The following is a 57,283-nucleotide window of genomic DNA, read 5'->3' on the forward strand; positions in this document are numbered from 1 at the left end:
GTCTTCACCCCATAGGCCTCAAGGCACTTTTGTAGCGCCGTGCCCGTATTACCTGCGCCGACTATGCCGACCGTCTTGCCCTTAAGCGGGTTGTGAAAGCGTCTGGCCAGCTCCAGCATGGCATTGAAGGCATATTCGCCGACGGCCACCGCGTTACAGCCCGGCGCATTGGTGCAGAAGATGCCACGCTGCTTAAGATAGTCCAAATCCAGATGGTCCATGCCTATGGTGGCGCTGCCCACGAAGGAGAGCCTGTCGCAGCCATCCAGTAGACTCTTATTCACCTTAGTGACAGAGCGCACCAGCAGCACATCGGCATCTTTCACCTGAGCCTGGGTCAGGGTACGGCCATCGACCATCACCACCTCGCCAAGATCGGCAAACAGGGCTTCGACATAGGGCATGTTTTCATCGGCTACAATTTTCATCGACTTCTCTTCACAGTTTACTTGGGGCTACTTTATCGTATTATTTCGCCGTACTATTTTGCCGCACTATTTTTTTGCAGTAAATTTCGGGCACAAAAAAGGAGCCCTAAGGCTCCTTTTCGAGAGTTTTGCATCAGACTCGAATTAACGAGTACGTGGGCAAAGTTCTTCAGCGCTGAAGAAGTAAGCGATTTCACGCTCTGCAGAAGCAACGGCGTCAGAACCGTGAACGGCATTCTCGTCGATGCTGTCAGCGAAATCAGCACGCAGAGTGCCACGAGCCGCTTCAGCTGGGTTAGTTGCACCCATGATTTCACGGTTAGCCAGAACAGCGTTTTCGCCTTCCAGTACTTGAACCATGATAGGACCAGAAGTCATGAACTCAACCAGTGCGCCGAAGAAAGGACGCTCGCTGTGCTCGGCGTAGAAGCCTTCAGCTTGTTCTTTGCTTAGGTGAACCATTTTAGAAGCGATGATTTTCAGGCCAGCGGTTTCAAAACGGTTGTAGATAGCACCGATGTGGTTTTTAGCAACGGCATCAGGCTTGATGATAGAAAAAGTACGTTCGATAGCCATGTCTAGCTTCCTTCATTAAACAGGTTTTTAAAAATTCGCGCGGATTATACGAAATTAAATCCGAAAAACCTACCTTTATAGCGAGATGAATGAGACATTCATCAAACCGTCATCTAGGCTGGCGCGATCCGGCTAGCAAACTGGCATGTGCAAATCGAATCCAGCTAGTAAGCAAGCGAGACTTTAAACCTCGAAACCGGCTCAGTACTCGTTGATCCAGCAGGCCTGAATCGCCTCTAGGATCCGCTCGTTGCAATGGTTGGGATCGTCGTCAAACTCATCCAGTGCCAGGATCCATTCCCGCAGATCGGTGAAGCGGATCTTGGCGGGATCCACATCGGGATGAGCCTCGAGCAGACTGAGCGCCACATCGAGAGAATCTATCCATTTCATTGTCTTACCTCTATCGCAAATACTTACCCCTTAAGTTTAGCCCCTTGGCAGATGCCGGGATCAAAAAAGCCGGTCTGATAGACCGGCTTTTTTGAGATTGCTAATACATTAAGCAGGCTTAGCCTTCACTCACCATGTTGATGGTGTATTTAGGGATCTCTACCACCAGATCGCTGTCAGGCACCTTAGACTGGCACGACAGACGGCTCTCAGGCTCCAGGCCCCAAGCTTTATCCAGCATGTCATCTTCCAGCTCATCGCTCTCTTCGAGCTCATCGAAGCCTTCACGAATGATCACATGACAAGTGGTACAGGCACAGGATTTCTCACAGGCGTGCTCTATGGTGATGCCGTTACGCAGCGCCACATCCAGCACAGTCTCGCCCACCTGGGCCTCGACTACCGCGCCGTCCGGGCATAACTCTTCATGGGGTAAAAAAACTATCTGAGGCATATTGTTACCTATATATTGTCAACCGACTGGCCCTTGAGCGCCAATCGAATGGAATTATCCATACGTTTCGCGGCAAAGTCCTGGCTGGCATCGTCCAGCGCAGCAATTGCCTTCTCGATGGCGTCAGTATCCGACTGGCTCGCCACCTGTGCCAAATTGGCCATCCCCGCCTGGATGGTCGCCGCTTCCGCTTCGTCCAGCAGATCGCCATCTTTGGCCAGCGCCGCCGACAGGGACTCTAATACCCTGGCCGCTTCCACCTGCTGCTCCGCTAACATGCGGCGCTCGATATCCTCTTTGGCATGGGCCATCGAATCTTTGAGCATGGTGCCGATCTCTTCGTCGGTCAGACCGAAGGAAGGCTTCACCTGAATGCTCGCCTGCACGCCAGAGGACTTCTCCATGGCGGTCACGCTGAGCAAGCCATCGGCATCGACCTGGAAGGTGACGCGAATATGCGCCGCGCCGGCTGCCATAGGCGGAATGCCCTTGAGGGTAAAGCGTGCCAAGGAGCGACAATCGGCCACCAGCTCACGCTCGCCCTGCACCACATGAAATGCCATGGCCGTCTGACCATCCTTAAAGGTGGTGAACTCCTGGGCGCGGGCTACCGGAATCGTGGTGTTACGAGACACCACCTTCTCCACCAGGCCACCCATGGTTTCGATACCCAGGGACAGCGGGATCACATCCAGCAGAAGCAGATCTGATTCTGGCTTGTTACCCACCAGGATATCAGCCTGAATCGCGGCGCCGATGGCGACCACACGGTCAGGATCGATTGAGGTCAACGGCGCCTTACCAAAGAAGCCTTCGACACGCTCACGCACCAGAGGCACGCGGGTCGAGCCGCCCACCATCACGGTTTCCAGCACTTCATCGTTGCTGATCGCCGCATCGCGCAGTGCTCGGCGACAGCTGGCAATGGTCTTCTTCACCAGAGATTCGATAAGAGCGTCAAACTGCGCCTTGTCGACAACTTGTTCATGCACTATGCCCTGCTCCAGGGTCAGACTCGCAGTCACGCTGGCCTGTTCGGTCAGGGCCTCTTTCACGCGGCGACTCTCGATTAAGAGTGCGCGGCGCTCACTGGCCGTAAGGCTGGTCAGTTGCCAGCTCTCCTGCAGGTGAGCGGCCAGGGCATGGTCGAAATCATCACCACCCAGCGCCGAGTCGCCGCCGGTAGCCAGTACCTCAAACACGCCTTTGTTCAGGCGCAGGATCGAGATATCGAAGGTCCCGCCACCCAGGTCATAGATGGCAATCACCCCTTCCTGGCCCGAGTCCAGTCCGTAGGCAATGGCCGCCGCCGTCGGCTCGTTGAGTAGACGCAGCACCTTGACCCCAAGCAGGCTGGCCGCCTCTTTGGTGCCCTGACGCTGAGCGTCATCGAAGTAGGCCGGCACTGTGATCACTACGCCTTCTAAGGACCCCCCTAGGGTCTTCTCGGCGCGATCCACTAAGGGTCTTAGGATATCGGCAGAGATCTGAATAGGGTTGAACTGACCGGCCTGGGTATTAAACAGTGGCAGGCCATTTTCGCTGGCAGAGAAATTATAGGGTAGCGAGGCATCCTTGGCCTGGATATCACTCAGGCTGCGCCCCATGAAACGCTTAACAGAGACCACGGTATTGAGTGGATCTTGGGCGGAGAAACGCTCGGCATCCACGCCAACCTGCACTCCGTCTTCGCTGTAACGCACAACGGAGGCCAGGGCATGACGACCAGATTCGTCGGCCAGGGTATCGGCTACGCCACTGCGCACGGCCGCCACCAGTGAGTTGGTCGTACCTAAGTCAATGCCTACCGCCAGCCTGTGCTGGTGCGGCGCGGCGCTCTGTCCGGGTTCAGCGATCTGCAAAAGTGCCATATCTTTCCAACTTAAAAAAATAAAGGCTCAGTCGACCGCAATCGACGACAGAGCCATAAAAAACATTCGCGCTTAAAAGAGAGCGTCTTCGGCTCGCTCGAGTTCCGCCTGCAACTTATCCATAAACTTGAGTTTACGCACCAGGTCCGCGGCCTGCTCCAGAACTGAAGCCTCTTCACTGCCTATCTTTTGCGCCAGCTGCGCCGTGATGTCGCCGCGATACTCGCCAAAGGATTGATGCAGGTGCTCGATAGCCTCGTCGGGATCATCGCAATCGCTAATCTCCTCCAGCGCCTCGCGCCACTCCATCTGCTGCATTAAAAACATTGTGTCTTTAACCGTGGTGGATTCGTGGCTGAGGTCGATTCCCTTGAGGCTGAGCATGTGCTCGGCGCGCGAGATGGGATGTTTCAGGGTGTTATAACCATCGTTGACCTGGGCGGTGTGCTGCACCGCCAGGCGCTTGTCCTGCTCGCTGGCATTGGCAAACTTGTCAGGGTGCACCGCACGCTGCAGTTCGCGATACCGCTCTGAAAGCACAGCGGTATCTAGCTCAAACGATGGCGATAAACTAAACAACTCAAAATAGTTCATGTATCTCGATTCGCTCTAAACGGTGAAGCTCTCGCCGCAGCCACACTCCCCTTTTGCATTGGGGTTGTTGAACTGGAAGCCCTCGTTAAGTCCCTCTTTGACGAAATCTAACTCGATCCCTTGCAGGTAGATGAAGCTCTTGGCATCGATGATGATTTTCACCCCATCGATCTCATAAACTTCATCGTCGTCATTGAGTTCATCGACAAACTCCAGCACGTATGCCATGCCGGAGCAGCCGGACGTCTTCAGTCCCAAACGTAATCCGATACCTTTACCGCGGTTGGCCAAGAAGCTTCTTACTCGATCGGCCGCCGCCGGTGTCATCGTTATTGCCATTATTACTCCGACTATTACTTTTCGTGCTTAGCCTTGTACTCGTCTAACGCTGCCTTGATGGCGTCTTCAGCCAAGATTGAGCAGTGGATTTTAACAGGCGGTAGGGCAAGCTCTTCAGCAATATCCGTATTTTTAATCGCTTGCGCTTCTTCAATCGTCTTGCCCTTCACCCACTCGGTGACCAGAGAGCTTGACGCGATAGCGCTACCACAGCCGTAAGTCTTGAACTTGGCATCTTCGATGATACCGTTGTCGTCGATCTTCAGCTGAAGCTTCATAACGTCACCACAGGCAGGCGCACCTACCATACCGGTAACCACTGAAGGGTCGTTCTTGTCGAATGAACCTACGTTACGCGGGTTCTCATAATGATCTATTACTTTTTCACTGTAAGCCATGATTCTGCTCCAATCTCTATTCGTTTATCGGCCGGATTAATGATGTGCCCACTGCACTGTTGACAGGTCAACACCATCTTTAAACATCTCCCACAATGGAGACATCTCTCTCAACTGACCGATAGACTTGGTAATGGTCTCGATCGCATGGTCAATCTCCTCTTCAGTCGTGAAACGACCGATAGAGAAACGGATTGAGCTGTGCGCCATTTCATCGTCTAATCCTAATGCACGAAGCACATAGCTAGGCTCTAAACTTGCTGAGGTACAGGCAGAACCAGAAGAGACCGCCAGATCTTTCAGCGCCATCATCAAAGACTCACCTTCGACGAAGTTAAAGCTGACGTTCAGGCTGCCGCAGTATCTTTGCTCTGCATCACCGTTGATATAGGTTTCTTCGATATGCTTGATGCCGTCCCACAGTCTGTCGCGCAGACGACGGATACGGGCGTTATCGCTTTCCATGTCGGCCTTGGCAATCGCCGCCGCTTCACCCATGCCCACAATTTGGTGAGTCGCCAGGGTACCACTGCGCATGCCGCGCTCGTGTCCACCACCGTGCATAGTCGCTTCCAGACGAATACGTGGCTTACGACGCACATACAGGGCGCCAATGCCTTTAGGGCCGTACATCTTGTGCGCCGAGATTGACATCAAATCAACCTTGCTCTTTTGCAGGTCGATAGGTAGCTTGCCGGCACTTTGTGCCGCATCCACGTGGAAAATCACCTTCTTGGCACGGCATAGCTCGCCAATGGCGTCGATATCGTGGATCACGCCGATCTCGTTGTTAACATGCATCAGGCTGAGCAGTATGGTGTCTTCACGCATCGCCGCTTCGAGCTTCTCGATAGGGATGATGCCGTTTGACTCTGGCTCAAGGTAAGTCACCTCGAAGCCTTCACGCTCTAGCTGACGACAGGTGTCCAGCACGGCCTTATGTTCTGTCTTACTGGTGATGATGTGCTTGCCTTTCTTATGATAAAAATGCGCAACACCCTTGATGGCCAGGTTGTCAGACTCGGTTGCACCCGAGGTGAACACGATCTCGCGTGGATCGGCGTTGATCAGCTCGGCGACCTGGTTACGGGCGATATCCACCGCCTCTTCGGCCTGCCAGCCGTAACGGTGAGAACGTGAAGCGGGGTTACCAAAAATCCCGTCCATCGTCATGTATTGCATCATTTTCTCTGCCACGCGCGGATCGACCGGCGTCGTAGCAGCGTAATCTAAATAAATAGGAAGCTTCATCTCACACTCCGTACTGAGTAGTCATGGCGCGACCACTTAACCACGTACATATAGTAATAATTAATAACAAAGTTAACTTACAGGGTTACCCTTTGTTCCTGTTGCATCTTGTCTTGCTTGATTGAGATAAATTGCACATCTCGCTTGTTCATCAGACCCGCAAGGCTAATGCCATTTAAAAAATCTGAAATCTGTTTGCTCAAATCGCCCCAGAGCGAATGGGTTAAACATCGAGTACCGCTCTGACAATTTCCCAAACCTTGACAACGTGTGGCGTCGACCGACTCATCTACCGCCCTAACCACCATGCCCACGGAAATATCGCTGGCGTCGAAACCGAGACGATAACCGCCACCAGGTCCTCTGACGCTGGAGACTAAACCATGCTTACGTAATTTAGCGAAGAGTTGTTCAAGATAGGAAAGGGAGATTCCCTGACGCTCGGAGATGTCAGCTAATGGGACCGGGCCAGAAGTAGAATGCATTGCAACGTCTAACATTGCCGTTACCGCATACCGACCTTTTGAAGTTAGTTTCATAGCTACCACTGCTCTCTAAAATGCTTGGGTCAATTCAACCATACTTGACTGTTTTAGTCAAGTATAAAACCTAGCAGATTAGTCAGGTATTAAGGACGTTATCGGAAACAGGAAATACCCTGCTTCGTTGCTGGGGTATTTAACCTGTTTCAAGGCAAAGATTCAACGCTCAGAGGGCAATAAATCTCACTCTTTATTAAATAATGGGATCAAACTCATCTATCGCCTGCTGGCGCTTCTCGGCCGCGGCCTGCTCGGCGTCGCTAAACTCACCCACTTCAAGCTCGGGAAGGCGCTCGGTACAGACGCTGCCGCCCATGCTCTGCACGGCCTGACACACCTCTTGCACCTTAGAATCCATCAGGTGCATATGATCCAGCATCTTGCCGATGGCATTGGCCACAGGGTCTGGATTATCGGGCGATACCGCGTAGGCATCGAAGCCATATTTCTTGGCCATCTCGGTGCGGCGCTGAACATGCTCCTTGGCCTCTTCGCTGGGTCTGGCCACCTCACGGGCGGGGATCCCCACCACAGTAGTATCTTTAGGTACCTCTTTGACCACCACAGAGTTAGAGCCGACACGCGCCCCATCGTGCATGGTGATCGGCCCCAAGATCTTAGCGCCTGCGCCCACTACTACATTGTTGCCCAGGGTCGGGTGACGTTTACCCGCCTGCCAGGTCGTTCCCCCCAGGGTCACGCCATGGTATAGGGTACAATCGTTGCCTATCTCGGCGGTCTCCCCTATCACCACACCCATGCCGTGGTCGATAAAGAAACGGTCGCCTATGGTGGCACCAGGATGGATCTCCACCCCGGTCAGCCAACGGGAGAAAGTTGAGATCATGCGCGCGGTGAGACACCACTTGGCCTTCCAAAGCTTATGGCTGACACGGTGGATCCAAATCGCCTGCATACCAGGGTAGTTGAGCAGGATCTCTAGGGTACCGTTTGCCGCCGGGTCTCTGTGATAGATGGAGGCTATGTCATCTTTAATTCTGGAAATCACGCCCATGGCTCTATTCTTCCTTCGTTGACTGTGCGTCTTGTGTGGCCTGCTGTGCCAATTCAACCTTCTTATCCACCGAGGTCAGGATACCTCGGAGGATGTTCATCTCCTGACTCTCGATTCTCGCCCGGCTAAAGAGACGTCTGAGCTTAGTCATCACCTGCCCCGGATGTTGCTTGATAATAAATCCGGTCGACAACAGGGTCTTCTCCAGGTGAACGAAGAAGTTTTCCTGCTCCTTGGCCAGGGGATACGCCTGCTCTTCTACCGTCTCGGGATCCATGGCGAGGTGCGCAACACGCGCCTCATAACAGATGATCTGCACCGCCTGGGCCAGATTAAGCGAGGTGTACTCAGGATTGGCCGGTATGGTCACATGATAGTTGCACTTTTGCAGTTCGTCGTTGCTCAGACCGTTACTCTCGCGGCCAAAGACGATGGCTACTGGGCCGTTAACGGCGGCGCCGGCGAGTTTCTCACCCGCCTGACGGGGATCCAACATGGGCCAGTCCAGGGTGCGGCTGCGAGCACTGGTGGCGATCACCAGGCTGCAGTCTGCGATGGCATCTTCCAGACAATCGACGGTCACCGCATGTTTAAGGATATCCGACGCCCCGGCGGCAAGGGCTACAGACTGGCCATCGGGTGCCACCTTGGGCTCGGCGAGATAAAGCGTGGAAAGGCCCATGGTTTTCATGGCACGGGCGGTTGAACCTATATTACCTGGATGAGTGGTTCCTACGAGAACGACACGAATATTGCTAAGCATGAAACAAGTTTGATTTCTTTCTATAGAACAGTGAATTGATGGTATCACAGCGCAAGGGGATCCCTTAATATAAAAATCTATATTTGATATAACGATTGAAAAGCGTATAATACGCGCCGATTATTTATATCTGTTCTTTAACATCCAGGGGATTGTAATGCATCCGATGCAGACCATCGCCGTGCGCGCCGCTCGCGCCGCCGGCCAAACAATTATGCGTGCCTATACCGAACTCGACCGTGTAGAAGTTAGCGCAAAAGGTATCAATGACTACGTGACTAACGTAGATAAAGAAGCAGAAGCTGCCATTACATATCAAATCCGCAAGTCGTACCCGGACCACACCATAGTTGGTGAAGAAAATGGTGAGAACAAGGGCCAAAACAGCGACTACATGTGGATTGTCGATCCTCTGGATGGCACTAACAACTTTGTTAGAGGCATCCCTCATTTCGCGGTATCTATCGCCGTACAACACAAAGGCAAGACAGAAGTTGCCGTCGTCTACGATCCTGTTCGTGACGAGCTGTTCACTGCTGTGCGCGGTAAAGGCGCCAAACTAAACGATTTCCGTATTCGCGTAAGCAAGGCGAGCGATCTCGATGAGGCCATCGTGGGTACAGGTTTCCCCTTCAAGGCGAAGCAACACACTGAAACTTACATGAAACTTTTTGCTTCTACCTTTAGCCAATGTGCCGATCTGCGCCGTGCAGGTTCAGCCGCCCTAGATCTGGCTTACGTAGCAGCGGGTCGTATGGACGCCTTCTTCGAGATCGGTCTCAAGCCTTGGGATATCGCTGCTGGCGACCTGATCGTCCGCGAAGCCGGCGGTACCGTCACCGACTTTACCGGTAACCATGGCTACATGGGTTCAGGCAACATCATCGCTGGTAGCCCTAAGGCGACTGTTGCCATGGTGAAGAGCTTCCGCCCTCTGCTGAGCGATGCCCTAAAGCGTTAACCCCCGGATTAAACAGCATCGCACGCTAAAGACCGCCTTCATGGCGGTTTTTTTATGCCTGTTGTTTATAACCTATCTATATGGTCTTTTTTTAGAGACTTTGAATAACGCTTTTCTCCACTTCATATCCTGATTTCAGCCATAGGCCGTTGCACGGTTTCATCAAGCCATATCAAGTTAAAAACCGCTACACGAAAAATGCTAGATGAAGAAGCCGCCTCCATTCAAAGCCGGTGCCCTGATTCAATCCTGATTAATTAAAAACGAGCTGCGCTTATTTACATGCATATAAATTACACCTTATAATATCCGACATAATTACTCGGATATTTATTGAGACGCGTATGCTTAACATAGACGAACCCGCCCACCTCCAACCCAAACTCGCCCTGCTGCGTTTGGGATTTCGTCCCTTCTTCCTGTTTGGCGCCCTGTTCAGCCTAGTCGCCTTGGCGCTTTGGGGCAGCTTTCTCACCGGTCGTCTCGGCTTTACCCCCCATGGGAATCCGCTGTGGTGGCACGGCCATGAGATGTTATTCGGCTTCGTGATGGCGATTGTGGCAGGCTTCCTGTTAACCGCATCGCAAACCTGGACAGGTCAGAAGAGCATCAAGGGCTGGCCACTGGGTGCCCTCTTCCTGCTTTGGCTGGCGCCGCGCATCTTGCTCGCGAATAATCAGTGGGGCAGCTTCGAGGTCGTGGCCATGCTGGATCTGCTGTTCGCGCCGGCGGCCGCGCTGGTACTGGCGAGACAGGTGATCGCCGTCAAACAGTGGCGCAACTTTGCCTTCATCCCCATCCTGCTGTTGCTTACTGTGGCCAACGCCCTGAGTTACTACGGCGTCAGCAGCCAGAACAGTCTGCTGGTGTCCCATGCCTTTCACGGCGCCACCATCTTGATGGTGACCATAGTGGCCCTCATCGGCGGTCGGGTGATCCCCTTCTTCACCGACAGAGCCACACAGTGGCAGCGACTGGACAACATCTCCTGGCTGGAAAAGCTCACCTTCGTCAGCCTGATGGCACTCTTTATCGCCATGCTTATCGGTCAGTCTCTTGCAATAATGCTCTGCGCCGCCGTGGCCGGGATCACCCTACTGGTGCGCTGGTCCCGCTGGGGCGTGCAATCGACCTTTGGCGTGCCACTGCTCTGGTCGCTACATCTGAGTTATCTCTGCATCCCTGTGGGTCTACTGCTGATCGCAGTCGGGGCCAGCGTCTCCGCCGGTCTGCATGCCATGACGGTGGGGGGACTCGGCGGCATGATCCTGGCGATGATGGCCAGGGTCTCGTTAGGTCACACGGGTCGTAACCTCTTGCCACCTAAGGTGATGACGGGCGCTTTTGCGCTGATCCTCATCTCGACCATCACCCGCGTCTTGGCCAGCCTGTTCCCGGCGCAGTTTATGCTCTGGCTAACCATCGCACTGGTCGCCTGGATCTTTGCCTTCGGCACTTTCGTTATCTGCTATGCCCCTATTTTGCTCACGCCAAGGGTAGATGGCAGACCGGGCTAGGCGCCTAACAGAGGCTAAAGCGTCAGATTGTGAAAAGCATCACACCCAGACGCTGGCGTAGCGCTCAATACTTGTTACCATCTATAAAAACACAATTGAGCGCTATTTATGGGAAAACTCTACACGCAATATGGCTCTAAAAGCCTCAAAGCAATAGAACATTTTGTTTTAATTATCATCGCCATTGCCACCATAGTGGCCATAGGGCAAGAGATAGCGCACATCATCAAGATGGGAGAGGTGGCGCTGGCTGATCTGCTGCTACTCTTCATCTATCTCGAGGTGCTGGCCATGGTGGCCAACTACGCCGAGTCGGGTAAGTTGCCGGTGCGGATGCCGCTCTATATCGCCATCGTCGCTTTGGCCCGTTATCTGATTCTCGATATGAAGGGAATGGAAGACTGGCGCATTCTGGCTATCTCAGTATCTACCCTGGTGCTCGCCAGCACGGTTATCGTGATCCGCTGGGGTCAGCTAAAACTCCCCTATCCTCGTAAAGAGGACGACCACTAGCCTGTTTAAGAGCCAGTGAGCTCTAGGCAGGCAATGGCCAGCAAGTTATGGGGCGGTAAGCTATTAAGACGGTATGCTATTAAGACGGTAAGCGCCGCCCCTCTTATCAATAAATGCCTGACTCGGCAGACATAGACTCCCCAAGCGTTACTGCTCACCTATTCACTCCTCATAGCTCCTCGCTAGTCGGTTTACCCCATTAGCTCGCCTGCAAATAACTAACCGTTATTCATGTTGTTATAACTATTATTTCCCTCATAAACTGTGCTACGTTTAAAGGGCTTTACCCCTATCTCTAACAGCAAGGAATACTCTGATGGATCAAAGCCACGAAGATTTTGAAGAACGCCGTCAATCCCTGCGGGTTGACATGGAAGCCGAACGCATACTGATCTCATGGACAGATGGCTTAGGCGTGGTGCACACAGATGATGCTATCTGTATGGATCTGGCACGTCGTGGTGTGCTAATTGAATACAAGCAGGCCTTTACCCTGGGCGAGCTGCTCACAGTGACCTTCAATCCCAACACAGATAAACAAAACAGCATCAAGGCTCAGGTGTGTCGCTGCAGCGAATGTGCCCCACACCGTTTCCAAGTTGCGATGCAAATTATTTAGGCTTTTCAGTGAACTAAAAACGGGAGTTCAGGCAGTATCCATAACTCTGTTCTATACTAAACAGCACAAGTTCTGCGACATAAATCAGTGCCAATGCTTGAGGGAGACACGCTATGATTCTGCTTGTTGGGGGTGAGAAAGGCGGCGCGGGCAAGAGTTGCCTGGCCCAGAATATCGCCGTACATATCACTCAAAAATTCAATGCCAACGTATTGATGGTCGACTGCGATCCCCAGCGCACCACCTCTGACTGGATCCAGGCCCGGAACGAAGATGCCAGCCTGCCTGCGATCAACTGTATCCAACTGTACGGTAAAATTCGTAATGATCTGCTTGGGTTAGACCAAAGATTTGACTATGTGATCGTCGACTGTGGCGGTCAGGATAACCTGGCAATGCGTGCGGCCATGTCGGTAGCCACCTATGTGGTGCTGCCACTCAGGCCAAAGCGGCGCGATCTCAAGACCCTCCCCCATATGGAAGATATGCTCAGTACCTGTAAGATGGTCAACCCTAAGATGGTTGCTACCGTGGTGATGACACAATGCCCAGCGCTGCCCAGCCAATATAAACGCATATTGGAGGCCAAAGAGGTGGTTGAGTCATTTGGGCTGAGGGTGCTTGACGCGGTAACCTTTAGCCGCAACGTCTACGATGACAGTGAAGAACAGGGATCGTCGGTCATCGAAATCGAACCGGATGGAAAAGCCGCCGCCGAGATACGTGCTATCGCCGATGAACTGTTTGCGATACCACCAGAAAATTCCTATGAGCTTAACTGATCTTAAACGTCGTAAATCCAAACCTCGCAAGAAATTGTCGGTTGAAGATTTTATCGAGGATGCCAACAACTATGCGTTTGGTCAGCCGAGCCTTGCCAATCGCGTCAAGAAATCGCGCAAAACCAACACCACGGTCAATCAGAAGAAACAGGCGAGTCGCATCTTTCGCCACGCCACCTTCACCTTGACCGAGACCAGCATAGCCCAGCTCAATACGCTGGCGAAGGAGAGCAAGGTCGCCAAGTCGCGACTGATCCGTATGATGATCACCGAGTTCGCCAGCAAATCTAAGGCCGAGCTAGAGGTGCTAATAGAGCTCAGCCAGGACTAATAAGTTAGTGACTATTCGTTGATGACTAGTCGTTAGTGATTACAGATACGATCGGCTGCGGTGGCTATCCCCTCGGCCGACTCGGTAAACTTACCCTTGCGCTCGAGAAACGCGATCAGCTCCTGGGCATCCATCTCGCTGGCCGAGCAAGTATGATAACGAGCCTGCTCACCAAACTCCTTATGCATAAGCTGAGTCAGCTCCCCCTTAGATATTGCGCGGCCCAAGGACAACATAAGTTCCATCACCTGATGGCCATGAATTGAATCTGACATACTCTTCCTAAAAGATATAAAATAGATGTCTCTTTATAACCTATCTCGGTAGCAGAAACTTTGATCCCGAGCCCAAAGCCCGCCCTTGTCCTAAAACCAGCGCCAGTGCTATGCTGAGGATCACTAAGGCCTCTCCCACACGAGTACCCAAGTTTCTATGCCTTTAATCCTCCTGCTCACCCAACAGATGTGCCTCTACCTGGTCATAGTGTACCTGCTGAGTAAGACGCCGCTGTTTAAGCTATTTGCCGAGACGGCAACCCGTCTGCCCCATAAGATCTACATCTATCTTATCTTCTCGGGTTTCTGCATCATGGCCACCTATTTTGGTGAGCAGACCAACGATGCCATCGCCAATACCCGCGCCATGGGCGCCGTGCTCGGCGGCCTGTTAGGCGGACCGGTTACCGGCTTTTTGGTGGGCCTAACCGGCGGCCTGCACAGATACAGCATGGGCGGCTTTACCGACTTGGCCTGTGCCATCTCCACCACGTTAGAGGGCCTATCGGCGGGCATAGTCGGCTTTTACCTGCGTAAGCAAAATCGCAGCGAGATGGTCTATGCGCCGCTGCTGGTCGCCCTAGTCACCTTCTCGGCCGAGATGCTACAGATGGCGCTGATCCTGGCCATCGCCAAGCCCTATGGTGATGCCCTAGCCCTGGTGAAACAGATAGCTCTGCCCATGTTGACGGTCAACTCCATAGGCGCCGCCCTCTTTATGAGCATGGTGCGGGATCAGAAGACCATGTTCGACAAGCTCTCCTCTGCCTTCTCCACCAAGGCACTTAAGATTGCCGAGCGCAGCGTGGGGATCCTCTCCAAGGGGTTCGATCAGGAGGGCAGCACTAAGGTGGCGCAGATCATCCTAGAGGAGACTAACGTCGGCGCGGTGGCCATTACCGATAGGGAGAAGCTGCTGGCGTTTATCGGCATCGGTGACGACCACCATATTCCCGGCACCCCCATCTCCTCAAAGATCACCCAAGATGCCATAGAGCAGAACTGTGTCATGTTCGCCGACGGTGTGGAGACCCCCTATGCCTGCTCCATCTCGCCCCAGTGTCGCCTCGGCTCCAGCCTGGTGATCCCACTGAGGTGCGAGTCTGAGGTGATAGGCACCATCAAACTCTATGAGCCCAAGAATAAGCTGTTTCTCAACATCAACCGCACGCTGGGTGAAGGGATCGCCAGGCTGATGAGTAACCAGATCCTCTACGGCCGCTACGAGCTGCAACAGAGCCTGCTGACTCAGGCGGAGCTCAAGCTGCTGCAGGCGCAAGTTAATCCCCATTTCCTGTTTAACGCGCTCAATACCATCGCCGCCATCATAGGCAAGGATCCCCTGATGGCGAGGCAACTGCTCCAACACCTGTCGCAGTTTTTGCGCATCAACCTCAAGCGCACCACAGGCCTGGTGACCCTCAGCGATGAGCTGGAACATATCGACGCCTACCTCACCATAGAGAAAGCGAGATTTATCGATAAGCTCAGCGTGCATATCGACATTCCAGCAACGCTGCACCAGTACCGCCTACCGGCCTTTACCCTGCAGCCCATCATAGAGAATGCGGTAAAGCATGGTACCTCACACCTGCTGGAGCCCGGGGAAATCTGGGTCAGTGGCAGAGCCGAGCAAGATTTATTAATATTGGAAGTAAAAGATAATGCAGGTCTGTATCGGGAAGAGCTCAATGCAGACACCTCAGGATTAGGTATGTCCATCGTCCATAAGCGGATCCAGAGCCTGTTTGGCCCCCACTATGGCGTTAAGATCAACTGCGAGAAGGACCGTTTTACTCAAGTCATTATTACCCTGCCGCTAAATGATGTGGCACAGACGGAACCCACAGCGTGATCACTTGCTTAATTATCGACGATGAACCCTTTGCCCGTGAAGCCCTCAACGACCAACTCAAGATCTATCCCGAGCTCGAGGTGATAGGCCAATGCAGCAACGCCATCGAGGGGATGCAGGCCATAGGCAAGCTCAAGCCGCAGCTGATCTTCGTCGATATCCAGATGCCCAAGATAAGCGGGCTCGAAATGGTGGCCATGTTGGATCCCGACAGCATGCCCAGGGTGGTGTTTGTCACCGCCTTCGATGAATACGCCATCAAGGCCTTCGACAATCATGCCTTCGACTATCTGCTCAAACCCGTGGACGAGGCACGCCTGGCCACCACCATATCCAGGGTGCGCCGGGACTTGCGCCAGGTGCCACTCGACGCCGTGCTGCCCACCCAGCTCGAACATGTCCCCTGCTACTGCGGTAACCGTCTCAAGGTGATCAACGTCGAAGAGGTGGAGTTTGCCTTTAGCGATCTCAGCGGCATACATGTCACCACGGCGCAGGAGCAGGTGCACACTCATCTGACTCTCAAGGTGCTGGAAGAGAAGACGGATCTGGTGCGCTGCCACAAGCAGTATCTGGTCTCACCCCAGGCGATCAGCGAGATCGTTATCTTAGAAAACGGCGCCGAGGTCCTGACCCACTCGGGGAAGACGGTTCCCGTCTCCCGCCGCTTCCTGAAACCGATAAAACAGCTCTTCGGCTTTCACTAATACAGTTACTGGCTCGATTTTACCGCTTAATCTGCTTATTCGACCACTCACCTAAATGTCGGTTTCCTTAAATTGCCGACAGGTTACACTCTTGTTAACTTTAAATGGGAGTACTAATTATGATGTGGTTTCTAATGTGTGTCGGCCTGCTACTCGGCGGATACTTCATCTACGGTAAGTTTGTTGAGAAGGTGTTCGGTATCAATACCGCTCGCCAAACCCCCGCCTTTACCAAGACAGACGGCGTCGACTATGTGCCTATGTCAAAAGGTAAGGTTTACCTGATCCAGCTGCTGAACATTGCAGGTGTCGGCCCCATCTTCGGCCCTATCTTAGGTGCCCTCTATGGTCCTGCCGCCATGCTGTGGATCGTGATCGGTTGTATCTTCGCCGGTGCGGTGCATGACTACTTCTCTGGCATGCTGTCGGTACGCAACAATGGCCAGTCTGTGCCAAACCTTGCCGGTAAGTACCTGGGCAACAGCGCCAAGCACTTCATGAACGTGTTTGCCATCATACTCCTACTGCTCGTGGGCGTGGTCTTCATCTCTGCGCCTGCTGGACTGCTCGGCAAGTTGACCGGTTGGGACGTTAGCCTGTTCCTCGGCATCATCTTCACCTACTATCTGATCGCCACCATCGTGCCGGTCGACAAAATCATTGGTCGCCTCTATCCCTTCTTCGGCGCCCTGCTGCTGTTCATGTCTGTGGGTCTGACCATAGCACTGATCGTCTCTAGCGAGCACACCCTGCTGCCAGGTTTCAGCGCCGGTGACTTCCTGTCTAACCTGAACCCTAACGACATGCCACTCTGGCCTGCCCTGTTCATCACCATCGCCTGTGGCGCCGTATCTGGCTTCCACGCCACTCAGTCACCGCTGATGGCTCGCTGCGTCGAGAATGAATCTAACGGACGCTTCGTGTTCTACGGTGCCATGATAGGTGAAGGTATTATCGCCCTGATCTGGTGTGCTATCGCCCTGTCATTCTTCGGCGGCGTAGAAGGCCTGAATGCCGGCATGGCGGGCAACCCTGCAAACGTTGTGTATGAAGCTTCTACTGGCCTGCTAGGCGCTGTGGGTGGATTCATGGCTATCCTAGGTGTGATTGTTCTCCCTATCACCTCTGGCGATACCGCATTCCGCTCTGCACGTCTGATCTTGTCTGAGTTCTTCAAGATGCCACAGACTGCATTGCCTAAGCGTCTGGTGCTGGCTATCCCACTGTTTGTGATTGGTGCGATTCTGACTCAGGTCGACTTCGGGGTGATCTGGCGTTACTTCGGTGTGGCTAACCAGACCACAGCCGTGATGATGCTTTGGACCGCTTCTGCATACCTGCTACGTCATAACAAGCTGCACTGGATCTGTACCGTACCAGCCATGTTCATGACCACAGTGGTTATTAGCTTCCTGCTGAACTCTGCCACCTTAGGTGCAGGCCTACCTATGACGGTTTCTACCATTGCCGGTGTGGTATCGACCTTGGTCATTACCGCACTCATCATAGTGAAGACTAAGGGCCGCGGCGAAGAAGAGTTACCCGAAGAAGCCTAAACACTCCAGTAACATCCCCCAAAGTAAAAAACCAGTCGCAAGACTGGTTTTTTTATGCCGGTTTCTGTGTCGCTCACAACACCAATCGTTTTAGCACTCAACGCCGAAGCGTCTTATCCCTTTAGCTGCTCAGGGGTAATATGCACGCTGCCGCTATCGTTGGAGAGCCACACCTCTCCCTCGCTGATATTATATTGCAGGCTCATGTTGCGACTGACTATATCGCCCATCGCCTTCACCTGCTCTTCGGGCAGGTTCCACACAGCAAGGTTCTGATAACGGCTGAGGGCCTGCTCATTTTGCTGCCACCAGATAGGCACAGCGCGGCCGCCATAGGTGTAGAGCAACACCCTATCGGCGCGGCTACTGGCCTTCCTCAACCACTTCTCATCGCTCTGACCAAACTCGATCCACAGCTCTATCTCGTCGCTCAAGGATTTCTGCCACAACTCGGGCTCTCCCTCGACGCACAGCCCCTTGCTAAAGGCCAGAGTATCACTGGCGTTCAGGACAAAGGCCAGCAGCCTGACCATCATGCGGGCATCGGTTTCGGATGGGTGCTGTGACAGCGTGAGGGAATGATCTTGATAGTAGCCACGATCCATGTCGGCAATCTGCAGCTGTACTTTATAAACGGTTGCTTTGGGCGCCATAATGCTCAGTCGTTAACAATAAAGCGCCTAGTTTACCCTAATTAGGCGCCCTTTGAGCAAGAGATGCGTTACAGTGCGCCCGGGCGCAGGTGTTTCGCCATGGGGAAATGGGCCACCAGCTGAACTATGGTCTCGGTTTCGGCGTAGACCATCACCCGCTCGCCCTTGTCTAACCTGGCTGATAACTCACTGAGCGGTAACATGGGCTGACGCCCGGCGTCGCGGCGCACCAACTCAGACAGACGCTCTGGCAGCGCTAAGTCACTACATAGCCAGTCGAGACGCTGCATCATAGGCACGGCGGCCAGGGGCAGCAGATCGATTGGCGTGTGGGCCTCGAGCAGCAAGAGCTCGCCACTGCCCGAAAGCGTACCGAACGCCTGCTCGAAATAGTTATCCGTGCGCTCATCGAATCTGTCGCCATTGAGGCGGAAGAACTGCTCCCAAAACAGCTTACGCTGCTCAAACGCCGGCAGCCGATGCTGCACCTCGGTGCGTTTATCGGCGATGAAATCGAACAGTTCACTCAAGGATGATGGCAGCCAGGTCTCCAAACGAGCCCTAAGCTCGCGGGCAAACACGGGGGCGGCGCCACTGGTGCTGATAGCGACCTGTAAGCGGCCCCTGTCGACGATGGCGGGGGTGATGAAGTTACAGAGCTTGGGGGCATCGACCACATTGACCCAGAGCCCCAGCGCCTTGGCCTGCAGGGCAAACTGACGATTGAGAGGCTCGTCACTGGTGGCCATATAGAGCAGATCTATCCCTTCGAGGTCGTCGAGTTCGGCGAATCTCTGCTCCAGGGCGATCTGCCCCTGGTTTGCCATGGCCATCACGGCGTCGCAGACATCTGGAGCGATCACCCGAATATGGGCCTGGGTGCGGCTCAGCAACTCAAGTTTGCGGCTGGCGACAATGCCTGCGCCTATCATCAGGATCTTCAGCCCATCGGCCTGGGCGAAAATGGGAAAATATTGCATCGATTAAATGACTTGTCTCGACTAAGGATAAGACAAGAGTAAAGTAAGCCTCTGCGAGCGGCAAGCACTACTAGCTAAGCTGCTCGCTACGCTCGGCGCTGCAATGCCAGCAGAGCTCAAAGTTACCTTCATTCATCTCGTGGCATTTGACGCATTGCCACTTGGGACTCTCACTGTTTAGGGTCTCAAGCTGCGCCCTGGCCGCCTCATACTGAGACTCGGCCACCCACAGCTCGACATCCTGTAGATCCACCGGCAACTCGCCGATCCCACCTAGCAAGGCCTCGCCTCGCAGTTCGACCCCGATACCGCAGGCCTCCAACATCCCTTTCCAAGCATGGGCCTGTAACAAGTTACCACCGGCCACCAACTTACTGCGCTCTTCCATCTTTATCCCCTACAACGCTTGCTCTTTTTGGCAAATTATCAGGTGTATTGATTAATCGCTGAACATCCTAGCCTTAAAACTTACATTTTGTCGAGTCGGGATCCGGCCAAATTGGCAATAAAAAAGCCACGAAATCGTGGCTTTTTCATAACACTGGTCGGGCAGCTTGTGCCTACGGCATCAATGCATCCTGATCCGCGCCCTCTTTTTCTATTTCAACAGGCATCATATGTTCGCGGTTGATCCCTAGTTTTACAGCCAGGAAACTCGCCACATAGATAGAGGAAAAAGTACCCACGAAGATACCCATCAGCAAGGCTGTCGCGAAGCCGTGGATCATGGTGCCCCCCTTGAGGAACAAGGCCACAACCACCACCAGGGTAGTACCTGTGGTGATGATGGTACGGCTCATGGTTTGGGTAATAGAGTTGTTTACCACCTCTTCAGGGGTGCCCTTACGCATCTTGAGGAAGTTCTCACGGATACGGTCAAACACAACGATAGTATCGTTGAGCGAGTAACCTACTACCGTCAGCACACCCGCCAGCACCGTCAGGTCGAACTCCAGCTGGAACAGTGAGAACACACCGAGCGTGATGATCACGTCGTGCGCCAATGCCGCCACCGAACCGAGGGCCAGACGCCATTCGAAACGGAAAGAGACGTAGATAAGGATACAGATCAGCGCCACCAAGACGGCCAGGCCGCCCTGCTCGGCGAGCTCTTTACCCACCTGAGGACCAACAAACTCGACACGTTTCTGGCTCACACCTGGATCGACTTTAGCTGCGGCCTCCATCACATGCGCAACCTGTAGGTCGCTCTTCACGCCTTCTTTAACAGGCAGACGGATCAGCACGTCGCGGCTTGAACCAAAGTTCTGCACCACGGCGCCATCTGTCTCGTCTGAGGTCAGGGCTGCGCGCAGCTGATTCAGATCGACAGGGTTCTTAAACTCCATCTCAACGACGGTACCGCCGGTGAAATCCAGACCCCAGTTTATTCCATTAACTGCCAGTGAAGCCAGAGAGCCGATCACTAAGATGAGTGATAGCGCACTGATAGCTACGGCGTGACGCAGGAAGTTGATCGTGCCTTTAATTGATAAAATCTCGAACATGGTCAACGTCCCCTTAAATAGACAGTTTCTTCACGCGCTTACCGCCCCAGATAGCGTTAACTATCGAGCGAGTACCCACGATGGCGGTGAACATAGAGGTCGCGATACCTATCATCAGGGTCACGGCGAAGCCTTTCACGGCGCCGGTACCCACGGCAAACAGGATCAAGGCCGTCATAAAGGTGGTGATGTTGGCATCGGCAATGGTTGAGAACGCGTTGCCATAACCTTCATGGATCGCCTGCTGAACGCTGCGTCCGGCACGTAACTCTTCACGAATACGTTCGTAAATCAGTACGTTACCGTCAACCGCCATACCGACTGTCAATACCATACCGGCAATACCCGGTAGGGTCAGCACGGCGCCAGGGATCATAGACATGACGCCCACTACCATTACTAGGTTAGCCGTCAGCGCCAGGTTAGCGATAAGGCCAAAGCCGCGGTAGTAGACCAGCATGAAGATTAACACGACCGCCATACCCCAGATCATCGCCTGCAGACCGTTGTCGATGTTTTCCGCACCCAGGCTAGGACCAATGGTGCGTTCTTCGACAATTGAGACTGGCGCGATCAAGGCACCGGCACGTAGCAAGAGGGCAAGGCTTTGCGCTTCAGAGTGGTCAAGACCGTTAATAACGAAGTTACGGCCCAGACGCGCCTGGATGGTCGCAACCGAAATCACCTCTTCGATCTTATCCATCTTCACGCTGCCGTCAGGATTCTTGGCACCGTTATCTTTATACTCGATGAACAGGGTCGCCATCGGCTTGCCGATGTTGTCCTTGGTCACGTTGGAGAAGATAGAACCACCCTTAGAGTCCAGGTTAATAGACACCTGAGGACGGCTGTATTCATCGAAACTTGGCTGTGCGCCCTGAATATGGTCACCTGTGAGCATTACCTCTTTTTGCAGAGCCACTTTACCGCCTTCACGACGATCATAGATCTGCGAACCTGGAGACACGCGACCGGCTGCAATCGCCGCGGCATCGGCCTTCTCGTCTACCATGTGGAATTCGATAGACGCGGTAGCCCCCAGGATATCCTTGGCGCGGGCCGTGTCTTGAACACCCGGCAATTCGACGATGATGCGCTCCGCGCCTTGGCGCTGAACCACTGGCTCGGCAACACCCAACTCGTTTACACGATTACGCAAGGTGGTGATGTTCTGCTGCAGCGCTTCCTCTTTCACTTGCTTGAGGTAGATCTCGCTCATGTTCGCCAGCAGCATGAAATCGCTACCAGACGACGCATCGACGAACACCATCTCGTTAGTGCGGCTCTTGAGGAATCGTTCTGCCTTGGCTAAATTCTCGGCATCACGAAACTTGATCTCAATCCCTTTAGGGGTATTGCGAATACCCGCATAACGAATTTTTTCACCACGAAGATCGGTTCTGAAATCGGCAATTTTCGCTTCGGTCATCTTGCGGATCGCCTCGCTCATGTCCACTTCCATCAGGAAGTGCACACCACCGCGAAGGTCCAGACCCAGCTTCATCGGGCTACCACCCATAGACTCCAGCCACTGAGGCGTAGCCGGGGCCAGGTTAAGCGCCACGATATATTTGTCGCCGAGTACCTCGGCAATTGCTTCTTTCGCCAGCAGTTGCTGGTCCGCATCGGCAACACGTACCAATAGCTGACCGTTTTCCAACTCTGAACGCTTCACCGCGATGCCTTTCGCCGACAGGATGTCAGTGACTTCACTCTGAGTCGAAGCATTAACTTCCGCGCCACGTGTGGCCACGACTTGCACCGCGTGATCTTCACCAAATAAATTTGGTATTGCGTAGAAGGCACCGACGGCGATGATCAACGCCACCATCAGGTTCTTCCACATTGGGTATTTATTTAACACACCATCGCCCTCTTGGCTTAAAGTGACTTAACTTTCAACTTAAAGTGACTTAATAGACCCTTTAGGCAAAACAGCCGCTATGTAATCCTTCTTGATTGTGATTTCTGAGGTTTCGTTGATCGTCAGCAACACATAATCGTTGTCATCGCTGATCTTAGCGATCTTACCCAAGATCCCACCACTAGTGAGCACTTCATCACCCTTGCTCAACGAGCTCATCAGGTTCTTATGTTCTTTTACACGCTTAGATTGCGGACGGAAAATCATGAAGTAAAAGATCAGACCGAAAATGACCAGCATGAAAACCAGTTCCATGGTACCACCCGCACCACCTACTGGCGCATCGGCTGCGTATGCATTTGAAATGAACATATTTCTCTCTTCTTATTAGCAGTAAAATTAATCGGATAACTTAGGAACTTCGCGACCTTGACTGGTATAGAACTCCTCAACAAAGGCGTCTAATGTACCTGTCTCGATAGCGCCACGCAAACCTTCCATCAACATTTGGTAGTAACGCAAGTTGTGAATGGTGTTTAAACGTGCTCCTAAAATTTCATTACAACGATCTAAATGGTACAGATACGCCCGTGAGTAGTTCTTACAGGTGTAGCAGTCACACTTAGCATCGAGCGGTGAAGTATCATCACGATGACGCGCATTGCGGATCTTGATAACCCCTTCACTGGTAAACAGGTGGCCGTTGCGCGCGTTACGAGTCGGCATGACGCAATCGAACATGTCGACACCTCTACGTACCCCCTCAACGAGATCCTCCGGTTTACCTACCCCCATCAAGTAACGCGGCTTATCGGCCGGGATCTGTGGGCAGACATGCTCAAGAATACGGTGCATATCTTCCTTAGGCTCCCCAACCGCCAAACCGCCGACGGCATAACCGTCGTATCCTATCTCTAACAAACCTTTAAGGCTCTCATCGCGCAGGTCTTCATACACACTGCCCTGAATGATCCCGAACAGAGAGTTAGGGTTTTCCAGACGGTCGAACTCATCGCGTGAACGCTGTGCCCAACGCAGTGACATCTGCATCGACTTGCGTGCCTCGTCGTGGGTCGCCGGGTATGGCGTACATTCGTCGAAGATCATCACCACATCTGAGCCTAGCGAGTATTGGATCTGCATCGACTTTTCCGCGTCCATGAAGATCTTCTCGCCGTTGATTGGCGAGCGGAAATGCACGCCCTCTTCGGTGATCTTACGAATGTCACCCAGGCTAAATACCTGGAATCCGCCTGAATCGGTTAAGATAGGACGCTGCCAATTCATGAAGTCATGCAGATCGCCATGCTTGCGCATGATCTCTTCACCAGGACGTAACCAAAGGTGAAAGGTGTTCCCCAGCAGAATATCGGCGCCCGTGGCGCGCACTTCTTCAGGCGTCATCCCTTTTACCGTACCGTAGGTGCCCACAGGCATGAATGCCGGGGTCTCTACCGTACCGCGTTCGAACACTAAGCGACCGCGACGCGCGCGACCATCGGTTGTATCTAATTCAAATTTCATTTTTAACCTCGCCAGAGAAACAGTCTGACTCTCTTCGTGCCATTAAAACAGACACAGCTGAACAATAGAGATAAGGGCAAACAACTCAGTATCAACCCTTATCAATAAAAATCTCTAAAAAAATACCCACCTCAAGTGTGGGTGGGTATTTTAAAGCAAAATCATCGCTTAGATCGCTTTTTTAGTCACAAACATGGCATCGCCATAGCTGAAAAAGCGGTATTTTTGCGCAATCGCGTGCTGATAGGCGTTTTTCACCTCATCGAAGCCGGCAAAGGCGCTGATCAACATGATGAGGGTCGATTCCGGCAGGTGGAAGTTAGTCACCATGGCATCGACAACCTGAAACTCATAACCTGGGTAGATAAAGATATCGGTGTCGTTGCTATAGGCCTGCAGCTCACCTTCGCTGGCCTTGGCCGCACTCTCGAGTGATCGTACAGAGGTGGTGCCCACGGCGATGACGCGATTACCGGCCGCCTTGGTGGCCTTAATACTATCGACCACATCCTGAGGCACCTCGGCCCACTCTGAGTGCATCTTATGATCTAAGATGCTGTCGACCCTAACCGGCTGGAAGGTGCCCGCGCCCACATGCAGGGTCACGAAGGCAACGTTAACACCTTTCTCTTTCAACGCGGCAAGCAGAGCATCGTCAAAGTGCAGACCCGCCGTTGGCGCGGCCACTGCGCCAGGGTTCTGGTTGTAGACTGTCTGATAGCGCTCCTTATCGGCATCCTCATCGGGACGGTCGATATAGGGCGGCAGTGGCATATGGCCAACCTCTTCGAGCACCTCGAGTATGGTGGACTCGCTATTGAGTTCAAGCTCAAACAGGGTGTCGTGACGGGCTAGCATGGTCATCTCATAGCCGCCGTCTAAGCAGATGATGGTGCCGGGCTTAGGTGACTTGGAGCTGCGCACATGGGCCAGAATACGCTTGTCGTCCAGCATACGCTCAACCAAGATCTCCAGCTTGCCACCGGTTTGCTTCTGACCGAAGACGCGCGCCGGGATCACTCGGGTGTTGTTGAACACCATGAGATCGCCAGGGTTAACCATCTCCAAGATATCGGTAAATTGCTTGTCCGCCACCGCGCCGCTATTACCATCGAGTGTCAATAGTCGGGACGCCGTGCGATTAGGCATGGGGTAACGGGCGATCAACTCATCGGGAAGATCGAAAGAAAAGTCGGCAACGCGCATAGTCTGTCTCTGCTTAGCATAAATCGGCCGCTAGTCTATTGGCAGATGATGATAAGATCAAGACACACAGCTTAGCTGGCCTTCTTCTCCTTGTCGGCCACAACAATATTGGCCTGAAGATCTAAGCTGGCTTTTCGATAACTGTGCTGTTCGAAGGGGATATCGACCTCGACCCGCCGCCGTCGAGAGGAAGATTTTTTGCCTAGGCGTTTCATTAACCAGTTCCACATCATCCATGATCCTTTAAACCGATAATTAATATGAGGAGTCATAGGTGCACATCCTGTCGATTCCAATACCTAAGCGAGCCGTCGGTTAAAGATAACGTCGCGTAGAATAAAGGTTTCATCGCACCTTCTGGCATGATAACGTGAAAAGCGTGATTTAACAAAGCAATTAACTTTATCTAATGAACTTTTTGGCTCATCTGCACCTGGCAGATAACAGTAAAACCGATCTTGCCGCCAATCTTGCCGGTGATTTTGCCAAGGGCAATATCGCTGACCATCCCAAGGCCCTGCAACAGGGGATCTGGCTGCACAGGCAGATAGACTCGCTTACCGATAGCCATGAGCTCACCAAGGAGCTCAAGGCCGCGTTCCCTAAGACGCTGCAGCGCGCCGCGCCGATACTGATCGATCTGGCCTTCGACCATATGCTGGCCAAATATTGGGAAGAGTATCATCACCTGTCACTGCCCGACTTTGCTCAGCAGGCTTACCTAGCGCTCAGCAGCGCCGAGCAGCTGCCGGTCAATCTGAGCGATCTCATCATTCGCATGCGCCAGGAAAACTGGCTAATCGCCTATGAGAGCCGTGAAGGGCTGAATCAGACCATCAAGGCGGTAAGCAAAAGGGTTTCTAAGCCGGAAATTTTCGATGGCGCCATCGACACGGTTAAGCGGATGGATACCGAGATAGAGATAGCCTTTCGCACCTTCTATCCCCAGCTGATGGCCTACAGCCGCATCTGGACCCGCCAGACGCCGCCCGAGTTTCTCTAGCCGGTGAGGCGCTAAACCTAAGGGTTCAATTCTGTGTCATCGACCTTCAAAAGCCGGGCAAGCAAGCTAATGCCGTTCGTTAAGCCTAGGCGCAAGCGGTATCGCTATCTCAGAGATGCCGCATTAATGGCGCTACTTGCCTTTGCGGTGCTCAGCTATCAGCAGCGCAACATGATCTCAGGCGAGGCCCCGCCCCTCAAAGACATCACCACCCAAGGTCAGCCCATTGCACTTGAGCAGGGGGAAGTTACCCTGGTCTATTTCTGGGGCACCTGGTGCCCGGTCTGCCGCGTTACCTCGCCCATGGTCAATAGAGTGGCCGAGCAGCACAAGGTGATCAGCATAGCCGTCGCCTCGGGCACGGATGGTGAGATCAACCAATTCATGGCGGAGCACGGCTATCAGTTTGACGTCATCGGTGATGAGGTGATTCTGCACCAAGCCTGGGGCGCAAGCGTTTTCCCCGCCATCTATATCGTCGACAAGCAAGGGCAAATTCGTTTTAAGACCTCTGGCGCCACCAGCAGCTGGGGCATGAGACTCAGGCTGTTGCTCGCGGCCTGGTGAACTATCGCTTTAATTGACATAGACGCTATCAATATTCCTCAAGCAACAGCAGGCCGCTAATGCGGCAACACAGCGAATCTAGACCAGCTGATATTTCTCCAGGCGATAGAGAAAGGCCTTATAACTCAAGCCTAAACACTTAGCCGCCTTGGTGCGATTGCCCTCGAAACGGTCCAGGGCCTGGCGCAGGCAATCCTTCTCGAAACTCTCCCACTCGATACCCGCCTCGGGCAAGACAAAACGCTTGGTATCCAGCGGCTGCGGCGCGGCGCCGAGTTCCTGCACCATCTCCTCTTCATCGCCGAGTAACACGAAACGTTCGATGCGATTCGCCAGCTCACGCACATTACCCGGCCAGCTATGGTCCAGCAGCGACTTTAAGGTATCCCGGCTTAGCTTGGGCACCTCCATGCCATATTGATTGGCGTGGAGTTTAAGAAAGTGCTCCACCAGTCGGCCGATATCCTCCGGTCGCTCCCTAAGTGCCGGCATATGGATAGGCACCACGTTGAGGCGGTAATAGAGATCCTCGCGAAAGCGCCCCTCGGCCACCTCCTGCTGCAGATCCCTATGGGTCGCGGCGATCACCCTGACATCCAGCTTGATCTCGCTGTTCTGCCCGAGACGGGATATCACCCCCTCCTGCAAGAAACGCAGCAGTTTGGTCTGTTGCAGCAGGGGCAGCTCGCCTATCTCGTCGAGAAAGACGGTGCCGCCATCGGCGGCCTCTAGCTTACCTATCTTCTGGGTATTGGCCCCCGTATAAGCCCCCTTCTCGGCGCCGAACAGCTCAGCCTCGGCCAAGGACTCGGGGATCGCGCCGCAGTTGATGGCGACGAAGGGCTTATGGCTACGCGCCGACAACTGATACAGCGCCCGCGCCGCCAGCTCCTTGCCCGTGCCACTCTCGCCGCCAATCAGCACGGTTGCATCTGTGGCGCTCACCCGCTGCACCCTCTGATACACCTTCTGCATCAGGGCAGAGCGCCCCACCAGCCCCACCAGCTCCTGCTGCTGAGACAGCTCGGAAGAGAGGCGGCGGTTCTGCCGCTTCAGCGCAATAGACTTGGCCACCTTTTCGATGGCCAACAATAGACTCTGGCGCTGATAGGGCTTGGCCAGATAGTCGTCCGCCCCCGCTTGCATGGCATCCACCGCGTGGGTGATGGTGCCGTAGGCGGTGGCGATGATAAAGCCCATATCCGGGTGTTCGCGGCGCACATAGTTAAGCAGATCCATGCCGGTTAACTGCCCCAGCTTCCAGTCGGAAAACACCAGATCCGGCGCCGATGCCTTAATCATCACGATCGCCTGCTCGACACTGTCGGCACTCTCCACCAAATACTGGTTGGCCGTCAACATCTGTACGATCAATGCTCTCTGATCCGGCTCATCCTCTACCACCAAAATATGCAACTTAGGCTGCTCCATCATACTTCCTCTGTCTGGGGCTTATCTTCTTGCTGTGTTTTATTACTATCGGGCTTGGCGAAATAAAGAGTCACCAGAGTGCCGCCGCCGGGATTATCATCGAAGGTGATGCGCCCACCGTAGTGCCCTTGAATCAAACGCTCGGCGATATAGATCCCCATTCCAGTACCTTCCGCCTTAGTGGTCACATGGGGCTGGGCCAGCTTATCACGCACCTCAGGGCTGATCCCTTTGCCGGTATCGGCCACCACTAAGGTATAACTCTCATCATCCTCCGCCAGGGTCAGGTCGATACGGCCTGTGTCCGGGGTGGCCTCCACCGCATTGATCACCACGGCGTGCAAGATGCTACGGATCTCCGACTCGGCGCCCTGCACCTGGATCCCTTGATCCTCACAGTGAAAGGCGATGCTGGGCTTGCTGCCGTTGATCGACAGTTCCAGTAAGATATCCTGCACTGTGGCTGCCAATGGCACCCAAGACTGGCGATTCACCTGAGTGCTCGACAGCGTCAGCAGAGATTGAATGCTCTTATCCATCATGGCGATCTTCTGCTGCATCTGGCTAAGCAGCTTGTTTGCATCCTCTATCGATTCTGACTGAGCGACCGCCTCAGACAAGAGCCCCAGGGTGTGCAGCGGATTACGCAGGCTATGGGCGATCCCACGAGTCACTTCACCCAATTCGGCAAGCTGTTTCTGCTGCGCCATCTGCTTCTTCTGCTCGCTTAGGGAGGCGAGCTGACTGCTCATCTTATTAAAGCCGTTGAGGATACTCTTTAACTCTTTGACCCCACGCTCATCCACCTGATAACCAAGCTCCCCCTGTCCCAACTTCTTATGGCCCTTCGCCAGGGCCGAAAGCGGCGCGCTGATCACATGGCTGAGCATATAGACCAATAAGAGGCCAGCCAGTGAGCTCATCAGAATCGCCCCTATCATGGACTCGCTGAAACGCTCCAATTGCTCGTTGGTCTCCTGATTAGGCAAGTTGATATCATGGGCAAATTCCACCGCAACCTTACCCTTCTCCGGCGTGGTGGGCGAGATAGGCGCGTCTATAATGGCCACGTTCCCCTTGTCGAGCCAGCTGTTGGTGTCTATCTCAATATGGCTCACGGCGTCATGCAGGCGCCTGCGATACTCATCGGCGGCCTCGCGCTTGGCCTCTGCAATACTGGCTCTCTGACGCTGCTTAAGCTCCTTCTCGTAGGACATCATGGCGTTGAGATGATCCCTAAGCTCCTGCTGCTTGGCCGCTAGCTTGGCGCGAAAGAAGGCTTTTTGCTCGGCGGAGGCGTTGTCCGTCTCCATCTCCATGCGCACCACCTCTTCGCTAAGCTGGGCAATCGCCTGGGAGACAGATTCAATATCCTGCTCAAACTCCTGCCTGAGCGCCTCGGCATCTTGTAGCGACTCCTGCAAGGCCTGCTCATCAAACTGCACCACAAACTCTTGCTCTGTGCCGACGTTGTCGATCAGCACTTTCACCAGATTTTGCGACAGATCCCGTGAGCGCTCGCTGAGCTCGCTCTGCAACTGCGCCTTATAGAAATGGGACACCAGCAGCTGGCTGCCTCCCAATATCAGGATAAGCGCGCCAAATAGCACAAACAGATAACCTTTAATCGACATAGAGCCCTCTAGTTTCGATAACAATGCCACGCCGGCGCTTGAGAAAATTAGTAATAGAGCGCCCGCCTCTCAGGTTATACAAAAACAGTACCAAGATAAAATCCCTTGTGGATCACCCGATTAGCCACCGGGGGGATCTAGCCATGCCCAGACTAAGCCATGAATTTCCCCAAATCGGGAAATCCATGTCCCATATGGGGGTGAATCGCCAGGGGCGAAAGAACTTATTTTTCAACCAGAGCCTCACCAATGCCCATCCAGACTGGATTTCGCTAGTTTGGCACGCCTCTAGCAACACATAGGGAAATCATAATTCATCACTACGGAAGGAAACACCATGAAACTCAATAAACTCACTTCGTTTATCGCCTGCTCTGCGCTGTTGTCATTTACCCTGGCGGCGGCACCTACCGACATGCGTCAAATCGATTTTAATGACAACCAACTCAAGGCCAACCTGATTCAAGATGGCGACAAGGACACTAAGTTGACCCTGGACCTCCAGGGTAAACAGCACCACTACAGCTTCAGCAATGATGAGATAAAAGATGAGAAGCTCATTAGGCAGAAGCTCGCCAAGCTGCCTAAAGAGACCCAAGATAAGATGGTCCGCCTGCTCAAACAGATCGACAGTGACGAGTCTCACTACCATTACCTGCGCCACAGTGAGCTATCTGAGGCCGATCAGGCCAGAATGGACGCGCTCACCAAGAAGATGGCCAAGAAAGAGGCCGAACTAGCCAAGCACATCGCTAAGATAGAAGTTAAAGTTGCGGCCAAAAGTGCTGAAATGGAGGCCAAAAGAGCCGAAATGGAACGTAAAGCCGCAGAGCTTGAGGCTAAGGCCCGTGAGTTTGAGGTGATTATAGATACGCAAGACGGCGAATTTAATAAAAACATAGAGCTGTTATCGGACGATATCGCCGAGATCGCCACCGAGATAGCCGAGATCGAAATGAAATACCACGGTGACGGTGAGCGAGAGTTTGTGGTGATAAGAAGCGACGACGAGGCCGATGTGGAGCAGCTGATCCAGCTTATCGAAACCGGCAAGCTGAGCGATGACCAAAGGCGCAAACTTCAACAGGCGCTAAACAATGATGATCGCAAATAAATGAAATTGTGAACAATGCGATAGAATGCGCCGTTGCCCCAAGGTAATCTGCCACCAAGATGTTTACTCTCACTCCGACAACTTGAGGCAATTATCATGTGGTGGCGCATTCTCATCATCTTTCTCGCTTTTGCACTGCTCGGTGCCCACTTTATGCGCTTCGGCCAGACGCTGATCAGCGTGGCCTTCATCTTAGCGCCACTACTGTTACTCATTCGCCACGTGGCCATCACCCGCACCCTACAGTTGGTGCTTTTCTTAAGCGCCATCTTCGTCTGGGGCCTGAGCGGCCTGGATTATGTGCAGATGCGCATCTCGATGGACGCCCCCTGGCTAAGACTCGCCATCATAATGTCGGCGGTGACCCTATTTACCCTGCTGGCATCATTTTGCTGCCAAGGCGTGCAGCGCCTGCGACAGGCTAGGCGCTAGACTCTCATTTAATAGTCATGCGCTAATAAGTCATGCACTAACGAGTCATTCGCTAACTTGTCTTTCGCAAAAAAGTTAGACCACGCAAGATACCTGGCCGACCGCCATCCCTTGATTCAGGCGCTTGGCCAGCATTCGCCGCGCCAGGCTATCCACCAGCACGTTGAGTAACGCGGTCACGATAAGCAGATAGAAGGCGTTGTTGTAACGTATCTCGCTAAAGGCGCTATCGATATAGAAGCCTAGCGTCATCACCCCCAGCACGCCAAAGATGGCGGTCTCCCGCAGTATCACCTCGAAACGATAGAAGAGCAGCGACATCAGGTTGGGATAGATGCGCGGCAACACCTCATAACCATAGTGGTCGCTGCGGCGCTGGTACAGGGCGCTGGGTTTGACCAGGCTGTCCTGGCGCGTCAGCAGGTAGGCGATCAGGGAGCCGTTGTGCAGCCCCAAAGCCAAGATGGCGGGCAACATGGAAGGGCCACAGAGCATCATGAAGATGAACGCCAGAATATACTCTGGCATGGAGCGCAGGATCAGCAACAAGAGTTGCCCTATGGGCATAGAAAACTTGCCGCGGCTATGCATGCTGGCAAAACGATGGCCGAAAAGTGCCAGCAGATGGGTCAAGCCAAGTGCGCTTATCGCCAGCACTAAGGTGGCCCCCACGCCGGGTAAGGCCTGCTCCAGCGTCATGCGCTGCCACCAGCTGGCAAATCGCGACAGTCCCTGGGCAAACTCTTGCTGCCCATAGATCACCTCGCGGATCCCCGGAGGCAGAATATCCACAGTTAAGAACTGCCAAACCAGCTGCAGATCCACGCTGGTCAGCTTAGGCAGGGTAAATAGCGCCGCCAACAGATAGAGCGGCAACAGACGCCTGCGTGACCAGAGCGGGATAGTGCCAATCAGGACCACGAAGAGGATGAGCAGCGCAGCCCCCTCATGATACTTACCCTGACGAAAGGCTGTCTCCAAGTAGAAACCCAGGGTCGGCATGCCGATGAAGCCAAGCACTGCGCTGCTGCGCAGGGCACACTCGAACCGGTAGCGCACATAGGCCAGCATCAAAGGCAGCACATGGCCAAGCTTACCGTAGAAGTAGGCGCTTAGCCTGTCGCAACCAAAAGGCAAGGTGTCATTGGTGTTACTGGGTGCCTGCTGCAGTATGTCATGAAACACCCTTGCAAAGGTGGCGCCATAGGGTAAGGCGATCGCCAGCACACCCGTCACCGGCGACAGGCCAAAGACTTGCAGAAAGAGCAGCGCCCAGAAGATCTCATGGATCCCCCGCACCATGGCGCAGATCCCTGCTATCCAGGGCGAGCGATAAACCAGTGCCAAGGGGGAGCCTAGCAGCAGGCCGAAGCTGACCCCGAGCAGTGCAAAGCTCACCGTCTGCCACAGGGCATTGACCAGCGACTCGGTGGCGAAGAAATCTGGCATCAGCAGCCCCTGCCCCATGCGCAGCAGTTCCCCCCAGGGATCCAGACTGATGATCTCAATATCGACAAACAGCAGACTGATCGCCACCAGCAGCCAGAGGCCCAATGTCAGCCGCTGCCAGGGACCGACAAACTTAAACATCTGATCTAAACATCGAATGTGAACATCTAATTTTAAACATCTAATTTTACAAACCCTAGCTCGTCGCCATCTGGTTATCGAAGAAGCAGGCCAGCTGCTCACCATCGAGCTCACACGTCGGCTTATCGAGCACCAACTTGCCCTCGCTAAGGCCTATGATGCGATCGAAATGACTCAGGGCTAAGTCGCTGTCATGCAGCACCATGATCACGGTTTCGTGACGGGCCTTGACCAGACTCAGCAGGCGCTGAGCCATCACGGGATCCAGGGCGGAAAACGACTCGTCGCCGATGAAACTAGGTTTTTGCTGATAGAGCGCCCGCGCCAAGGCAACCCGCTGGCGCTGGCCGCCAGAGAGCGAAGAGACAGGCTTCTGCAGCGGCGCCTCAAGGTACAGCTCGGCGCACAGCTTGGCCACCTCTTCACGCCTTGCCGCCAATGGCCAGGCGAGATTTAACAGGTTATAGGCAAAGGAGTGCCTGGCCAGCGCGCCCATATAAACGTTATGGAACACGCTCAGGGCATCGACCAAACCTTGGGACTGACTACATAGGGCGGCGTCTTGCTTAAGCTGCTCGTAGATATAACTCAGCAGCGTAGACTTACCCGCCCCAGAAGGACCGACTATGGCTAAGGACTCTCCCCGTTTAATCGACAAGTCGAGATCGTCGATGACCCGAGTCTCACGATAACTCAGGGAGAGTGATTCTATTTGGAGCACAGAATTAATCTAGCAGGCCGATCGCCGTGGCCACAGATTCGATAGGCTCGTAATCTGCGTTGTCTGCCTCAACAAACGACTGACGTGGGAAGCTGGCTAGCAGATCCGGATCTTTCATCTCCAGTAGCGCCTTGGTCAGCTTCTCAGTAAAGCCTGCACCGAAACGTTGATCGGCGTCGGCACGTACCGTCCACTGATAGTCTGGATAGGCTGGGGTTTCCCAGATCACCTTCACCTTGCTGGTATCCACAGTGCCATTGGCCACCGCCGTTTCCCATACCTTGTAGTTTACCGCGCCCACCTGATAAGCACCGGCCTCGACTTGGGCGATGGTGCGGCTATGGTCGCCAGAGAAACCGATACGGGTAAAGATATCTTTCACCTGCTTGCCCATGTTGCGCTCGATGTAAAATTGCGGCATTAGGCGGCCAGAGGTCGATCCTTTCGAACCGAAGGTAAAGGTATAACCGTTCAGGTTAGGGAAGTTGGTCGACTGCTCGAGCGGAGTCGAGGCATTGGCGATGAAGAAGCTCTTAAAGTATTGATCTTCATAACCCTGAGCAATCGCTTGTGAGCCAGGCACCAGACGTCTCGCCTGCACGCCAGAGAGGCCACCAAACCAGGCCAGCTGCACCTGATTGTTACGAAACGCGGTAACGGCTGCCGAGTAAGATTTGACCGGGACATAGTTCACCTTAACGCCCAGCTCAGTCTCCAGGTACTTTGCTACCTTGTTGAAACGCGTCTTTAGCTGACTCTCGTTTTCATCAGGGATGGCGGTAAAGGTAAAGGTTTCGGCTAATGTCGCCGGCACAAACAAACAGGTAAAGATTAAGGGTAGAATTTTAGCGAAGGACATATCTAGGCCTAAACGAGTAAGAAATTTACCGGATTCTAACCATTTGACAGGCAAATTAACAGGCGGAACATGACCTTATTGCTCACAAAAATCTAACAACTAAACTTTGTTTGAAGATGAGTCAGTCCCTGTTAAGCTAACCTATTATAAATTAATGTTTTATAAAACGTCCTCCGCTTGGCTAACAATTGCCCTAATGGGTCACCGAGCGAGCACTTAAATAAACATAGGCAAAGCATATGAGAATTTTGGTCGTTGAAGATGATCCCCTACTGTCCCACCACCTCAAGGTACAACTGAGCGAGTTAGGCAACCAGGTTCAAGTCGCCCAGACCGCCAAAGAAGGCTTCTATCAAGCGACTAACTATCCCATAGACATTGCCATCATAGACCTTGGCCTGCCGGATCAAGACGGTATCTCGCTGATCCAGTCGCTGCGCAAGGCCGAACTCAAGGCGCCTATTCTCATCCTCACCGCCCGGGTTAACTGGCAGGATAAGGTCGAGGGGCTCAACGCCGGCGCCGACGACTATCTGGTGAAGCCCTTCCAAAAAGAGGAGCTGGTCGCCAGACTCGACGCCCTGGTGCGTCGCAGTGCGGGCTTCGTCAAACCGCAGATCACCAGCGGACCGTTGGAACTGGACTTGGCCGCCAAACAGGTCACGCTGGATCAGAGCCCCATGGAGGTGACCGCGTTCGAATATCAGATCCTTGAATACCTGATGCGCCACTGTCACGAGGTGGTGGCCAAACAGCGACTACTGGATGTGATCTATGGCGATAAGGAAGGCGATCCCAACACCATTGAAGTAATGGTCAGCCGTCTGCGCAAGAAACTGACCAAGGGCGGACTAGAAAACCCCATTGCCACCATTCGTGGTCAGGGCTACAAGTTTAATCTGCCATGCAAATAAGGTTTAAACCCAAACAGCGTCTGCTCACGCGGATGTTTCTCACCTCGCTCTCCATCATCGCCTTGGTGGGCTTCGGTCTCGCCTGGCTGGTCAACCTGTTGTACGCCCAGAATAGCTACAACGAGGAGACCGCCGAGCTTATCGCCGAGATCCCCAAGGTGGCCGCCGAGCTGAGGGAGCACGACCTGATCCCCGAGACCTCAGAATGGCTCGACGAGAACAACACCCCGGAAAAATATATCATCGCCAGCTGCAACGAGGAGTTTAAGCAGGTATGGACCTCCTCTCTGGCCGTAGATCGTGGTCTGTTCGACACCTGTGAGCGCTTCAACGAGATACGCTTCGACTCGCCACCCTACTACCTCAACCTTGCCGACAGTAAAAACTACTTCGTCTATCTCTTGTCGGTGGAGATCGCCAAGCAAAAATACAACCTGCTGGTGATGAAAGATGCCCAGAAGCTGGAGCAGGAGTTCGACAAGTTCAGTCGCCGCACCTACTGGCGCCTGGGCATGATCCTGGCCCTGGCCCTGGTGCTATTGATCAGTGCCGGCTACTGGGGAATGCGCCCCTTGGTGCGTATGCGTAACGAGCTGCACCAGGTCAGCAGTGGCAAGGCCAAGGCGCTCTCCGAGGATTACCCTGTCGAGCTCGAAGGGGTCACCCAGGCGCTCAACCAACTGCTGGTGCAATCCAGCGCCCAGCAGGAGCGTTACCAGAACGCGATGAACGATCTCGCCCACAGCCTAAAGACGCGTCTGGCGGCGGTGCACGCCATCACGGACGATCAGACCCTGAGCAAGTCGGGGGCCAGCGAGAAGATCATGGAACAGGTGAGTCAGATGGATCAGTTGGTCAAGTATCAGCTCAAGCGCGCCATGCTCGGCCGTAAGGGCCTGAAACAGGAGCAGACCCTGGTTGCACCGCTGATCGACCAGCTGTCGCAGATGCTGTTTAAGGTCTACCGTGACAAGCAGATCCAATTTAGCGCCGATATCCCGGATGATCAGGTATTCCCCGGCGACAAAGGCGATCTGATGGAGCTGTGTGGCAACCTGATGGAGAACGCCTTCAAGCTCTGTATCAGCAAGGTAGCGGTCACCGCCCGTTACGGCGATAACAGCGAGTTTATCTTGATCGTGGAAGATGACGGCCCGGGGGTCCCCGAGGCCATTCGTCAACGGATCATTGAGCGCGGTGTGCGCGCCGACACTCAAAAGGCTGGCCAAGGCATAGGGCTTGCCGTCTGTAACGAAATCGTCTCCAGCTACAACGGCAGCCTCAGCATAGATACCTCATCCCTTGAGGGAGCGAGGTTCACCATCAAGATCCCGCTTTAACCCACAGGGGCGTATAGCTTCTCGGCGCGGTTAAACATCACCCAGGAGGTGGCGATATACTTGTCGCCACTAATGGGCATATTGCCCCTGTGACTGTGAGTGAAGCCTGCAGGCGCAATTACCATGGTGCCCTTCTTCGGCTTGATCTTACGCTGCTGATAGAAGAACTCGGTTTCCCCCCCCTCTTCCACATCGTTCAGATAAAACATATAGAGCACGACCCTGTGCAGCGCCTCGTTGTGTCCCATCTGCGGAAACTGCTCCGAGTGCCAGTGGGGATAGCCCCCTTTGCCCTGCTGGTAGTGTTGAATATTAATGGTGCCGCTGCGATACAGGTACTGCACCAAAGGCTGTACCCTGTGCCTTCCCAGGGTATCGAAGTTGTCTGGGGTCAGTGTCTGTGGCTTACCCTGTTCGTCCGCCAGAGTGACCGCCACAGCTCCCATCAACCCCAGGGCATATTTTTCAAAATATTGCGCGCTGTGTTTTAGCGTATAATTAAGGAGTTCGTTTCTCAGTGGCAGTAACTCCTGAAAGTTATCCATGGTTATGTCACGGCTAATTTTCTTTTCCAGGTCAACACCATGACCCGTAATACCATCAATGACACCAGGATGTGTGTTGACGGTCTCGATGAGACGATCGCACAGTTCATCTGGAATGGCATTGGGGTAGACTTCGATGAAATCCATGTACAACTCGCTAAATTAGACAAATTTGTGATGCAACTATGCTGACACATAGCTTAAGTAATTGTAAAGCCAGCTGGTTCAGATAAAATAACGCGCAACTTAAGGCAAACGTAAAGACACATGAGCAGAAGCTGTAAGGTAAACACAAACCAACTACAAGTGGGCAATTTTGTTAGATTACCTGTCTCCTGGAAAGACCATCCCTTTCTATTTAATTCCTTTAGACTCAAGCAGGAAGCTCAGATCGAACTGATTAAAAAACTCGGTATCGAGTATGTGTTTGTCGACCTGGATAAGAGCTCCGCGCCGCCGCTGGGCAAAGAAGATGCCTACGATGCCCCAAGCTTTAGAGATGACGGCGACCTGACCAAGCTCAGTCAGCAGATGAATCAAAACAAGCAGGAGCGCATCGAGCACCTCAAGAAACTCAAGCGCGATCTCAAGAAAACCGAGCAGGAATTTGACCGCTCCGTCGCCATGATGCGCAACCTGATCGCCAAGCTGAGAAATCGCCCGCTTAACGCCATTTCCGATGCCAAGGAGCTGATCAACAGCATCACCGAAGAGCTGCTCAACTCTGACAACCTGGTACTGCACCTGATGAGCGACGCCAAAGACAGCGATGGGATCTACTATCACTCCCTCAACGTGGCGGTGCTCTCTATGATGATCGCCAAGGAGCTGGACTGGCCGAGAGAGGATATCGAGGCGGTCGGCATGGGCGCCCTGTTTCACGATACGGGCAAGCTCAAGATCCCGCCTCAGCTACTTCGTAAAAAGACCCCGCTCACCCAGCCCGAGCTGAACTTCATCCGGCAGCACCCCGCCATGGGGATAGAACTATTGAAACTGGCCAATAACTTCCCCGAAGATGCGGCGCCAATCGTCAGAGACCATCATGAATTTCTCGATGGCAGCGGCTATCCCAGAGGCTTGAAGGCGGAACAGATCAGCCTGCCGACCCAGCTGGTCGCCGCAGTGAACCTCTACGATCAGCTCTGCCACCCAGAGGGGCAGGTTAAGGCGCGAACCCCTTATGCGGCGCTGGGCTACCTGTATAAGAACTACAAGGAGCGGCTAAATCAGGAGGCAATAGGTAAGCTCATCAAGATGCTCGGCGTCTATCCGCCTGGCAGTGTGGTGGAACTTTCCAGCGGACAATATGCCATGGTGATGGCGGTGAATCTCGAGAAGATCCTCTTCCCAAGGATCTTGGTATACGATGCACTCGTGCCGAAAGAGCAGGCGCCTATCGTGGATCTGGAGAGCGAAGGCCTAACTATCGTCAGGTGTATCGCCCCCTCGGCCCTGCCGGAAAAGATCTTCAAATACCTGAGTCCCAGAGAGCGGGTCAGCTATTTCTTCGGTGGCGATAAGAAGGCGTAACGCACACCTGACTGTCTTTCTCCGCAGGCCAGACTAAAATTAGAGTACTGGCCTTGCATTATGGCGTTTATGCACTAAGGGGAAAGAGTATGGTAGAACTACCCGATTTCGACAGCCTGAAATGGCTGGCACAGCATGCGCCGCAGCAACTGGCCACCCTGCAGAAAAATCTCAACCAGGCCTTGATCAGCGAGGCCCATGCCAACAACCGCGCCCAACTGGAAACCATTCGTCATCATCTCGAGTTCAAGCTATCGCGCTGCAGCACGCCCTACGCCCGAAGTTATATGGCGCTGCGGCTGATGAATGACAAGTTCATCACCTTAAATCAGGTGATCAATCAGCCCGACCTTTACACAGATAACAGAGCCAAGGTGCTCTGTTATCCGGGTAAATAACTCACGCCGTTAAGATGTGCGTTTGGCTGCCGACCAAAGCTGTAAACCAGGCCGGTACCAAGCTCAGGCTAATATCAGAGCCAGCCTTTACGCTTGAAGAAGAAATAGGTCGAGGCCGCACTGCCAATCATCATCATGATCGCCATAGGATAACCCCACTGCCACTCAAGCTCTGGCATGTTGGCGAAGTTCATCCCATAGGCGCTGGCAATCACGGTCGGAGGCAGGAAGATCACCGCCGCAACCGAGAAGATCTTGATGATCTTGTTTTGTTGTAGCCCACTGAAACCCATGGCCGCATCGAGCAAGAAGTTCAACTTATCGAAGATGAACTGACTGTGGGGCATCAGAGATTCGATATCCGACAACATCTCCCGCAGATCTTTCAGATCTTCATCGGTCAACTTACCGCGATAATAACGCTGCATGTAACGCAGGGAACGCTGGGTATCGAGCAAACTCAGACGGATCTTACCGTTGGAGTCTTCCTGCAAGGTGATCAGCTTAAACACATCGTCGAGTTCACTGCTCTCAAACACCTGCTCACCCACACTATCAAGCACGGAATAGACATCTTCGATAAGATCCGAGAGGTAATCCACCTTAAGATTGAACAGCTCCAGGAACAGCGCCTGTGGCGTCTGTACCTCTAAGCGGCCTAAACGCAGATAGTTACGCAGTAAGCGGATCAGCCCCACATCATCTTCCCTCAGGGTCACCAGAAACTGTGGACGCAGGTTGAAGGAGACGTTCACCCCTTTAACATCCTGTCCCACACGCTGGGGGAACAATGAGTTGATGTGTAGACCATCCTTGTTTTGATAGAAACGCGCCGAGGCCTCAATTTCGTTAATATCTTCCTCGTCCGGTAGCTCCTCTACCGAATAGCCCCTCAGCCATTCACGTTCGTCATCTTCAGGTTTGTAGAGATCCAGCCATAAGGTACCCTCGGGAACACTGTCTCGAATATTCAACTCGACAATGGATAACTTATTCGCTTGAAAGACATAAGCCGTGATCATAGGACCTCCTGAAAAAGACACTTAGATGAAAACGCACCACATCCAAGCGCAGGGTATAATTTGGCGTTATTCTACCGAATAACGCGCCATTGAACAGCCTAATCGACTGCTAATGAAGGGAATATAACCAAAATAAAAATGAAGCGGTGTTAAAAACCAGCCTACCTCATATTCGGCGGGGTATCGGCTATCACGATCCGCTCTTGAGTCGACAAGCGAACCTTGAGGCCGTCGACAGTGGTGAAGGCATCGCTCTGTAACTCGCGTTTACGTACCTGGTAGACCTCTTTCGAGGCAGACGCCGGCGAGATAATGGTGACATACACTAGCTGATTGCCCTCTTGCCAGGACCAATACCAGTAGCCAGCACTCCCCAGCAGTGCCAGGGCGGCGATACCAAAGGCAAGGTATTTAAATACGATTCGCTGACCCAACTGACTGGCCGTCGGTTGGCTGACCACCTTAGGTCGTCGAAGATAGGCGATCGCCGCGGCAATCACTAACAGAGTCACTAAAATTTTAGTTAACACGCTAAGCTCCTGAAATTAATCCCCACCATTATAGAGTCTTAGCAAACAAATTACTGTAATCCATCCCCCAGGATGCTCAAAAAGCCCAATGGCCGCTTGTAAAGTTGTCCAACTGGGCCACGAGGTGCTATAACACAGATAAATTATTCTTTTCCCGGTTTACCATGAAATCTTTAATCCATTGCCTATTCTTGATCCCACTCTTTTTTGTACAAGCGCACGCCGAAGTCACCATCACACTGCCAGATAGCGCAGAGCCACTGCTGCTTAACGGTAAGGATATCACTAGCCATCAGCTGATCTCACAAAATGGCCCGCAGCAGCTGGTCTTTAATGCCCGCGCCAGCTACCGGGAATTTGGCCAACAAAAGCGCTTCGTCTCAGAAACCCTTATCGTCACCTTCTCTGGCGAAAACAATCACTATCGCGTCAGCCTACCTAAGATCAGCTCACCTAAATCGGCGGAGAAATTTAACGACGTCCCTCAAATTGGTCTCACGGATACCCAGGGCAATAAGGTCGCTTACAAGATAGATAAGTTGCTAAAGGATGGAATTCAGATAGGCCGCAATTACAGCGAAGAGATAAAGGCCTACAACATCGGCCAAGGCGTTGCGGCCATAGCGATCAATCAGCCTGTCCAGATGGCACCTAGCACCTCAAGCAGTGCCTCAAGCGGCGCGGCAAGTCCTGCGGCGACCTCAACGGCCTTGGCAGCGCAGCAAACCACTGCGCCACAAGGCGCTCAGCCGGTTGGCCAGCCAACTAGTCAACCAAACACCCAGCCTGTAAGTCAAACAGGCACGCCGCGCCGCGATCAGATCAATGTCGGCCAGATGCTAGATTTCTGGTACGAACAAGCGGATGAAGCCACCAGAGAAGCCTTTAAAAAGCGTATAGGGCTCATTGAACAGGCTCAGCGAGACGGGCACTAAGCCAGCCGGTTAGATACTCTCGGTATCGATAGGCGGCATGACTTTCAATGAAATAGCTTTAAGTAAAATAGCTTTAGCCAGCATAACGTTATGCGGCGCATTTCATGGTGGAAAGGCTATCCTGTTTCAGGAACTTAAATCCCGCCAGCCGCCCGAGGCGATAATCCCTATCAAGCTCTGCCGTCGAACTGCCGAGTAACTTGCTCGCCAGTGCGCGGCGGGGAAATAGCTGAATGATCTCCACGCCCTCAGGTGGATTGTCGATAAAGGAAAGTGAGCGCTTATATTCGGCTTCATGATGCAGGTAATACTCTATCGCCCTCGGGCAGCGATTCGAGCTACAGATCCTAGACTTGAGACGATTCACCCAAGGGGTATAAGCCTGATATTCCTCGGGCATAGTACGGATCACCACTATCTTAGTCGCCCCACGCCGATAGGCCTCCTCCACCGGCAACGGAGCCGACAGGCCGCCATCGACATAAAAGCTGTCCTCTAAAGGCACTCCTTGGCGATAGAGAAACGGCAGCGCGCTCGACGCCTTGAGTAACTCCAGCCAGTTCTGCTTATCGGGCTGACGAAATATCGCCTGATAGTTGGAACCATTGGTCATGCTAAAAAGCAGCTGGCGATGTCTCAATGCCCGCATCCCGGCAGACAGATCCAAGCCTAACGACTCGCCTTGCACCTGATTAAAGTACCAATCGAGATCCACAGTACTCTTCCCGGCAAGACCGCGACTCACCTTCACAAATTGCGGATCGCGGGACAAGCCCTTAATCGCCTGCTTGGCAAAGCCAATCTGCCCCGTGAGATAACTCGAGAGATTCTGCGCACCAGCCGAAGTACCGATGAGCAGCGCAAAAGGGTTATAGCCTCTCTCAAGCCAGGCATCCAACACACCTGCGGTGAATATCCCCCGCTGCCCACCGCCTTCGGCAATCAGCGCCGTATTGGCCTGTACGGGCGTTAGCTCTTGCCCTAGCTGACTGTCCTCTTCCTTAGGAGTCAAGGATGGGTCCAACAGAGAAAGCGAGCCGGTAGAATCAGTATTTTGAGAACCAGTGTTAGGAAAACTGGCAGTAAGAAACCCAGCATTAGGAAAGCCAGAATTAAGAGAATGCATCACAGATTTAGTGCCCGAGTTAACCATTAGCTTCATACCCTAAATCTAAATCCCCATAGCTCCCCTGTATAATTGAATGATCAAATCGTGCAGATAGAAAACATCTATTAACGCCCAAGTAAGCTCAAAGTAACCTATCCGAGCCTCTCACATAGAGGCGTAAGACATTTGCCAATTCAACGCTTATTAACGGATGTATTAACGGATGGAGATAAACTGCTAGGTCGAAGCCCAGCAAAAGAAATGGCATACGCAGACGGCCTCTTACATGGGGGCGTAAGACATCCAATTAGAACTGAACACAGGGAATAAACATTCCAGTTACTTTGTCAAAAGCAAAAGAACGGTAGCAGCTGAAAATGACCTACTCGGTTCGCGCAGCTAACACATGGGGGTGAAAGTGAGGCGCTTTAAATACGCAGTATTTAGCCCCACTTGAACGCGGAGAAGCTATGCTTCGTCGCCGGAGACCCCGCTTAGCGGTGAGCGACCGCCATGGATGGCGGAAGTGTCGATATAGAAGGAGCATTTATCGACTGACGTCGGGAGTAGGCGCCTGTCATGGCCAGCTTCGAGCAAAGCTCTCCGCGTTCATCCCTTGCATCAAGCGTTGTTTGATAAACGCAAGTGCTTCACCCTACTTCACATGGAAATGCACCTCACTGCGTTCGGGCTCTTATATTCCCCATGTGAGAGTTGATATTTCAAAGGCTGTTAAACGAAAAAATCCCCAACACTAGGTGCTGGGGATTCTTCGTTTATTAGGCGCCTGGAAATGACCTACTCTCACATGGGGAGACCCCACACTACCATCGGCGCGATTGCGTTTCACTTCTGAGTTCGGGATGGGATCAGGTGGGGCCACAATGCTATGGTTTCCAGACAAATTCTTACTGGTTAATTCTTCGTCTGACGGCATTGTTTCCTTGCTACAGTGCTCATGTACTCTAGTACACTCCGCGCTTCGCTTCGTTACGGCTTTGTCAGCCAAACAATTACCTGCGTAATTAACCAAAATAGTAAATTTAGAAAGCTGTTTGAGTTCGCACTTCAATCAAGTACTTTGTATTCTTTTGATTTTCGTAAACCATTACTTACTTTGCAGTAAAAACCCTTTTGGGTTGTATGGTTAAGCCTCACGAGTCATTAGTACAGGTTAGCTCAACGCCTCACAACGCTTACACACCCTGCCTATCAACGTCCTAGTCTCGGACGGCTCTTTAGAGACCTTAAAGGTCTAGGGATGACTCATCTTAGGGCTCGCTTCCCGCTTAGATGCTTTCAGCGGTTATCGATTCCGAACGTAGCTACCGGGCAATGCCATTGGCATGACAACCCGAACACCAGCGGTTCGTCCACTCCGGTCCTCTCGTACTAGGAGCAGCTCCCTTCAATCATCCAACGCCCACGGCAGATAGGGACCGAACTGTCTCACGACGTTCTGAACCCAGCTCGCGTACCACTTTAAATGGCGAACAGCCATACCCTTGGGACCGACTTCAGCCCCAGGATGTGATGAGCCGACATCGAGGTGCCAAACACCGCCGTCGATATGAACTCTTGGGCGGTATCAGCCTGTTATCCCCGGAGTACCTTTTATCCGTTGAGCGATGGCCCTTCCATTCAGAACCACCGGATCACTATGACCTGCTTTCGCACCTGCTCGACGTGTATGTCTCGCAGTTAAGCTGGCTTATGCCATTGCACTAACCGTACGATGTCCGACCGTACTTAGCCAACCTTCGTGCTCCTCCGTTACTCTTTGGGAGGAGACCGCCCCAGTCAAACTACCCACCAGGCACTGTCCTCAACCCCGATTCAGGGGCCAGAGTTAGAACATCAACACTACAAGGGTGGTATTTCAAGGATGACTCCACGAGAACTGGCGTTCCCGCTTCAAAGTCTCCCACCTATCCTACACATGTAGGGTCAATGTTCAGTGCCAAGCTATAGTAAAGGTTCACGGGGTCTTTCCGTCTAGCCGCGGGTATACGGCATCTTCACCGCAATTTCAACTTCACTGAGTCTCGGCTGGAGACAGCGTGGCCATCATTACGCCATTCGTGCAGGTCGGAACTTACCCGACAAGGAATTTCGCTACCTTAGGACCGTTATAGTTACGGCCGCCGTTTACCGGGGCTTCGATCATGAGCTTCTCCGAAGATAACCCAATCAATTAACCTTCCGGCACCGGGCAGGCGTCACACCGTATACGTCATCTTGCGATTTTGCACAGTGCTGTGTTTTTGATAAACAGTTGCAGCCACCTGGTATCTGCGACTCCCGTCAGCTTAGAGAGCAAGTCTCATCACCAACAGGAGCGTACCTTCTCCCGAAGTTACGGTACCATTTTGCCTAGTTCCTTCAGCCGAGTTCTCTCAAGCGCCTTGGTATTCTCTACCCGACCACCTGTGTCGGTTTGGGGTACGATTCCTACTAACCTGAAGCTTAGAAGATTTTCCTGGAAGCATGGCATCAACTACTTCATCACCGTAGTGACTCGTCATCAACTCTCAGTATTAGGTACCCGGATTTGCCTAAGTACCCTACCTACAGCCTTAAACGCGGACAACCAACGCCGCGCTAGCCTAGCCTTCTCCGTCTCTCCATCGCAGTTAGCAGAAGTACGGGAATATTAACCCGTTTCCCATCGACTACGCCTTTCGGCCTCGCCTTAGGGGTCGACTCACCCTGCCCCGATTAACGTTGGACAGGAACCCTTGGTCTTTCGGCGAGGAGGTTTTTCACCCCCTTTATCGTTACTCATGTCAGCATTCGCACTTCTGATACCTCCAGCGTGGGTTACCCCTTCACCTTCAACGGCTTACAGAACGCTCCTCTACCGCACCAGCGCAAGCGCTAGTACCCATAGCTTCGGTGTATTGCTTAGCCCCGTTATATCTTCCGCGCAGGCCGACTCGACTAGTGAGCTATTACGCTTTCTTTAAATGATGGCTGCTTCTAAGCCAACATCCTAGCTGTCTAAGCCTTCCCACATCGTTTCCCACTTAGCAATAACTTTGGGACCTTAGCTGATGGTCTGGGTTGTTTCCCTTTTCACGACGGACGTTAGCACCCGCCGTGTGTCTCCCGAGTAGTACTCATTGGTATTCGGAGTTTGCAAAGGGTTGGTAAGTCGGGATGACCCCCTAGCCTTAACAGTGCTCTACCCCCAATGGTATTCGCTCGAGGCGCTACCTAAATAGCTTTCGAGGAGAACCAGATATCTCCCGGTTTGATTGGCCTTTCACCCCCAGCCACAAGTCATCACCGCATTTTTCAACATACGTGTGTTCGGTCCTCCAGTTGATGTTACTCAACCTTCAACCTGCCCATGGCTAGATCACCGGGTTTCGGGTCTACACCTTGCAACTAAACGCGCAGTTAACACTCGGTTTCCCTACGGCTCCGCTATTCGCTTAACCTCGCTACAAAATGTAAGTCGCTGACCCATTATACAAAAGGTACGCAGTCACGGTCTCAAGAACCGCTCCCACTGCTTGTACGTATACGGTTTCAGGTTCTATTTCACTCCCCTCACAGGGGTTCTTTTCGCCTTTCCCTCACGGTACTGGTTCACTATCGGTCAGTCAGGAGTATTTAGCCTTGGAGGATGGTCCCCCCATATTCGAACAAGATATCACGTGTCCCGTCCTACTCGTTTTCACCTAAAGTTAGTTTTCATGTACGGGGCTATCACCCTGTATCGCTGTGCTTTCCAACACATTCCACTAACACCCTCTAGGCTTAAGGGCTAATCCCCGTTCGCTCGCCGCTACTAGGGGAATCTCGGTTGATTTCTTTTCCTAAGGGTACTTAGATGTTTCAGTTCCCCTCGTTCGCCTCACTAAGCTATGTATTCACTTAGTGATGACACCTTATGGTGCCGGGTTTCCCCATTCGGACATCGTTAGCTCAAATGCTTGTTACTAGCTCGCCAACGCTTTTCGCAAGTTACTACGTCCTTCATCGCCTCTGACTGCCAAGGCATCCACCGTATACGCTTAGTCACTTAACCATACAACCCAAATGAGTTTCATTTGAGCTGCATCGCAACTAACGGTTTCTACTTTCGCCAAAAGAATACTCAAGTCACTTGATTAAAGTGTGTTTTGAGAACTCAATTATTTTTCGCAATAACCTTTCGGTTATTACTATCAGCTTTCCAAATTTTTAAAGAGCGGGCTTAAAAAAGCCAAAGATAAATTCTGCATTTATCTTTGGCATCTCTAACCATAACTGCATGCTCTCTTCTAGAGCAAATGGTGGAGCTATGCGGGATCGAACCGCAGACCTCCTGCGTGCAAGGCAGGCGCTCTCCCAGCTGAGCTATAGCCCCATTACATGCAGCGAACAAAGTATACCATTGCCAATTCGAGTTGAAACAAGGCATGTATTGAGGACGTTTAGCCAGCTAAACGACGAAATACATAACGCAGTATCAACGAAGAATTGGTGGGTCAGAGTGGACTTGAACCACCGACCTCACCCTTATCAGGGGTGCGCTCTAACCAGCTGAGCTACAGACCCATTTATACTTGTTTCTTTGCTCCATCGCGTTGTTGTTTTTCATTACTCACTCAGTCATGTAGTTATCTACATTCCTTCGTTAGCAATTCAAACGCCTAGCGCTGAAACAAATTAACAACGTCTAATTAGACGTGTATATCTTTGCTCTATCTTCTATCAAGTAATCTGTGTGAACACTCAACAAATATCAGTCAATCGTATAGGTAAGGAGGTGATCCAGCCCCAGGTTCCCCTAGGGCTACCTTGTTACGACTTCACCCCAGTCATGAACCACACCGTGGTAAACGCCCTCCCGAAGGTTAAGCTATCTACTTCTGGTGCAGCCCACTCCCATGGTGTGACGGGCGGTGTGTACAAGGCCCGGGAACGTATTCACCGTGGCATTCTGATCCACGATTACTAGCGATTCCGACTTCATGGAGTCGAGTTGCAGACTCCAATCCGGACTACGACCGGCTTTGTGAGATTAGCTCCACCTCGCGGCTTCGCAACCCTCTGTACCGACCATTGTAGCACGTGTGTAGCCCTACTCGTAAGGGCCATGATGACTTGACGTCGTCCCCACCTTCCTCCGGTTTATCACCGGCAGTCTCCCTAAAGTTCCCGGCATTACCCGCTGGCAAGTAAGGATAAGGGTTGCGCTCGTTGCGGGACTTAACCCAACATTTCACAACACGAGCTGACGACAGCCATGCAGCACCTGTCTCAGAGTTCCCGAAGGCACCAATTCATCTCTGAAAAGTTCTCTGGATGTCAAGAGTAGGTAAGGTTCTTCGCGTTGCATCGAATTAAACCACATGCTCCACCGCTTGTGCGGGCCCCCGTCAATTCATTTGAGTTTTAACCTTGCGGCCGTACTCCCCAGGCGGTCTACTTAATGCGTTAGCTTGAGAACCCAGTGTTCAAGACACCAAATTCCGAGTAGACATCGTTTACGGCGTGGACTACCAGGGTATCTAATCCTGTTTGCTCCCCACGCTTTCGTACCTGAGCGTCAGTCTTTGTCCAGGGGGCCGCCTTCGCCACCGGTATTCCTTCAGATCTCTACGCATTTCACCGCTACACCTGAAATTCTACCCCCCTCTACAAGACTCTAGTTGACCAGTTCGAAATGCAGTTCCCAGGTTAAGCCCGGGGCTTTCACATCTCGCTTAATCAACCGCCTGCGTACGCTTTACGCCCAGTAATTCCGATTAACGCTTGCACCCCTCGTATTACCGCGGCTGCTGGCACGAAGTTAGCCGGTGCTTCTTCTGCGAGTAACGTCACAGCTAACGGGTATTAACCGTTAACCTTTCCTCCTCGCTGAAAGTGCTTTACAACCCGAAGGCCTTCTTCACACACGCGGCATGGCTGCATCAGGCTTGCGCCCATTGTGCAATATTCCCCACTGCTGCCTCCCGTAGGAGTCTGGGCCGTGTCTCAGTCCCAGTGTGGCTGATCATCCTCTCAGAACAGCTAGGGATCGTCGCCTAGGTGAGCCATTACCTCACCTACTAGCTAATCCCACCTAGGTACATCCAATCGCAGAAGGTCCGAAGATCCCCTCTTTTCCCCCGTAGGGCGTATGCGGTATTAGCAGTCGTTTCCAACTGTTATCCCCCTCGACTGGGCAGTTCCCTAGGCATTACTCACCCGTCCGCCGCTCGTCATCTTCAAAAGCAAGCTTTTGAAATGTTACCGCTCGACTTGCATGTGTTAGGCCTGCCGCCAGCGTTCAATCTGAGCCATGATCAAACTCTTCAATTAAAAGTTTTTGTGTTTGGCTTGCGCCAAACGACTCAATGAATTCTACTGTTTCTCATTCACTGCGTTCATAAAGAAGCAGCAAACTCGATACTTACATTTCTGCAAATAACATAAATTGCTTTGATTTCACTTTCACGAAAGAGAAAACCAAAGTTGCTATGAACACTCATTATCTCTAATGAGAAATTGCATTGAGATTTAAATCGTTTTCGATTAACTCAATACCTGTGAGTGTCCACACAGATTACTTGATAAATTGTTAAAGAGCGTGCCCATGGTGGCTTAAACACCTCATGAGCGCTAGCGCATCTCGGCAGTTCCAAGTGGCTAGGGCTGCGTATTCTACTCAGGGCGACCGAGGCGTCAAGACCTTTTCTCAGATTGTTTTATAAATTCGGCTCAAATGCTCAAACATCGAACAACATGATGAATTAGGCATCAGAAAAGGCACATTTTGAGGAATGATATAGTGATTTTCGGTCGCTTGGTTCGTCTAATCTAGTCGAGATAAACGAGCAAAAGGGCGATTCTGACTAGATTCGCCCATCAAAGGCATATAAAGACGACTTAATAGCTATTGAAAACACATTCATCAGATAACACATTCATCAGATAAGGACTTAATCCGATAATGACTTCATCACGAGCTTATAAGGACTTGTAACTAGTTTAGCGACGCCAGGTAAGTCGGCACATCGGCGATAGAGTCTAAAACAACAGTAGCCGCGGCTATGGCTTCATCTGTTACCGTTTTGCCAGTGCGCACTAAGATACGTGTAGGCACCCCTGCGGCCTCGGCAGCTAGCATATCGTCACGCTTATCCCCCACCATAACAGAGCGGCTCAGGTCTATCTTTAAAAACTGCGCCGCACTCTTGAGCATGCCGGGTTTAGGCTTACGACAATCACAGTCCTGCTTATACTCGCCAATGCCTTTTTCGTTGTGATGAGGACAGTAATAGATGCCATCGAGATCGACACCCTTATCGGCGAAGTTCCAGTCCATCCATTCGGTCAGGCTGTGAAACTGCTCTTCTGTGTAGAGTCCGCGGGCGATGCCCGACTGATTGGTCACCACCACCAGCTTATAGCCTTGCTGCTTTAACGCGGCGCACGCATCGAATACTCCCTCGACATATTCGAAATCATCGACCTGATGCACATAACCATGGTCGACATTAATCACTCCATCTCTATCCAGGAAAACGGCACGATTCACGAAAACTTCCCCAATCCGACTGAACCCAAAAATTAGTTGGCCATTATTATCACACTTGAATCAACAAAATGCACCGAACAATCACGAATAAAGTCGACGAGGACTAGAAATGAATAAAATATACAAATATAGTTAAGCCATTCGCATAAAGCTATAAAGAGATAGGGATAGAGATGCCCGCAAACAGCCAATATGTAATTAGACGCCAACGCCTCATGGATAGCCTACCCGAGGACAGCTTTGTAATCCTCGTGGGTTATCAGCAAAAGGTGCGCAGCAAGAACATCAAGTATCACTTTCGCCAAGACAATGATTTTCTCTACCTCACAGGTTTTAACGAGCCTGATGCGGTTGCCCTGCTCTATCGTGGCCCGCAAGGCGAGATAAATTACACTTTGCTCTGCCGACCAAAGGATCCTCAGCAGGAGGTCAGCTTCGGCGCCAGAGCCGGCATTACCGGTGCCATCGAACAATTTGGCGCCAACCAGGCGTTTGATATCGCCGAGCTAGACAGCGTCATCGCCGCCAGCCTCATTCATCAGACTCAAGTATTTATCAGCGACGAGCTGGGCCGTTTTAATCATAAATTGCTGGCGTGGTGTAACGCCCAGCGTCATGGCAACGCCTTCGATACGCCTAAATGCTTTCGCAGCATCACGCCGCTGGCCAAGCACCTACATCCACTGAGAGTGATCAAAGATGAGAGCGAGCAGGCTGCTATTCGCGCTGCGGTCAATGCCTCTATCCACGGCCATAAAGCAGTAATGACAGCCTGCCGCGCAGAGACAAATGAGGCTCTGCTTGCCGCTACCTTTAATTATGCCATAGCCGCTCATGGTGCTAACGAGGTGGCCTACCCCAACATAGTGGCGGCCGGCGACAACGCCTGCTGCCTGCATTATGAAGAGAACTGCTGCGAGCTCCAATCCGGTCAGATGCTGCTGATCGATGCCGGTGCCGAGCTCAATCACTACGCCGCCGATATCACCCGCAGTTATCCGGTAGATGGCCGCTTTACGCAGGCTCAAGAAGCGATCTACCAACTTGTGCTCGATGCCCTCGATGCCGCCATCGCCAAAGTCAAACCAGGCACACCCTGGAATCACCTCTATGAGACCTGTATGCAGGTGATGGCCCGGGGCCTCATCGAACTTGGCCTGTTACAGGGGAGCTATGAAGAGGTAATGGCCAGCGAAAGCTACAAGCGCTTCACGGTACACAAGACGGGTCACTGGCTGGGAATGGATGTCCATGATGTCGGTCCCTATCACGATGAGGGTGGCAAGTGGCGCAGGCTTGAGCCAGGGATGATCTTTACCATAGAGCCAGGCATCTATATTCCGGCCTCTGCCACCGATGTACCCGAAGCCTATCGCGGCATGGGGATCCGCATCGAAGATGATATCCTGGTTACTGCTGATGGCCATGAAAACCTGTCAGAGCACGTACCTAGGTCAATTGCCGAGATCGAGGAATTCATGGGCCGAAGCTAGTTTTTAATGACGTGAGCGCTATAACAGCATTAGGGTTCCAATGACTCGAGGTTTCTTGGGTTTAGAACTCTAAAGACGCTTTTGCGCGATAGCGCTCGCCACCCGAGCCTTGAGTACGGGCAATAATTCGATTTCAAACCAAGGGTTACGCCTGAGCCAGAGATTATTGCGAGGGCTGGGATGCGGTAGCGGCATTATGTGGCTGCCATGTTGTTGCCAGCCTTGCACGCACTCGGTCACCCCGCCACACTGCTTACCGAAATGATAGGCCTGGGCATATTGGCCGATCACCAAGGTGAGTTGAATGTTTTTTAGGTGTGCCAGCAGAGGCTCTCGCCAGGCCGGCGCACATTCTCCCCTTGGCGGCAAATCCCCAGAGCGTCCCTTCCCCGGATAACAAAACCCCATGGGGACTATGGCAAACAAGGAAGAATCGTAAAACTGCTCGCGGCTAACACCGAGCCAATCCCTGAGCCTGTCACCGCTGGGATCGTCAAAGGGAAGCCCGCTGGCCGCGGCCTTAGTGCCCGGCGCCTGACCGACAATCAACACCTTGGCGCTTGATGCCGCCTGCAGCACGGGCCGCACCTTATGGCTAAGATGCGGCTGGCAGATCTGACAGCAGGCAATACGCTCGAGTAGTTGATCTAAGGTTTCCATAGAGGCTCCGGCAAAATATTATTAGGCACTATAATGCTACAGCAATGCCAGAGCTAAAGCGCAATCGAATCTTTACCGAGATGCGATCTTACAAACATGCATGCCGGCTTTCTTTTATCTCGTTATCCTTGAATCACTAAGTTTGTCTCTTAGCATGCCGCTTAGAATCGGTCGATACGGTAGGGTGTCATATCCACCGTAACCTCCTCCCCCTTAATGGTTTCCGCCATGAGCTGTGCGCTAAAGGCGGCCCAGGAGAGTCCCAGATGTTGATGACCAAAGGCAAAGAAGATCTTATCGCTCTTAGGTGAGGCGCCCAGCACAGGCAGGGAATCGGGCAGCGACGGTCTAAAGCCCATCCAGCGCTCTCCCTGGGAGGTTTTAGCACTGGCCAACACATCTGGCAGCAGCGCCTTGGCATGGGGCAGCAGACAGTCGGCCCTGGCCTCGATCAGCGGCGCCTTAAGACCGCCAAATTCAACCGTGCCGGCCAGACAAGTCCCCCGGTTCATGGGGGTGATGATGAACTTACGCTCAAATGAAGCCACCGGCCGCTGCAGACGACTTTGCTGTGGCATCATCAGATGATAGCCACGCTCGGTTTCCAGCGGCACCTTAAAGCCAAGCTGCTGCGCCAAAGGCTTAGACCAGGCGCCGGCGCTAAGCAATAACTTGTCGCTTTGGTAAGTTACTCCGCTAGCGACACTGACATTAACACCTTTCTCTTTATTATCTCCCTTACATTCAGCAGCCAACTGAATTACCTCAGCGATCACCAGCTCGCCCCCCAGTTTCTCAAACTGCGTTGCCAAGCGATGACACAGCTCGGCCGGGTCCGGCGTATGGCCGACCTGGGTAAACCACAGTCCGTGGTTGATATTGGGGCTGAGATCCGGCTCTAGCGTCCTCACCTCCTCACCGCTGAGTAGCTTCACCGCCACGCCAGCATCACGGTAACTCTTGTATACCCGCTCGACCTCGATAAAAGGCGTCTGTTCAAACACCAAGAGACTGCCCTCGAGTTTGAGTAACTCGGAGCAGCCACACTCGCTCACCAACTGCTGCCAGGCTTGGATACTCTTTTGATTTAACGCCTTGATCGCCGCCGAGTTATGGGCGCGTCTTGCGGGCAACATATTGACTAAGAAGCGCATGAACCAAGGCAAGGCCTTGAGAAAATAGCGCGGCTGAATGCGAAACGGCCCTAATGGGTCGAGCAACATGCCAGGCAGTTTGAATAACATGGCCGGGTCGGCCAGGGGAAACATCTGCTCGGTGGCGAAGTGGCCCGCGTTACCAAAGGAGGCGCCCGCAGCTACCCCTTGCTTGTCGATGACGCGCACGCTAAAGCCCGCCTGTTGCAAGGCGATGGCATTGGCAAGGCCTACAACGCCAGCGCCTATGACTGTGACATCCGCGTTTTGGGTAGAGGCTGCGCAGGTCTGCGAGCCTTTGTCCTGGCCAGTTAACTCATGTTTTGTCATGTGATTAGCCTCGATCATCTGAGCATAAATCCCTGCTGAAACTGATCCTTAGGATCTAAGATAAACTCATGACGCCCGGTAATAAAGGCGCGGCCGCTCACCTCGGGGATCACCGCTGCCTTGCCATAAAAATCGGCGTTATCCAGCGCGCAAACCTGCATGGCGCCATCGACTATGCTCTCAATCCTCAGGCGCTCACCCAGTGCGACCTCGCCTCGAGCGTGAAGCAAAGCTATTCGACCCGCGACCCCTGTGCCCGTAGGCGAGCGATCCACCTCGCCATCGGCAAAAACGCACACGTGCCGCGAGTGGGCATCATTGGAGCTGGTCTTGCTCGAGGTAAATATCGTGCCGTAGAGAAAGCCTAAATCCGCTTCTAATGGATGGGCTAACGGATGCTGAGCCATCACGGCGTGTTTGATACGACGTCCCCAATCGATCAGCTGAGCGACATTTTCCGGCGCGCAGCTTAACCCCAGCCCATCGGCATCGACATAGGCGTAATAGGCACCGCCGAAGCCGATGTCGTAGGCCACCTCGCCTATGCCCTCGACGGTTACGCGACAATCCAGCGCCTCGGCCCAGGAAGGCACGTTACGAAAGCTCACCTTGAGCTCTCCCGTCTCATCACGATAGGCCTTGGCATGAATAAGCCCTGCAGGCGCATCTATCTTTATCTCTCTTGGCGTATCGCCAAGCGCTAGGGTGCCTGTCTCGACCGCCACTGTTACCAAGGCCAAGATGCCGTGACCGCACATGCTGCTGTATCCCTCGTTATGGAGAAACAGCACGCCAAAATCCGCGCCCGTAGTGATAGGCGCTGTGATGATGGCGCCATACATGTCGGCATGGCCCCTGGGCTCATGCATCAAGAGCTTACGATATTGGTCCAGATGCGCCGTGAGATATCTGCGTTTGGCCAAAATGGTGTCCCCAGGGATCTCGGGGTATCCCTCCAGCAATATCCGAAGCGGCTCGCCTTCGGTGTGAGCGTCGAGGGTCTTAAATCGGGTACAGGCATCGAGAAAGCTAGGACTTAAATCTAATAGGCGCATAGGGACTTCCTTTGTTATTGTTTGTATGCAATATATAGTATTTTCCGGTGAGAGATAAAAACATAAATAGCGGCAATCTCACCAAGGGGCTTTTCTTCCCTTCAAAATTGTATACAATATACTATAGCTTTTGGTAAACGCCAAAACTTGATATAACTTTTTCGCCGCGCACGTTGCACGGCAATATCTATAGAGGTCTGAACATGAAAGTAAACTGGCAAGGTGTATTCCCAGCAATTTCTACCCAATTTAATGACGATGGTTCGATCAACTATGAGTCGAACGCGAGAATGCTGGAAGACCTCATTCGTGATGGTATCGATGGGGTGATCGCCCTGGGTACCATAGGCGAGAACGCCTCCCTTTCTCCGGAAGAAAAACGTGAATTCATCAAGCACACGGTCGAGACGGTCAATGGCCGTATCCTGGTGCTCTCTGGCTGCACCGAAAACACGGCACAGCAGGCGGCGAAATACGCCCAGGATGTCGAGGCGCTCGGTGTCGATGGCCTGATGCTACTGCCCGCCATGGTCTACCGCGGCACTGACCGCGAGGTGATCGCCCACTACCAACACGTAGCGCGCTCGACCAAACTGCCAATCATGATCTACAACAACCCTGTGGGTTATGGCGTCGACATCAACCTGGAGATGACCGCCGTTCTGGCCGAAGAGCCAAACATAGTGGCCATCAAGGAATCGACCACAGATACTCGCCGCCTCACCGAGTTGCAGAGCCGCTTTGGCGATCGTTTCAACATCCTCTGCGGTGTCGATGATATTGCGCTGGAGAGCATTTTGCTGGGTGCCACAGGTTGGATCTCTGGCCTAACCAATGTCTTCCCACGAGAATCTGTTACTCTGTTTAAACTGGCCCGTGCCGGCCGTATTGAAGAAGCCCGTGAGATCTACCGCTGGTTCATGCCGCTGCTGCGCCTGGACACCATTCCGACCCTGGTACAGTGCATCAAGTTTGCCGAGCAGATCGTCGGCCGCGGCAGCGAAAATGTACGCCTGCCTCGCATGACCTTGATCGGTGACGAGCGTGCCTATGTAGAAAAGGTGATGGCCGAAGCCTTGGCTACCCGCCTGGATCTCGACAAGTACAACCTCAACTAAATCTAGGGAGTATGGCATAGATGTTAAAAGGTACCTTCTTTTGCGTCGATGCTCATACCTGCGGCAACCCGGTCCGTTTGGTCACCAGTGGCCATCCGGACCTCAAGGGTCGCACTATGAGCGAGAAGCGCCAGGATTTCCTGGCGCAGTATGACTGGATCCGCAAGGCGCTGATGTTTGAACCCAGGGGCCACGACATGATGTCCGGCGCCTTCCTCTACCCCCCTTGCAGCGACAACGCCGATGCCGCCATCCTGTTTATCGAGACCAGCGGCTGCCTGCCCATGTGTGGCCACGGCACCATAGGCACCATCACAGCCGCGCTCGAGTCTGGCCTGTTAACCCCCAAGATGCCGGGTCAGCTCACCATAGACGTGCCCGCCGGGCAGATTAAGGTGCAGTACCAGCAAACCGGCGCCAAGGTGGATTGGGTCAAGATCTTCAACGTACCCGCCTATCTGGCCCATAAAGATGTGGTGCTGGATATCCCAGGCCTTGGGCCGCTCAAGATAGATGTCTCCTACGGCGGTAACTACTACGCCATCGTCGATCCCCAGGCCAACTTCCCTGGACTGCGCCACTGGAGCGCCGGCGATATCCTGCGCTGGAGCCCGATCGTGCGGGAAGTCGCCCACAGAGAACTAAACTGCGTGCACCCGGACGACCCCACGGTCAACGGCGTCTCCCATGTTCTTTGGACCGGCGACACCATCAGCGAAGGCTCAAACGGCGCTAATGCAGTGTTTTATGGCGACAAGGCGATCGACCGTTCACCCTGCGGCACAGGCACCAGCGCCCGTCTGGCG

General features: G+C 53.0%; 56 protein-coding genes, 2 tRNA genes and 3 rRNA genes (2 of these 61 running past the window's edge). 21 read left to right on the forward strand and 40 right to left on the reverse strand.

Annotated features, from left to right (window positions below; translation table 11 throughout):
* From SHEW_RS11950 to trmJ, 12 genes are all read right to left on the reverse strand, one after another.
* Nucleotides 1-428, reverse strand: the 5' portion of a protein-coding gene (locus SHEW_RS11950) for a 4-phosphoerythronate dehydrogenase (RefSeq protein WP_011866106.1). Its footprint begins 703 nt before the window's first position; the window shows 428 of its 1,131 coding nt (coding positions 1-428); its start codon is at nt 426-428; its stop codon lies off the left edge, out of view.
* Between the two features lie 144 nt (nt 429-572).
* Nucleotides 573-1,004 carry a nucleoside-diphosphate kinase gene (gene ndk / locus SHEW_RS11955; RefSeq protein WP_011866107.1) on the reverse strand — a complete coding sequence of 144 codons (432 nt, stop codon included), beginning with the start codon at nt 1,002-1,004 and terminating at the stop codon, nt 573-575.
* A 201-nt stretch (nt 1,005-1,205) separates the two neighbouring features.
* The gene (iscX, locus tag SHEW_RS11960) at nt 1,206-1,397 is read right to left on the reverse strand and encodes a Fe-S cluster assembly protein IscX (protein WP_011866108.1); all 192 of its coding nucleotides are present in this window, start codon (nt 1,395-1,397) and stop codon (nt 1,206-1,208) included.
* Between the two features lie 118 nt (nt 1,398-1,515).
* Complete coding sequence (gene fdx, locus SHEW_RS11965; protein ID WP_011866109.1) at nt 1,516-1,851, reverse strand: ISC system 2Fe-2S type ferredoxin; 336 nt, start codon at nt 1,849-1,851, stop codon at nt 1,516-1,518.
* Nucleotides 1,852-1,859: 8 nt separating this feature from the next.
* Nucleotides 1,860-3,722 (reverse strand): Fe-S protein assembly chaperone HscA, encoded by a 1,863-nt coding sequence (hscA, locus tag SHEW_RS11970; protein ID WP_011866110.1) that lies wholly within the window; start codon nt 3,720-3,722, stop codon nt 1,860-1,862.
* A 72-nt stretch (nt 3,723-3,794) separates the two neighbouring features.
* Nucleotides 3,795-4,316, reverse strand: coding sequence for a co-chaperone HscB (gene hscB, locus SHEW_RS11975; protein WP_011866111.1), 522 nt, complete (start codon nt 4,314-4,316; stop codon nt 3,795-3,797).
* 15 nt (nt 4,317-4,331) lie between these two features.
* Entirely contained in the window at nt 4,332-4,655 is a 324-nt protein-coding gene (iscA, locus tag SHEW_RS11980; RefSeq protein WP_011866112.1) for an iron-sulfur cluster assembly protein IscA, read from the reverse strand.
* Nucleotides 4,656-4,669: 14 nt separating this feature from the next.
* Nucleotides 4,670-5,053 carry a Fe-S cluster assembly scaffold IscU gene (iscU, locus tag SHEW_RS11985; protein ID WP_011866113.1) on the reverse strand — a complete coding sequence of 128 codons (384 nt, stop codon included), beginning with the start codon at nt 5,051-5,053 and terminating at the stop codon, nt 4,670-4,672.
* A 36-nt stretch (nt 5,054-5,089) separates the two neighbouring features.
* Nucleotides 5,090-6,304 (reverse strand): IscS subfamily cysteine desulfurase, encoded by a 1,215-nt coding sequence (locus tag SHEW_RS11990; RefSeq protein WP_011866114.1) that lies wholly within the window; start codon nt 6,302-6,304, stop codon nt 5,090-5,092.
* Between the two features lie 77 nt (nt 6,305-6,381).
* A complete protein-coding gene (gene iscR, locus SHEW_RS11995) occupies nt 6,382-6,843 on the reverse strand; it encodes a Fe-S cluster assembly transcriptional regulator IscR (protein WP_011866115.1) in 462 nt (153 codons plus the stop codon).
* Between the two features lie 196 nt (nt 6,844-7,039).
* Entirely contained in the window at nt 7,040-7,861 is an 822-nt protein-coding gene (gene cysE / locus SHEW_RS12000) for a serine O-acetyltransferase (protein ID WP_011866116.1), read from the reverse strand.
* Between the two features lie 4 nt (nt 7,862-7,865).
* Nucleotides 7,866-8,624, reverse strand: coding sequence for a tRNA (cytosine(32)/uridine(32)-2'-O)-methyltransferase TrmJ (gene trmJ / locus SHEW_RS12005; protein ID WP_011866117.1), 759 nt, complete (start codon nt 8,622-8,624; stop codon nt 7,866-7,868).
* Nucleotides 8,625-8,781: 157 nt separating this feature from the next.
* Here trmJ and suhB point away from each other — a divergent pair, with 157 nt between their 5' ends.
* The 6 genes from suhB to SHEW_RS12035 all read left to right on the forward strand — a co-directional run bounded on the left by suhB (nt 8,782) and on the right by SHEW_RS12035 (nt 13,347).
* Entirely contained in the window at nt 8,782-9,585 is an 804-nt protein-coding gene (gene suhB / locus SHEW_RS12010; protein WP_011866118.1) for an inositol-1-monophosphatase, read from the forward strand.
* A 344-nt stretch (nt 9,586-9,929) separates the two neighbouring features.
* Nucleotides 9,930-11,102 (forward strand): NnrS family protein, encoded by a 1,173-nt coding sequence (locus tag SHEW_RS12015; RefSeq protein ID WP_011866119.1) that lies wholly within the window; start codon nt 9,930-9,932, stop codon nt 11,100-11,102.
* 108 nt (nt 11,103-11,210) lie between these two features.
* Nucleotides 11,211-11,615 (forward strand): phosphate-starvation-inducible protein PsiE, encoded by a 405-nt coding sequence (locus SHEW_RS12020; protein ID WP_011866120.1) that lies wholly within the window; start codon nt 11,211-11,213, stop codon nt 11,613-11,615.
* Nucleotides 11,616-11,931: 316 nt separating this feature from the next.
* Nucleotides 11,932-12,234 (forward strand): PilZ domain-containing protein, encoded by a 303-nt coding sequence (locus SHEW_RS12025; RefSeq protein WP_011866121.1) that lies wholly within the window; start codon nt 11,932-11,934, stop codon nt 12,232-12,234.
* A 113-nt stretch (nt 12,235-12,347) separates the two neighbouring features.
* The gene (locus tag SHEW_RS12030) at nt 12,348-13,016 is read left to right on the forward strand and encodes an AAA family ATPase (protein WP_011866122.1); all 669 of its coding nucleotides are present in this window, start codon (nt 12,348-12,350) and stop codon (nt 13,014-13,016) included.
* Nucleotides 13,003-13,347, forward strand: a complete 345-nt coding sequence (locus SHEW_RS12035) for a hypothetical protein (protein WP_011866123.1) — start codon at nt 13,003-13,005, stop codon at nt 13,345-13,347. The genes SHEW_RS12030 and SHEW_RS12035 overlap by 14 nt, the downstream gene beginning before the upstream one ends.
* 32 nt (nt 13,348-13,379) lie before the next feature.
* Here SHEW_RS12035 and SHEW_RS12040 read toward each other — a convergent pair whose 3' ends face one another.
* Complete coding sequence (locus tag SHEW_RS12040) at nt 13,380-13,622, reverse strand: YecH family metal-binding protein (RefSeq protein ID WP_041406649.1); 243 nt, start codon at nt 13,620-13,622, stop codon at nt 13,380-13,382.
* Between the two features lie 157 nt (nt 13,623-13,779).
* Here SHEW_RS12040 and SHEW_RS12045 point away from each other — a divergent pair, with 157 nt between their 5' ends.
* From SHEW_RS12045 to SHEW_RS12055, 3 genes are all read left to right on the forward strand, one after another.
* Nucleotides 13,780-15,477 carry a sensor histidine kinase gene (locus tag SHEW_RS12045; protein ID WP_011866125.1) on the forward strand — a complete coding sequence of 566 codons (1,698 nt, stop codon included), beginning with the start codon at nt 13,780-13,782 and terminating at the stop codon, nt 15,475-15,477.
* Complete coding sequence (gene btsR / locus SHEW_RS12050; RefSeq protein WP_011866126.1) at nt 15,474-16,184, forward strand: two-component system response regulator BtsR; 711 nt, start codon at nt 15,474-15,476, stop codon at nt 16,182-16,184. Before SHEW_RS12045 ends, btsR begins: the two co-directional genes overlap by 4 nt.
* 119 nt (nt 16,185-16,303) lie before the next feature.
* Entirely contained in the window at nt 16,304-17,740 is a 1,437-nt protein-coding gene (locus SHEW_RS12055) for a carbon starvation CstA family protein (RefSeq protein WP_011866127.1), read from the forward strand.
* Between the two features lie 113 nt (nt 17,741-17,853).
* Here SHEW_RS12055 and SHEW_RS12060 read toward each other — a convergent pair whose 3' ends face one another.
* The 9 genes from SHEW_RS12060 to SHEW_RS20845 all read right to left on the reverse strand — a co-directional run bounded on the left by SHEW_RS12060 (nt 17,854) and on the right by SHEW_RS20845 (nt 25,708).
* Nucleotides 17,854-18,393, reverse strand: coding sequence for a YaeQ family protein (locus SHEW_RS12060; protein ID WP_011866128.1), 540 nt, complete (start codon nt 18,391-18,393; stop codon nt 17,854-17,856).
* A 68-nt stretch (nt 18,394-18,461) separates the two neighbouring features.
* The gene (locus tag SHEW_RS12065; RefSeq protein WP_011866129.1) at nt 18,462-19,373 is read right to left on the reverse strand and encodes a precorrin-2 dehydrogenase/sirohydrochlorin ferrochelatase family protein; all 912 of its coding nucleotides are present in this window, start codon (nt 19,371-19,373) and stop codon (nt 18,462-18,464) included.
* Between the two features lie 70 nt (nt 19,374-19,443).
* A complete protein-coding gene (locus tag SHEW_RS12070; protein ID WP_011866130.1) occupies nt 19,444-19,761 on the reverse strand; it encodes a putative signal transducing protein in 318 nt (105 codons plus the stop codon).
* Nucleotides 19,762-19,933: 172 nt separating this feature from the next.
* The gene (gene secF / locus SHEW_RS12075; protein WP_011866131.1) at nt 19,934-20,881 is read right to left on the reverse strand and encodes a protein translocase subunit SecF; all 948 of its coding nucleotides are present in this window, start codon (nt 20,879-20,881) and stop codon (nt 19,934-19,936) included.
* 13 nt (nt 20,882-20,894) lie between these two features.
* On the reverse strand, nt 20,895-22,745 hold the full coding sequence (secD, locus tag SHEW_RS12080; RefSeq protein ID WP_011866132.1) for a protein translocase subunit SecD: 1,851 nt from the start codon (nt 22,743-22,745) through the stop codon (nt 20,895-20,897).
* Nucleotides 22,746-22,784: 39 nt separating this feature from the next.
* Nucleotides 22,785-23,117 (reverse strand): preprotein translocase subunit YajC, encoded by a 333-nt coding sequence (gene yajC, locus SHEW_RS12085; RefSeq protein WP_041406650.1) that lies wholly within the window; start codon nt 23,115-23,117, stop codon nt 22,785-22,787.
* Nucleotides 23,118-23,144: 27 nt separating this feature from the next.
* Nucleotides 23,145-24,269, reverse strand: a complete 1,125-nt coding sequence (gene tgt, locus SHEW_RS12090; RefSeq protein WP_011866134.1) for a tRNA guanosine(34) transglycosylase Tgt — start codon at nt 24,267-24,269, stop codon at nt 23,145-23,147.
* 168 nt (nt 24,270-24,437) lie between these two features.
* Nucleotides 24,438-25,475 carry a tRNA preQ1(34) S-adenosylmethionine ribosyltransferase-isomerase QueA gene (gene queA / locus SHEW_RS12095; protein ID WP_011866135.1) on the reverse strand — a complete coding sequence of 346 codons (1,038 nt, stop codon included), beginning with the start codon at nt 25,473-25,475 and terminating at the stop codon, nt 24,438-24,440.
* A gap of 71 nt (nt 25,476-25,546) precedes the next feature.
* Complete coding sequence (locus tag SHEW_RS20845) at nt 25,547-25,708, reverse strand: hypothetical protein (RefSeq protein WP_186300684.1); 162 nt, start codon at nt 25,706-25,708, stop codon at nt 25,547-25,549.
* Between the two features lie 176 nt (nt 25,709-25,884).
* Between SHEW_RS20845 and SHEW_RS12100 the strand changes: the two genes are divergently transcribed.
* Together SHEW_RS12100 and SHEW_RS12105 are read left to right on the forward strand one after the other, a co-directional pair.
* Nucleotides 25,885-26,478 carry an acyl carrier protein phosphodiesterase gene (locus SHEW_RS12100; RefSeq protein ID WP_011866136.1) on the forward strand — a complete coding sequence of 198 codons (594 nt, stop codon included), beginning with the start codon at nt 25,885-25,887 and terminating at the stop codon, nt 26,476-26,478.
* Nucleotides 26,479-26,547: 69 nt separating this feature from the next.
* The gene (locus SHEW_RS12105; RefSeq protein ID WP_011866137.1) at nt 26,548-27,045 is read left to right on the forward strand and encodes a protein disulfide oxidoreductase; all 498 of its coding nucleotides are present in this window, start codon (nt 26,548-26,550) and stop codon (nt 27,043-27,045) included.
* A 78-nt stretch (nt 27,046-27,123) separates the two neighbouring features.
* Here SHEW_RS12105 and SHEW_RS12110 read toward each other — a convergent pair whose 3' ends face one another.
* Together SHEW_RS12110 and SHEW_RS12115 are read right to left on the reverse strand one after the other, a co-directional pair.
* Nucleotides 27,124-28,476: a sigma-54-dependent transcriptional regulator gene (locus SHEW_RS12110; RefSeq protein WP_011866138.1), complete on the reverse strand. Its 1,353-nt coding sequence runs from the start codon at nt 28,474-28,476 to the stop codon at nt 27,124-27,126.
* Nucleotides 28,476-30,110 (reverse strand): sensor histidine kinase, encoded by a 1,635-nt coding sequence (locus SHEW_RS12115; RefSeq protein ID WP_011866139.1) that lies wholly within the window; start codon nt 30,108-30,110, stop codon nt 28,476-28,478. The genes SHEW_RS12110 and SHEW_RS12115 overlap by 1 nt, the downstream gene beginning before the upstream one ends.
* 337 nt (nt 30,111-30,447) lie before the next feature.
* Between SHEW_RS12115 and SHEW_RS20145 the strand changes: the two genes are divergently transcribed.
* Together SHEW_RS20145 and SHEW_RS12125 are read left to right on the forward strand one after the other, a co-directional pair.
* A complete protein-coding gene (locus SHEW_RS20145; RefSeq protein ID WP_011866140.1) occupies nt 30,448-31,224 on the forward strand; it encodes a hypothetical protein in 777 nt (258 codons plus the stop codon).
* 96 nt (nt 31,225-31,320) lie between these two features.
* Nucleotides 31,321-31,656, forward strand: a complete 336-nt coding sequence (locus SHEW_RS12125) for a hypothetical protein (protein WP_011866141.1) — start codon at nt 31,321-31,323, stop codon at nt 31,654-31,656.
* Nucleotides 31,657-31,731: 75 nt separating this feature from the next.
* On the opposite strand, the gene SHEW_RS12130 is transcribed toward SHEW_RS12125, so the two are convergent.
* From SHEW_RS12130 to SHEW_RS12140, 3 genes are read right to left on the reverse strand one after another with little or no spacing between them, the layout of a single operon-like run.
* Nucleotides 31,732-33,246, reverse strand: coding sequence for a PhnE/PtxC family ABC transporter permease (locus SHEW_RS12130; RefSeq protein WP_011866142.1), 1,515 nt, complete (start codon nt 33,244-33,246; stop codon nt 31,732-31,734).
* Between the two features lie 55 nt (nt 33,247-33,301).
* Nucleotides 33,302-33,967, reverse strand: coding sequence for an ATP-binding cassette domain-containing protein (locus SHEW_RS12135; RefSeq protein WP_011866143.1), 666 nt, complete (start codon nt 33,965-33,967; stop codon nt 33,302-33,304).
* Nucleotides 33,968-33,971: 4 nt separating this feature from the next.
* A complete protein-coding gene (locus SHEW_RS12140) occupies nt 33,972-34,826 on the reverse strand; it encodes a putative selenate ABC transporter substrate-binding protein (protein ID WP_011866144.1) in 855 nt (284 codons plus the stop codon).
* 239 nt (nt 34,827-35,065) lie between these two features.
* Between SHEW_RS12140 and SHEW_RS12145 the strand changes: the two genes are divergently transcribed.
* Together SHEW_RS12145 and SHEW_RS12150 are read left to right on the forward strand one after the other, a co-directional pair.
* Nucleotides 35,066-35,740, forward strand: a complete 675-nt coding sequence (locus SHEW_RS12145) for a response regulator (RefSeq protein ID WP_011866145.1) — start codon at nt 35,066-35,068, stop codon at nt 35,738-35,740.
* Nucleotides 35,731-37,080: an ATP-binding protein gene (locus SHEW_RS12150; protein WP_011866146.1), complete on the forward strand. Its 1,350-nt coding sequence runs from the start codon at nt 35,731-35,733 to the stop codon at nt 37,078-37,080. The genes SHEW_RS12145 and SHEW_RS12150 overlap by 10 nt, the downstream gene beginning before the upstream one ends.
* Here SHEW_RS12150 and SHEW_RS12155 read toward each other — a convergent pair.
* On the reverse strand, nt 37,077-37,772 hold the full coding sequence (locus SHEW_RS12155) for a 2OG-Fe(II) oxygenase (protein WP_011866147.1): 696 nt from the start codon (nt 37,770-37,772) through the stop codon (nt 37,077-37,079). The two genes, SHEW_RS12150 and SHEW_RS12155, sit on opposite strands and share 4 nt — an antisense overlap.
* Nucleotides 37,773-37,892: 120 nt before the next feature.
* Here SHEW_RS12155 and SHEW_RS12160 point away from each other — a divergent pair, with 120 nt between their 5' ends.
* Nucleotides 37,893-39,158 carry a cyclic di-GMP phosphodiesterase gene (locus SHEW_RS12160; RefSeq protein ID WP_011866148.1) on the forward strand — a complete coding sequence of 422 codons (1,266 nt, stop codon included), beginning with the start codon at nt 37,893-37,895 and terminating at the stop codon, nt 39,156-39,158.
* 89 nt (nt 39,159-39,247) lie between these two features.
* Nucleotides 39,248-39,556, forward strand: a complete 309-nt coding sequence (locus tag SHEW_RS12165; RefSeq protein WP_011866149.1) for a DUF3135 domain-containing protein — start codon at nt 39,248-39,250, stop codon at nt 39,554-39,556.
* Between the two features lie 74 nt (nt 39,557-39,630).
* Here the strand turns inward: SHEW_RS12165 and corA are convergent, their stop codons facing one another.
* Complete coding sequence (gene corA / locus SHEW_RS12170) at nt 39,631-40,578, reverse strand: magnesium/cobalt transporter CorA (protein WP_011866150.1); 948 nt, start codon at nt 40,576-40,578, stop codon at nt 39,631-39,633.
* A gap of 161 nt (nt 40,579-40,739) precedes the next feature.
* Complete coding sequence (locus SHEW_RS12175) at nt 40,740-41,108, reverse strand: hypothetical protein (protein WP_011866151.1); 369 nt, start codon at nt 41,106-41,108, stop codon at nt 40,740-40,742.
* Nucleotides 41,109-41,272: 164 nt separating this feature from the next.
* On the opposite strand from SHEW_RS12175, the gene SHEW_RS12180 reads away from it, so the two are divergent.
* A complete protein-coding gene (locus tag SHEW_RS12180; RefSeq protein ID WP_011866152.1) occupies nt 41,273-42,043 on the forward strand; it encodes a DUF2057 domain-containing protein in 771 nt (256 codons plus the stop codon).
* A gap of 88 nt (nt 42,044-42,131) precedes the next feature.
* Here SHEW_RS12180 and SHEW_RS12185 read toward each other — a convergent pair whose 3' ends face one another.
* From SHEW_RS12185 to gmhB, 7 genes are all read right to left on the reverse strand, one after another.
* A complete protein-coding gene (locus SHEW_RS12185; RefSeq protein WP_223294712.1) occupies nt 42,132-43,055 on the reverse strand; it encodes a patatin-like phospholipase family protein in 924 nt (307 codons plus the stop codon).
* Nucleotides 43,056-43,936: 881 nt separating this feature from the next.
* A 5S ribosomal RNA gene (gene rrf / locus SHEW_RS12190) occupies nt 43,937-44,052 on the reverse strand.
* 242 nt (nt 44,053-44,294) lie between these two features.
* Nucleotides 44,295-47,187: ribosomal RNA gene (locus tag SHEW_RS12195) — 23S ribosomal RNA — on the reverse strand.
* Between the two features lie 245 nt (nt 47,188-47,432).
* Nucleotides 47,433-47,508 (reverse strand) — tRNA-Ala (locus tag SHEW_RS12200).
* A 114-nt stretch (nt 47,509-47,622) separates the two neighbouring features.
* Nucleotides 47,623-47,699, reverse strand: a tRNA-Ile gene (locus SHEW_RS12205).
* A gap of 204 nt (nt 47,700-47,903) precedes the next feature.
* A 16S ribosomal RNA gene (locus SHEW_RS12210) occupies nt 47,904-49,448 on the reverse strand.
* The 16S, 23S and 5S rRNA genes sit together here with 2 tRNA genes alongside, the layout of an rRNA operon.
* Nucleotides 49,449-50,112: 664 nt before the next feature.
* A complete protein-coding gene (gmhB, locus tag SHEW_RS12215; RefSeq protein WP_011866154.1) occupies nt 50,113-50,667 on the reverse strand; it encodes a D-glycero-beta-D-manno-heptose 1,7-bisphosphate 7-phosphatase in 555 nt (184 codons plus the stop codon).
* A 173-nt stretch (nt 50,668-50,840) separates the two neighbouring features.
* Here gmhB and SHEW_RS12220 point away from each other — a divergent pair, with 173 nt between their 5' ends.
* Nucleotides 50,841-52,160, forward strand: coding sequence for an aminopeptidase P N-terminal domain-containing protein (locus SHEW_RS12220; RefSeq protein ID WP_011866155.1), 1,320 nt, complete (start codon nt 50,841-50,843; stop codon nt 52,158-52,160).
* 69 nt (nt 52,161-52,229) lie between these two features.
* Here SHEW_RS12220 and SHEW_RS12225 read toward each other — a convergent pair whose 3' ends face one another.
* The 3 genes from SHEW_RS12225 to SHEW_RS12235 all read right to left on the reverse strand — a co-directional run bounded on the left by SHEW_RS12225 (nt 52,230) and on the right by SHEW_RS12235 (nt 55,359).
* Nucleotides 52,230-52,820, reverse strand: a complete 591-nt coding sequence (locus SHEW_RS12225; RefSeq protein ID WP_011866156.1) for a uracil-DNA glycosylase family protein — start codon at nt 52,818-52,820, stop codon at nt 52,230-52,232.
* A 161-nt stretch (nt 52,821-52,981) separates the two neighbouring features.
* Nucleotides 52,982-54,304 (reverse strand): NAD(P)/FAD-dependent oxidoreductase, encoded by a 1,323-nt coding sequence (locus tag SHEW_RS12230; protein ID WP_049766579.1) that lies wholly within the window; start codon nt 54,302-54,304, stop codon nt 52,982-52,984.
* 14 nt (nt 54,305-54,318) lie between these two features.
* Nucleotides 54,319-55,359: a proline racemase family protein gene (locus tag SHEW_RS12235; protein WP_011866158.1), complete on the reverse strand. Its 1,041-nt coding sequence runs from the start codon at nt 55,357-55,359 to the stop codon at nt 54,319-54,321.
* Between the two features lie 203 nt (nt 55,360-55,562).
* On the opposite strand from SHEW_RS12235, the gene dapA reads away from it, so the two are divergent.
* Nucleotides 55,563-56,477 (forward strand): 4-hydroxy-tetrahydrodipicolinate synthase, encoded by a 915-nt coding sequence (gene dapA / locus SHEW_RS12240; RefSeq protein ID WP_011866159.1) that lies wholly within the window; start codon nt 55,563-55,565, stop codon nt 56,475-56,477.
* A 20-nt stretch (nt 56,478-56,497) separates the two neighbouring features.
* Nucleotides 56,498-57,283, forward strand: the 5' portion of a protein-coding gene (locus SHEW_RS12245; protein ID WP_011866160.1) for a 4-hydroxyproline epimerase. It continues 216 nt past the right edge of the window; only the first 786 of its 1,002 coding nucleotides appear in the window; the start codon lies at nt 56,498-56,500; its stop codon lies off the right edge, out of view.

This window comes from Shewanella loihica PV-4 (assembly GCF_000016065.1).
Taxonomy (GTDB): domain Bacteria; phylum Pseudomonadota; class Gammaproteobacteria; order Enterobacterales; family Shewanellaceae; genus Shewanella; species Shewanella loihica.

Coding starts and splice junctions, on each gene's coding strand:
- SHEW_RS12155 (WP_011866147.1), bottom strand. CDS start 37,772: ATGGATTTCATCGAAGTCTACCCCAATGCCATTCCAGATGAACTGTGC.
- SHEW_RS12065 (WP_011866129.1), bottom strand. CDS start 19,373: ATGCAATATTTTCCCATTTTCGCCCAGGCCGATGGGCTGAAGATCCTG.
- fdx (WP_011866109.1), bottom strand. CDS start 1,851: ATGCCTCAGATAGTTTTTTTACCCCATGAAGAGTTATGCCCGGACGGC.
- SHEW_RS12105 (WP_011866137.1), top strand. CDS start 26,548: ATGCCGTTCGTTAAGCCTAGGCGCAAGCGGTATCGCTATCTCAGAGAT.
- SHEW_RS12150 (WP_011866146.1), top strand. CDS start 35,731: ATGCAAATAAGGTTTAAACCCAAACAGCGTCTGCTCACGCGGATGTTT.
- SHEW_RS12055 (WP_011866127.1), top strand. CDS start 16,304: ATGATGTGGTTTCTAATGTGTGTCGGCCTGCTACTCGGCGGATACTTC.
- queA (WP_011866135.1), bottom strand. CDS start 25,475: ATGCGCGTTGCCGACTTTTCTTTCGATCTTCCCGATGAGTTGATCGCC.
- SHEW_RS12040 (WP_041406649.1), bottom strand. CDS start 13,622: ATGTCAGATTCAATTCATGGCCATCAGGTGATGGAACTTATGTTGTCC.
- suhB (WP_011866118.1), top strand. CDS start 8,782: ATGCATCCGATGCAGACCATCGCCGTGCGCGCCGCTCGCGCCGCCGGC.
- iscX (WP_011866108.1), bottom strand. CDS start 1,397: ATGAAATGGATAGATTCTCTCGATGTGGCGCTCAGTCTGCTCGAGGCT.
- SHEW_RS12030 (WP_011866122.1), top strand. CDS start 12,348: ATGATTCTGCTTGTTGGGGGTGAGAAAGGCGGCGCGGGCAAGAGTTGC.
- cysE (WP_011866116.1), bottom strand. CDS start 7,861: ATGGGCGTGATTTCCAGAATTAAAGATGACATAGCCTCCATCTATCAC.
- SHEW_RS12060 (WP_011866128.1), bottom strand. CDS start 18,393: ATGGCGCCCAAAGCAACCGTTTATAAAGTACAGCTGCAGATTGCCGAC.
- SHEW_RS12045 (WP_011866125.1), top strand. CDS start 13,780: ATGCCTTTAATCCTCCTGCTCACCCAACAGATGTGCCTCTACCTGGTC.
- SHEW_RS12180 (WP_011866152.1), top strand. CDS start 41,273: ATGAAATCTTTAATCCATTGCCTATTCTTGATCCCACTCTTTTTTGTA.
- iscA (WP_011866112.1), bottom strand. CDS start 4,655: ATGGCAATAACGATGACACCGGCGGCGGCCGATCGAGTAAGAAGCTTC.
- SHEW_RS12160 (WP_011866148.1), top strand. CDS start 37,893: ATGAGCAGAAGCTGTAAGGTAAACACAAACCAACTACAAGTGGGCAAT.
- yajC (WP_041406650.1), bottom strand. CDS start 23,117: ATGTTCATTTCAAATGCATACGCAGCCGATGCGCCAGTAGGTGGTGCG.
- SHEW_RS12145 (WP_011866145.1), top strand. CDS start 35,066: ATGAGAATTTTGGTCGTTGAAGATGATCCCCTACTGTCCCACCACCTC.
- SHEW_RS12115 (WP_011866139.1), bottom strand. CDS start 30,110: ATGTCGATTAAAGGTTATCTGTTTGTGCTATTTGGCGCGCTTATCCTG.
- SHEW_RS12230 (WP_049766579.1), bottom strand. CDS start 54,304: ATGACAAAACATGAGTTAACTGGCCAGGACAAAGGCTCGCAGACCTGC.
- SHEW_RS12165 (WP_011866149.1), top strand. CDS start 39,248: ATGGTAGAACTACCCGATTTCGACAGCCTGAAATGGCTGGCACAGCAT.
- SHEW_RS20845 (WP_186300684.1), bottom strand. CDS start 25,708: ATGATGTGGAACTGGTTAATGAAACGCCTAGGCAAAAAATCTTCCTCT.
- SHEW_RS12015 (WP_011866119.1), top strand. CDS start 9,930: ATGCTTAACATAGACGAACCCGCCCACCTCCAACCCAAACTCGCCCTG.
- hscA (WP_011866110.1), bottom strand. CDS start 3,722: ATGGCACTTTTGCAGATCGCTGAACCCGGACAGAGCGCCGCGCCGCAC.
- iscU (WP_011866113.1), bottom strand. CDS start 5,053: ATGGCTTACAGTGAAAAAGTAATAGATCATTATGAGAACCCGCGTAAC.
- SHEW_RS12225 (WP_011866156.1), bottom strand. CDS start 52,820: ATGGAAACCTTAGATCAACTACTCGAGCGTATTGCCTGCTGTCAGATC.
- ndk (WP_011866107.1), bottom strand. CDS start 1,004: ATGGCTATCGAACGTACTTTTTCTATCATCAAGCCTGATGCCGTTGCT.
- SHEW_RS12035 (WP_011866123.1), top strand. CDS start 13,003: ATGAGCTTAACTGATCTTAAACGTCGTAAATCCAAACCTCGCAAGAAA.
- SHEW_RS12140 (WP_011866144.1), bottom strand. CDS start 34,826: ATGTCCTTCGCTAAAATTCTACCCTTAATCTTTACCTGTTTGTTTGTG.
- SHEW_RS11990 (WP_011866114.1), bottom strand. CDS start 6,304: ATGAAGCTTCCTATTTATTTAGATTACGCTGCTACGACGCCGGTCGAT.
- SHEW_RS12025 (WP_011866121.1), top strand. CDS start 11,932: ATGGATCAAAGCCACGAAGATTTTGAAGAACGCCGTCAATCCCTGCGG.
- SHEW_RS12235 (WP_011866158.1), bottom strand. CDS start 55,359: ATGCGCCTATTAGATTTAAGTCCTAGCTTTCTCGATGCCTGTACCCGA.
- SHEW_RS12110 (WP_011866138.1), bottom strand. CDS start 28,476: ATGGAGCAGCCTAAGTTGCATATTTTGGTGGTAGAGGATGAGCCGGAT.
- iscR (WP_011866115.1), bottom strand. CDS start 6,843: ATGAAACTAACTTCAAAAGGTCGGTATGCGGTAACGGCAATGTTAGAC.
- SHEW_RS12125 (WP_011866141.1), top strand. CDS start 31,321: ATGTGGTGGCGCATTCTCATCATCTTTCTCGCTTTTGCACTGCTCGGT.
- SHEW_RS12130 (WP_011866142.1), bottom strand. CDS start 33,246: ATGTTTAAGTTTGTCGGTCCCTGGCAGCGGCTGACATTGGGCCTCTGG.
- SHEW_RS12020 (WP_011866120.1), top strand. CDS start 11,211: ATGGGAAAACTCTACACGCAATATGGCTCTAAAAGCCTCAAAGCAATA.
- dapA (WP_011866159.1), top strand. CDS start 55,563: ATGAAAGTAAACTGGCAAGGTGTATTCCCAGCAATTTCTACCCAATTT.
- tgt (WP_011866134.1), bottom strand. CDS start 24,269: ATGAAATTTGAATTAGATACAACCGATGGTCGCGCGCGTCGCGGTCGC.
- SHEW_RS12100 (WP_011866136.1), top strand. CDS start 25,885: ATGAACTTTTTGGCTCATCTGCACCTGGCAGATAACAGTAAAACCGAT.
- trmJ (WP_011866117.1), bottom strand. CDS start 8,624: ATGCTTAGCAATATTCGTGTCGTTCTCGTAGGAACCACTCATCCAGGT.
- SHEW_RS20145 (WP_011866140.1), top strand. CDS start 30,448: ATGAAACTCAATAAACTCACTTCGTTTATCGCCTGCTCTGCGCTGTTG.
- SHEW_RS12070 (WP_011866130.1), bottom strand. CDS start 19,761: ATGGAAGAGCGCAGTAAGTTGGTGGCCGGTGGTAACTTGTTACAGGCC.
- SHEW_RS12220 (WP_011866155.1), top strand. CDS start 50,841: ATGCCCGCAAACAGCCAATATGTAATTAGACGCCAACGCCTCATGGAT.
- hscB (WP_011866111.1), bottom strand. CDS start 4,316: ATGAACTATTTTGAGTTGTTTAGTTTATCGCCATCGTTTGAGCTAGAT.
- corA (WP_011866150.1), bottom strand. CDS start 40,578: ATGATCACGGCTTATGTCTTTCAAGCGAATAAGTTATCCATTGTCGAG.
- secF (WP_011866131.1), bottom strand. CDS start 20,881: ATGTTCGAGATTTTATCAATTAAAGGCACGATCAACTTCCTGCGTCAC.